Annotated in this window: 52 protein-coding genes and 3 pseudogenes (1 of these 55 running past the window's edge); 25 read left to right on the top strand and 30 right to left on the bottom strand. The window is 70.0% G+C overall.

Annotated elements, in window-relative coordinates:
• The 4 genes from E1269_RS06305 to ltrA all read left to right on the top strand — a co-directional run.
• A protein-coding gene (locus E1269_RS06305; protein ID WP_131892515.1) for a hypothetical protein crosses the window boundary here: on the top strand, positions 1 to 14 show its 3' portion. The gene continues 316 nt to the left of window position 1, outside the view; the window shows 14 of its 330 coding nt (coding positions 317-330); its start codon lies off the left edge, out of view; its stop codon occupies positions 12 to 14.
• 14 nt (positions 15 to 28) lie between these two features.
• On the top strand, positions 29 to 316 hold the full coding sequence (locus tag E1269_RS06300; RefSeq protein ID WP_131892513.1) for a transposase: 288 nt from the start codon (positions 29 to 31) through the stop codon (positions 314 to 316).
• Positions 313 to 636, top strand: a complete 324-nt coding sequence (locus E1269_RS06295) for a hypothetical protein (protein WP_131892511.1) — start codon at positions 313 to 315, stop codon at positions 634 to 636. The genes E1269_RS06300 and E1269_RS06295 overlap by 4 nt, the downstream gene beginning before the upstream one ends.
• Positions 637 to 1673: 1037 nt before the next feature.
• Positions 1674 to 3491: a group II intron reverse transcriptase/maturase gene (gene ltrA / locus E1269_RS06290; protein WP_476702865.1), complete on the top strand. Its 1818-nt coding sequence runs from the start codon at positions 1674 to 1676 to the stop codon at positions 3489 to 3491.
• A gap of 493 nt (positions 3492 to 3984) precedes the next feature.
• Here ltrA and E1269_RS34170 read toward each other — a convergent pair.
• The 3 genes and pseudogenes from E1269_RS34170 to E1269_RS06275 all read right to left on the bottom strand — a co-directional run.
• A pseudogene (locus E1269_RS34170) lies at positions 3985 to 4341 on the bottom strand (class I SAM-dependent methyltransferase); the annotation flags it as partial.
• 372 nt (positions 4342 to 4713) lie between these two features.
• Positions 4714 to 5562, bottom strand: a complete 849-nt coding sequence (locus E1269_RS06280) for a carbon-nitrogen hydrolase family protein (protein WP_203433018.1) — start codon at positions 5560 to 5562, stop codon at positions 4714 to 4716.
• Between the two features lie 802 nt (positions 5563 to 6364).
• Positions 6365 to 7426, bottom strand: a complete 1062-nt coding sequence (locus tag E1269_RS06275; protein ID WP_203433016.1) for a phosphotransferase enzyme family protein — start codon at positions 7424 to 7426, stop codon at positions 6365 to 6367.
• 206 nt (positions 7427 to 7632) lie between these two features.
• Here E1269_RS06275 and E1269_RS34545 point away from each other — a divergent pair.
• A pseudogene (locus tag E1269_RS34545) lies at positions 7633 to 7946 on the top strand (ATP-binding protein); the annotation flags it as partial.
• Positions 7947 to 8134: 188 nt separating this feature from the next.
• Here the strand turns inward: E1269_RS34545 and E1269_RS06265 are convergent.
• Together E1269_RS06265 and E1269_RS06255 are read right to left on the bottom strand one after the other, a co-directional pair.
• A complete protein-coding gene (locus E1269_RS06265) occupies positions 8135 to 8839 on the bottom strand; it encodes an alpha/beta fold hydrolase (protein WP_131892505.1) in 705 nt (234 codons plus the stop codon).
• A 1062-nt stretch (positions 8840 to 9901) separates the two neighbouring features.
• Positions 9902 to 11485: a carboxylesterase/lipase family protein gene (locus E1269_RS06255; RefSeq protein ID WP_131892493.1), complete on the bottom strand. Its 1584-nt coding sequence runs from the start codon at positions 11483 to 11485 to the stop codon at positions 9902 to 9904.
• A 209-nt stretch (positions 11486 to 11694) separates the two neighbouring features.
• Between E1269_RS06255 and E1269_RS06250 the strand changes: the two genes are divergently transcribed.
• Entirely contained in the window at positions 11695 to 12771 is a 1077-nt protein-coding gene (locus tag E1269_RS06250) for an aldo/keto reductase (protein ID WP_131892491.1), read from the top strand.
• A 72-nt stretch (positions 12772 to 12843) separates the two neighbouring features.
• Here the strand turns inward: E1269_RS06250 and E1269_RS06245 are convergent, their stop codons facing one another.
• From E1269_RS06245 to E1269_RS06235, 3 genes are all read right to left on the bottom strand, one after another.
• Positions 12844 to 13122: a hypothetical protein gene (locus E1269_RS06245; protein WP_131892489.1), complete on the bottom strand. Its 279-nt coding sequence runs from the start codon at positions 13120 to 13122 to the stop codon at positions 12844 to 12846.
• A 210-nt stretch (positions 13123 to 13332) separates the two neighbouring features.
• Positions 13333 to 13554, bottom strand: coding sequence for a BldC family transcriptional regulator (locus E1269_RS06240; RefSeq protein ID WP_026874431.1), 222 nt, complete (start codon positions 13552 to 13554; stop codon positions 13333 to 13335).
• Between the two features lie 190 nt (positions 13555 to 13744).
• Complete coding sequence (locus tag E1269_RS06235; protein ID WP_131892727.1) at positions 13745 to 15382, bottom strand: DHA2 family efflux MFS transporter permease subunit; 1638 nt, start codon at positions 15380 to 15382, stop codon at positions 13745 to 13747.
• Between the two features lie 85 nt (positions 15383 to 15467).
• Here E1269_RS06235 and E1269_RS06230 point away from each other — a divergent pair, with 85 nt between their 5' ends.
• On the top strand, positions 15468 to 16559 hold the full coding sequence (locus E1269_RS06230; protein WP_131892487.1) for a Glu/Leu/Phe/Val dehydrogenase dimerization domain-containing protein: 1092 nt from the start codon (positions 15468 to 15470) through the stop codon (positions 16557 to 16559).
• Between the two features lie 148 nt (positions 16560 to 16707).
• Positions 16708 to 16911 carry a DUF3073 domain-containing protein gene (locus tag E1269_RS06225; RefSeq protein WP_131892485.1) on the top strand — a complete coding sequence of 68 codons (204 nt, stop codon included), beginning with the start codon at positions 16708 to 16710 and terminating at the stop codon, positions 16909 to 16911.
• A gap of 81 nt (positions 16912 to 16992) precedes the next feature.
• Here E1269_RS06225 and purM read toward each other — a convergent pair whose 3' ends face one another.
• The 3 genes from purM to purF all read right to left on the bottom strand — a co-directional run bounded on the left by purM (position 16993) and on the right by purF (position 20850).
• Positions 16993 to 18063 (bottom strand): phosphoribosylformylglycinamidine cyclo-ligase, encoded by a 1071-nt coding sequence (gene purM, locus E1269_RS06220; protein WP_131892483.1) that lies wholly within the window; start codon positions 18061 to 18063, stop codon positions 16993 to 16995.
• A 152-nt stretch (positions 18064 to 18215) separates the two neighbouring features.
• A complete protein-coding gene (locus E1269_RS32765) occupies positions 18216 to 19175 on the bottom strand; it encodes an SH3 domain-containing protein (RefSeq protein ID WP_203433010.1) in 960 nt (319 codons plus the stop codon).
• Positions 19176 to 19260: 85 nt separating this feature from the next.
• Positions 19261 to 20850 carry an amidophosphoribosyltransferase gene (gene purF / locus E1269_RS06205; protein WP_131892477.1) on the bottom strand — a complete coding sequence of 530 codons (1590 nt, stop codon included), beginning with the start codon at positions 20848 to 20850 and terminating at the stop codon, positions 19261 to 19263.
• Positions 20851 to 20962: 112 nt separating this feature from the next.
• Between purF and E1269_RS06200 the strand changes: the two genes are divergently transcribed.
• Positions 20963 to 21793 carry an SDR family NAD(P)-dependent oxidoreductase gene (locus E1269_RS06200; RefSeq protein ID WP_131892475.1) on the top strand — a complete coding sequence of 277 codons (831 nt, stop codon included), beginning with the start codon at positions 20963 to 20965 and terminating at the stop codon, positions 21791 to 21793.
• Here the strand turns inward: E1269_RS06200 and E1269_RS06195 are convergent.
• The 6 genes from E1269_RS06195 to E1269_RS06170 all read right to left on the bottom strand — a co-directional run bounded on the left by E1269_RS06195 (position 21781) and on the right by E1269_RS06170 (position 30665).
• Positions 21781 to 22212, bottom strand: coding sequence for a hypothetical protein (locus E1269_RS06195; RefSeq protein ID WP_131892473.1), 432 nt, complete (start codon positions 22210 to 22212; stop codon positions 21781 to 21783). The genes E1269_RS06200 and E1269_RS06195 overlap by 13 nt on opposite strands.
• A 69-nt stretch (positions 22213 to 22281) precedes the next feature.
• A complete protein-coding gene (locus E1269_RS06190) occupies positions 22282 to 22821 on the bottom strand; it encodes a DUF1697 domain-containing protein (protein WP_131892471.1) in 540 nt (179 codons plus the stop codon).
• Positions 22818 to 24170 (bottom strand): dipeptidase, encoded by a 1353-nt coding sequence (locus E1269_RS06185; RefSeq protein WP_131892469.1) that lies wholly within the window; start codon positions 24168 to 24170, stop codon positions 22818 to 22820. Before E1269_RS06185 ends, E1269_RS06190 begins: the two co-directional genes overlap by 4 nt.
• Before the next feature lie 59 nt (positions 24171 to 24229).
• Positions 24230 to 26863 (bottom strand): ExeM/NucH family extracellular endonuclease, encoded by a 2634-nt coding sequence (locus E1269_RS06180; protein ID WP_131892467.1) that lies wholly within the window; start codon positions 26861 to 26863, stop codon positions 24230 to 24232.
• Between the two features lie 144 nt (positions 26864 to 27007).
• Positions 27008 to 29389: a 5'-nucleotidase C-terminal domain-containing protein gene (locus E1269_RS06175; RefSeq protein WP_131892465.1), complete on the bottom strand. Its 2382-nt coding sequence runs from the start codon at positions 29387 to 29389 to the stop codon at positions 27008 to 27010.
• A 259-nt stretch (positions 29390 to 29648) separates the two neighbouring features.
• Positions 29649 to 30665: a LacI family DNA-binding transcriptional regulator gene (locus E1269_RS06170; RefSeq protein WP_131892463.1), complete on the bottom strand. Its 1017-nt coding sequence runs from the start codon at positions 30663 to 30665 to the stop codon at positions 29649 to 29651.
• Positions 30666 to 30824: 159 nt separating this feature from the next.
• Here E1269_RS06170 and rhaI point away from each other — a divergent pair, with 159 nt between their 5' ends.
• From rhaI to E1269_RS06115, 11 genes are all read left to right on the top strand, one after another.
• Positions 30825 to 31991, top strand: coding sequence for an L-rhamnose isomerase (gene rhaI / locus E1269_RS06165; protein ID WP_131892461.1), 1167 nt, complete (start codon positions 30825 to 30827; stop codon positions 31989 to 31991).
• Between the two features lie 2 nt (positions 31992 to 31993).
• The gene (locus E1269_RS06160; RefSeq protein WP_131892458.1) at positions 31994 to 32350 is read left to right on the top strand and encodes an L-rhamnose mutarotase; all 357 of its coding nucleotides are present in this window, start codon (positions 31994 to 31996) and stop codon (positions 32348 to 32350) included.
• The gene (locus E1269_RS06155; RefSeq protein WP_131892456.1) at positions 32347 to 34377 is read left to right on the top strand and encodes a bifunctional aldolase/short-chain dehydrogenase; all 2031 of its coding nucleotides are present in this window, start codon (positions 32347 to 32349) and stop codon (positions 34375 to 34377) included. Before E1269_RS06160 ends, E1269_RS06155 begins: the two co-directional genes overlap by 4 nt.
• A 38-nt stretch (positions 34378 to 34415) precedes the next feature.
• A complete protein-coding gene (locus tag E1269_RS06150) occupies positions 34416 to 35870 on the top strand; it encodes an L-fucose/L-arabinose isomerase family protein (protein ID WP_203433006.1) in 1455 nt (484 codons plus the stop codon).
• Positions 35867 to 37309, top strand: coding sequence for a rhamnulokinase (locus E1269_RS06145; RefSeq protein WP_203433004.1), 1443 nt, complete (start codon positions 35867 to 35869; stop codon positions 37307 to 37309). Before E1269_RS06150 ends, E1269_RS06145 begins: the two co-directional genes overlap by 4 nt.
• 151 nt (positions 37310 to 37460) lie before the next feature.
• On the top strand, positions 37461 to 38816 hold the full coding sequence (locus E1269_RS06140; protein WP_131892454.1) for a serine hydrolase domain-containing protein: 1356 nt from the start codon (positions 37461 to 37463) through the stop codon (positions 38814 to 38816).
• Between the two features lie 156 nt (positions 38817 to 38972).
• Positions 38973 to 39353 (top strand): VOC family protein, encoded by a 381-nt coding sequence (locus tag E1269_RS06135; RefSeq protein ID WP_131892452.1) that lies wholly within the window; start codon positions 38973 to 38975, stop codon positions 39351 to 39353.
• 345 nt (positions 39354 to 39698) lie between these two features.
• On the top strand, positions 39699 to 41384 hold the full coding sequence (locus tag E1269_RS06130) for a sodium:solute symporter family protein (RefSeq protein ID WP_131892450.1): 1686 nt from the start codon (positions 39699 to 39701) through the stop codon (positions 41382 to 41384).
• 10 nt (positions 41385 to 41394) lie between these two features.
• The gene (locus E1269_RS06125) at positions 41395 to 41679 is read left to right on the top strand and encodes a hypothetical protein (protein WP_131892448.1); all 285 of its coding nucleotides are present in this window, start codon (positions 41395 to 41397) and stop codon (positions 41677 to 41679) included.
• Positions 41680 to 41787: 108 nt separating this feature from the next.
• The gene (locus E1269_RS06120) at positions 41788 to 42267 is read left to right on the top strand and encodes a sigma-70 family RNA polymerase sigma factor (protein WP_131892446.1); all 480 of its coding nucleotides are present in this window, start codon (positions 41788 to 41790) and stop codon (positions 42265 to 42267) included.
• Entirely contained in the window at positions 42260 to 43084 is an 825-nt protein-coding gene (locus E1269_RS06115) for an anti-sigma factor family protein (RefSeq protein ID WP_131892444.1), read from the top strand. The genes E1269_RS06120 and E1269_RS06115 overlap by 8 nt, the downstream gene beginning before the upstream one ends.
• A gap of 15 nt (positions 43085 to 43099) precedes the next feature.
• Here the strand turns inward: E1269_RS06115 and E1269_RS06110 are convergent, their stop codons facing one another.
• The 5 genes and pseudogenes from E1269_RS06110 to E1269_RS34160 form a co-directional block, all read right to left on the bottom strand.
• On the bottom strand, positions 43100 to 43891 hold the full coding sequence (locus E1269_RS06110; protein WP_131892442.1) for a sterol carrier family protein: 792 nt from the start codon (positions 43889 to 43891) through the stop codon (positions 43100 to 43102).
• A gap of 9 nt (positions 43892 to 43900) precedes the next feature.
• On the bottom strand, positions 43901 to 44329 hold the full coding sequence (locus tag E1269_RS06105; protein WP_131892440.1) for a type II toxin-antitoxin system VapC family toxin: 429 nt from the start codon (positions 44327 to 44329) through the stop codon (positions 43901 to 43903).
• Positions 44326 to 44643, bottom strand: a complete 318-nt coding sequence (locus tag E1269_RS06100) for a type II toxin-antitoxin system Phd/YefM family antitoxin (RefSeq protein ID WP_239000805.1) — start codon at positions 44641 to 44643, stop codon at positions 44326 to 44328. Before E1269_RS06100 ends, E1269_RS06105 begins: the two co-directional genes overlap by 4 nt.
• Positions 44640 to 45173 (bottom strand): 2'-5' RNA ligase family protein, encoded by a 534-nt coding sequence (locus tag E1269_RS06095; RefSeq protein ID WP_131892438.1) that lies wholly within the window; start codon positions 45171 to 45173, stop codon positions 44640 to 44642. The genes E1269_RS06100 and E1269_RS06095 overlap by 4 nt, the downstream gene beginning before the upstream one ends.
• Positions 45174 to 45199: 26 nt before the next feature.
• Positions 45200 to 45310, bottom strand: a pseudogene (locus tag E1269_RS34160) (TetR/AcrR family transcriptional regulator); the annotation flags it as partial.
• On the opposite strand from E1269_RS34160, the gene E1269_RS32760 reads away from it, so the two are divergent.
• The 3 genes from E1269_RS32760 to E1269_RS06080 all read left to right on the top strand — a co-directional run bounded on the left by E1269_RS32760 (position 45296) and on the right by E1269_RS06080 (position 47717).
• Positions 45296 to 45658 (top strand): VOC family protein, encoded by a 363-nt coding sequence (locus E1269_RS32760; protein WP_420810600.1) that lies wholly within the window; start codon positions 45296 to 45298, stop codon positions 45656 to 45658. The pseudogene E1269_RS34160 and the gene E1269_RS32760 sit on opposite strands and share 15 nt — an antisense overlap.
• Positions 45659 to 45798: 140 nt before the next feature.
• Complete coding sequence (locus E1269_RS06085; protein WP_131892436.1) at positions 45799 to 46389, top strand: ArsR/SmtB family transcription factor; 591 nt, start codon at positions 45799 to 45801, stop codon at positions 46387 to 46389.
• Positions 46386 to 47717 (top strand): MFS transporter, encoded by a 1332-nt coding sequence (locus E1269_RS06080; RefSeq protein ID WP_131892434.1) that lies wholly within the window; start codon positions 46386 to 46388, stop codon positions 47715 to 47717. Before E1269_RS06085 ends, E1269_RS06080 begins: the two co-directional genes overlap by 4 nt.
• Here E1269_RS06080 and purL read toward each other — a convergent pair.
• The 4 genes from purL to purB form a co-directional block, all read right to left on the bottom strand.
• Positions 47681 to 49933, bottom strand: a complete 2253-nt coding sequence (gene purL, locus E1269_RS06075) for a phosphoribosylformylglycinamidine synthase subunit PurL (protein ID WP_131892432.1) — start codon at positions 49931 to 49933, stop codon at positions 47681 to 47683. The two genes, E1269_RS06080 and purL, sit on opposite strands and share 37 nt — an antisense overlap.
• The gene (gene purQ / locus E1269_RS06070) at positions 49930 to 50607 is read right to left on the bottom strand and encodes a phosphoribosylformylglycinamidine synthase subunit PurQ (RefSeq protein WP_420810599.1); all 678 of its coding nucleotides are present in this window, start codon (positions 50605 to 50607) and stop codon (positions 49930 to 49932) included. The genes purL and purQ overlap by 4 nt, the downstream gene beginning before the upstream one ends.
• Positions 50604 to 50867, bottom strand: coding sequence for a phosphoribosylformylglycinamidine synthase subunit PurS (purS, locus tag E1269_RS06065; protein WP_131892428.1), 264 nt, complete (start codon positions 50865 to 50867; stop codon positions 50604 to 50606). The genes purQ and purS overlap by 4 nt, the downstream gene beginning before the upstream one ends.
• A 146-nt stretch (positions 50868 to 51013) precedes the next feature.
• On the bottom strand, positions 51014 to 52447 hold the full coding sequence (purB, locus tag E1269_RS06060; RefSeq protein ID WP_131892427.1) for an adenylosuccinate lyase: 1434 nt from the start codon (positions 52445 to 52447) through the stop codon (positions 51014 to 51016).
• A 152-nt stretch (positions 52448 to 52599) separates the two neighbouring features.
• Between purB and E1269_RS32755 the strand changes: the two genes are divergently transcribed.
• A complete protein-coding gene (locus E1269_RS32755) occupies positions 52600 to 52743 on the top strand; it encodes a GPGG-motif small membrane protein (RefSeq protein WP_203432996.1) in 144 nt (47 codons plus the stop codon).
• Here E1269_RS32755 and E1269_RS06055 read toward each other — a convergent pair.
• Entirely contained in the window at positions 52736 to 52951 is a 216-nt protein-coding gene (locus E1269_RS06055; protein WP_131892426.1) for a hypothetical protein, read from the bottom strand. The genes E1269_RS32755 and E1269_RS06055 overlap by 8 nt on opposite strands.
• A 313-nt stretch (positions 52952 to 53264) precedes the next feature.
• On the opposite strand from E1269_RS06055, the gene E1269_RS06050 reads away from it, so the two are divergent.
• Complete coding sequence (locus tag E1269_RS06050) at positions 53265 to 54047, top strand: LLM class F420-dependent oxidoreductase (RefSeq protein WP_131892424.1); 783 nt, start codon at positions 53265 to 53267, stop codon at positions 54045 to 54047.
• A 108-nt stretch (positions 54048 to 54155) separates the two neighbouring features.
• On the opposite strand, the gene folE is transcribed toward E1269_RS06050, so the two are convergent.
• The 3 genes from folE to hpt all read right to left on the bottom strand — a co-directional run bounded on the left by folE (position 54156) and on the right by hpt (position 57552).
• Positions 54156 to 54761 carry a GTP cyclohydrolase I FolE gene (gene folE / locus E1269_RS06045; protein ID WP_239000800.1) on the bottom strand — a complete coding sequence of 202 codons (606 nt, stop codon included), beginning with the start codon at positions 54759 to 54761 and terminating at the stop codon, positions 54156 to 54158.
• Between the two features lie 4 nt (positions 54762 to 54765).
• The gene (gene ftsH / locus E1269_RS06040) at positions 54766 to 56766 is read right to left on the bottom strand and encodes an ATP-dependent zinc metalloprotease FtsH (protein WP_131892422.1); all 2001 of its coding nucleotides are present in this window, start codon (positions 56764 to 56766) and stop codon (positions 54766 to 54768) included.
• A gap of 234 nt (positions 56767 to 57000) precedes the next feature.
• Positions 57001 to 57552, bottom strand: coding sequence for a hypoxanthine phosphoribosyltransferase (gene hpt / locus E1269_RS06035; RefSeq protein WP_239000799.1), 552 nt, complete (start codon positions 57550 to 57552; stop codon positions 57001 to 57003).
• Between the last annotated feature and the right edge of the window lie 119 nt (positions 57553 to 57671).

Genomic DNA, 57671 nt, shown 5'->3' with positions numbered 1-57671 from the left:
GTCACTACTCGTAGTAGGGTTGTAGTAGATGAATGTGGACTGGACGCACGGTGCCGCGCACATGTGGGACCGCCACCAGGTCAGTGTTCAGGAGGCAAACGAGGCGCTGGCCGACCCGCTGGCATGGGTGATGGACCCGGACCCGAAGAGCAAGTCCGGCGACAGCATCCGGGTCATCGGGTTGTGCCGGTCACGAGAGGAGCTGTTGACGGTGATCCTGGTCCGCGACCCGGCCGTGTCGTGGCTGTGGGGCGCGAACGGGTGGCCGTCGAACAGCAGCGACCGGCGGGAGTACATGCGAAGGAGGCGAGCATGAGCAGGATCGAAGACAAGATCAAGGAGATCCAGGAAGAGTCCGAGGCGACCAGGGAGGAGCCCTATCCCGAAAGTGTGGTGGGGACTCAACCGAACCTGGCCGGGTCGGTCGTGCAGTCGGTGCGGTTGCCGGCAGCGGAGTTCGCGAAGATCGAGCAGATCGCTCGTGAGGCCGAGCTCCCGGTGTCGGCGCTGATCCGCGGATGGGTGCTGAACACTCTGGCGGCTCGGGAGAACGCCACACTGAAGGACGCGGTGAACCGGCTCATCTCCGACGCCGACGAGCTGCGCCGCTTCATCGACAGCGACCCCGCCGCGTAGATCGTGCAGCGCGAGGGCGTGGCCACTCTCCGGCGTCGCCCTCGTAACTGCCGCCTTCCGGGGCCGCCGCGGAGCGTGTCCAGGGTCGACGTAGTCGATCGCGTAGCGACACGGAGCGCAGCGCAGTGCCCTTGACTCGCGCAGTGCAGGCCGGATCATGGCGGCGTGAGGGGGACGCCTCCTGATCGGCAGGGCTCGGTCGACAGTTTGGCCGGCGATGGTGGAACGACTCTCCGTCGCCGGCCTTCTGCATGTCCCGCGGCCGCCGGCCGGGCCGCGGGAGCGACCGGCCGCCAGGCCGCATGCCCGACCCGGCCCAAAGCCGAGCCGCCTTGACGGAGTAAAGAAAGTTCTCGCGTGCGACACGAAGTCGCGTATGGCGAGTGAACTCGCAGGTTGGAGGCCGGTTATGCCGGATGCGTAGTTCTCGATCAGTGTTCGAGATCGATCCCCGCCCTGGCGTGCGCTGACGGGTCCTGTCCGTTGGGGTGCGAAGCCCAGGGTGCAAGCCTAAGGGCCTCCGTTCTGTCCGGGGGAGCAACCGGGCGAGGGGAAGACCGGACGGGTGAACGTCAGTGAACCCTTGATGATGCCTCGTTACTTCTAGCCCTGGAAGACAGGATGAAGACCAGGGTGGTAGGGCCTGGCCGCTGGAAGAGGCGGCAAGCGGCGACCGGACAGTGAGAGCCGGTCGCGAGAACACCGCTGGCCTCGGGGTTGAGAGGGCACCCACCCCGGTCGTTGCTCGTGTGCGTGGAACGTGGAAACCCCGTCGTGGTCCGGGCCGTCGGTCCGGTAGGCCGATCGTAAGAGGGGCGGAATTCCTCGGCGGGACAGGATGCCCAAGAAGCAGATGCCGGCGGCCGAAAGGCGACGGGACCCGCAACCGACAGGCCGCTACTCCTGGCGGTGGCTGCGGGGAACCGGCCGGATGCCGGCCCTGGCGGCCGGGCCCGAGAGGGCGCTGACGTGGGCAGGTGAGCCGGTGAACGCCGACGCTGTACGGCCTGACGAACCGAAGGGGCACGTTAGACACGATGACGGAGATAGCTTTCGCCGCGGCGATGGCGGCTCTGGGAGTGAACGGACCCGAGGACGACGCGCTGGATTGGGACGCCATTGACTGGCGCCACCATGAGCGCAACGTAGTCAGACTGCGGCAGAGGATCTTCACGGCGACGCGGGAGCAGGACTGGGCGTCGGTCCGGTCCTTGCAGAAGTTGATGCTGAGGTCCTGGTCGAACACGCTGGTCAGCGTGCGCCAGGTCACTCAACGCAATACCGGGCGTCGGACAGCTGGGATCGACGGCGAGATCGCCTTGTCGTCGCCGCAACGAGCGCGAGTCGCGGAGCGGGTGCACCGCTCGCGCTCGTCCTGGCAGCCAGTGCCGGTCCGGCGCGTGTACATCCCGAAATCCGGCAACAGCGCGAAACTGCGCCCGCTCGGCATCCCAGTGATCATGGACCGTTGTCACCAGGCACGGGTCCGTAACGCGCTGGAGCCGGAGTGGGAGGCCCGGTTCGAACCCCGATCGTACGGGTTCCGGCCAGGCCGCAGCTGCGCCGACGCGGTCGGCGCCTTGTTCGTCACGCTCAGCGGGCCTCGCGCCAAACGAGTGTGGATCCTGGACGCCGATCTCGCCGCCGCGTTCGATCGGATCGCTCACTCGCGGCTTCTCGACGCGCTCGGGTCGTTCCCCGCCAGGGACATGATCGCGGGCTGGTTGAAGGCCGGAGTGATCGAGGACGGAACGCTCACGCCCACCGAGGAGGGTTCGCCTCAGGGTGGGGTGATCAGCCCGTTGCTGATGAACGTGGCGTTGCACGGACTCGAACAGGCCGCAGGAGTCCGCTACCACACCTCCGGCGTGCGTGCCGAAACGGTGGCGGGCTCCCCCGTTGTGGTGCGATACGCCGACGACGTGACCGTGTGCTGCCACTCCCAGCGGCAGGCCGAGCAGGTCAAGGCACAGTTAGCCGAGTGGCTGGCGCCCAGGGGGCTGGCCTTCAACGAGGACAAGACACGAATCGTGCACCTCAGCGAAGGTTTCGACTATCTGGGATTCAACGTCCGCCGCTACCGAAACGGCAAACTGCTGATCAAACCCAGCGCCGACGCGGTCAGGCGGATACGGAAACGGCTCACCGACGAGATGCGCAGCCTGCGTGGCTCGAACGCGATGGCGATCATCGCCAGGCTCAACCCGGTCATCCGGGGCTGGGCCGCCTACTACCGTGGGGTGGTCTCCAGCAGAATATTCGCCGAGCTGGACACCCACCTGTGGCGGCTCACCTACCGGTGGGCCAAACGCAGCCACCCCAACAAGCCGAAGAGGTGGATCGTCAGACGCTATTTCGGCAAGTTCAACAGGTTCAGGAACGACCGATGGGTGTTCGGCGCCCGCGATCGGGTCATCAACGCCCGCGGCGACGTCGCCTACCTGGTCAAGTTCGCCTGGACCAACATCGTCCGGCACCAGCTCGTCGCCGGTGCGGCATCGCCCGACGATCCCCACCTGGCCGACTACTGGGCCACCCGGCGCCGACGGGTCAAACCGCCGCTGGACAGCTTCAACCTGCGCCTGCTCGCCAAGCAGGACGGCCGCTGCCCACTGTGCGGTGACCACCTCCTCGTCGCCGACCAGCCCCCACAATCCCCGCTCGCGTGGGAACGATGGTGGCTGCACATCGTCCGTCGAGCGATCGCCATGAACGACCTGACGCATCACGGACGAACCGGCACGCCGGACGGTGAACGAACACGCCTCGTACACGCTTCCTGCCACCGCAGCCTCCGGGCACGCCAACGCAGGAACCCGGCAACTCCACCCGCAACGCCCTCGCGGCTTGCTTGAGCCGTGGCGCGGAGAAATCCGCACGTCCGGTTCTGAGGGGGCGCCGACACGGCAACGTGTCGGCGCTACCCGACCACGCCTGCCGTCGCCGGGCTGTCCTCCGTCGGCTGATGCGCGACACTCGTCCGCCAGTTGATCTGCGGCAGTCGAGCACGGATCGCGGCAGATCCGTGCGCATGCCTTGAGTCAGTTCGGCGGTGCGAGCCAGACTGCGGTGTACCTCCAGAAGGGGCCGCGGCGAACCTTGACGCCGGGAAGCGATGCGTGGAGGGCCCCTCTGATCTGTGTGTATGAGTCGGTCGGCTCTGCTACGGGGGCCGTCATGCTCTCGGGGGGGTTCAGAGGCACGCCGCGGGTGAAGGACCAAGCCTATGAGCGGGTTCATCAGCAGTGAGACAAGTTCGAGCCACCGCTGCGAGCGTGGCTCGTCGCGGTAGCAGCCAACGATGATCAACCGGCCACCCGGGGTGACGACCTCTCGTGCCGCGCGAATGCCTCGGTGCAGGGGGAGGTGATGGAGTACGGCGACCATCGAGACGAAGTCAAAGCGGGAGTGTTCGCTTGTAGGGAAGGCGGATTGAACGACCGTGACGTTGGAACGATCCTTCGTGGACGCGGTCGCCTTCTTCGAAGCGTCAGGGTCGGGTTCAATCCCGGTGACCTCCGGCAAGACGCGCGCGAGCCTGCGAAGCAATCTGCCGGTACCGCAGCCGACGTCGAGGCCCGTGACGGCACCAGCGCGTCTTCCGCGCCAGGCGTGGTAGATCACGAAGGGCGCATATGCATCGTTGTGCGACCACGGGTGGTGCTCATTGATGCGAGCGAGGGTTTTGAGAAGGCGCGTCCTCATGTTGGCTCCAGTCAAACAGAACCGATGCACGGCGCATCGGAGCCCAGCCCGGCCGGGCTCGGACATCTGCAGATCCGTGCATTGGCCGGCGCTTGGTGGTCCCAGACTCCTAGCCTGTCGCACATCAGTTGACGGAAATGTGTCGCGGATCTGTTGGCGGATCACACTGCCGTCGCCGGGCTGTCCTGTCGCGGGTGATGCTTGACAGTCGCGTGCCAGTTGATGCTTGACACCAGGCCCCGAGATCGGCCGTCGTTGTCGACGATGTTCTGCGGGCGTCGACGTGGGTGGCCCATCGAGACCGGCAGACGGCCGAACCCACAACCGTGAGCCAGCCGTCCGCGACGTGCTGCCACGCCGCCGTGCCGCCGCTCAGTAGGTGATACGACTTCGGGTCCGTCGGCGCCAATCTCGTGCGAGCGGGCTGAGAGTGTCCTCACGGTGAATCTCGGTGACGGCGACGGCCGGCATGCCGTCCGCCGGGCATCGAGCGGCCCAACCGCCCCGTGGACCGATCACACCTGCGTACGGTCCCGATGGGTTGGCCGGCACGGCGAGGCTGATCCAGTAGCTGTTGGCCGCGGCGTACCCGCGGACCTCGGTCGCCACGGTTTCCCGACCGGGGAGGCCGCTCGACTCGTAGGACGTCAGCACGCCGTCGACGTCGAGGCGCTCATACCCGGTGAATACCTCTGGGAAGTGGGCGTCCATGCCCAACGCGAGGCCGAACCGGTACCCGTCGACCTCGAACGTCACCGGTGTGGCGCCGGCGCTGTACATGTAGGTGATCTTCGTGTTGGAGAGCGTGCGTTCGTCGTACCGTGCCGCGACGGTCCCTTGGTCGGAGACCACGTACAGGCTGTTGTACGGAAGCGTCGGAGCCGGCAGGCGATGGACCGACGCGATCACCACCCAGATGCCGAGCTCGCCCGCCAACGCGGCGATCTGGCCCTGTTCCTCCTCGATCACCGCCCACTGGGCTTTAGTCCAGTCGGCCGGCCCGACCTGGTCCGGCCCGAGTTCGGACATCACGAACTTGCTCGGAAAGCAGATCGCGCCTTCGGTGAAGTGCACGAGGCGGGCTCCAGCGTCGGCCGCGTCCTTCATCAGTTGGCGGACCTCGGCCGCGCTTGCACGCAAGCCGTCGGCGTCGGTGGGGTCGTCGCGAACCGTCGACTGGGCGACGGCGATGCGGAGGGTGGTCTGAGTCGTGTCCGGCATGTCTGCTCCTGTCGGAGTCGGACGGAAGTGCCGGAGGGCAGCCACGTAGGACTCACCGGTCTTGGCGGCGCGGGCGCGAACCCGTCGTTTGAGGTTCCTCTGCGCTGTCATCTGGCCTTCCACGCACTCGCACGCGATCCCCCCAGCGATCCCGTCCGAGGCAGTTGACCAGGACGAGGGGCCCGAGACAGGAAGTCCCTTTGCCTTCTGAGTCAAGACCAGGCTGGGGCCGGTCAACGAAGGTGAGGCGGAGGCCGCGCCCAACTCATATGTTTCCGCACCGCCGCCAGCCTCGTCAAACCCCAACGCGCACGCCCCTCTGGCCGGACTCGTGAGACGAGCCCACGGGCCCGCTCGGGCTCCGTGGCGAGGCACGCCTGCTCCAGGATTGCCGTACCCCTCAGCGTCCTAGAGACGATGTCGAGCATCAGGTGGCACTGATCCGTCAAGCATCAACTGCGTCAAGGCACTGCCGTCGCCGGGCTGTGCTCCGTCGGCTGATGTGCGACACGCGTCCGTCGGTTGATCTCCGACATCGGTCGTGATCGGCACCCTGATTCGGGGCGTCTCCGTGGGGGCGTCCCGGACTCGGGGAGGCCGGGATTGGCACTGGTTGCGTTGTCGGTGGTCGAGCAGCGCCTGGACGCTGTGCGGGCTGTGTTGGCGGGCATGGAGGTGACTGAGGTCGCGGCGCGTGCAGCGGCGCGGGTCTTGATCGTCTCGGATGGTGCCAGTACAAAGGGTTCCAGAGCGCCGGGGCGGCACGTGCTCGCGTGATCCTGAGGTGCTGGCCGGCTGTGAATCATCGGAGGTGGTCTCGCAGCACGTCCTGGGTCTCGTCGACCTTGTCCAGCAGCACGAGTGCCGCCTCGTGCCGGGCTCGCCCGTATGCCTGCAGGGATGCCTCGACCGCGCTTGGGTTGTCCAGTGGTTCGGCGAGTGGATACGTCGAGGCCAGTGTGTATGCGCAGCCCACGGCGACTGTGGAGATGAGGTCGTTCAGCCGGGCAGCTGGATACTCCGTCCGGTACGCGGCAAGGAGTTCGGGAAGCCCGGTGACCCATTGGTCGCCGAGCAGGATGGTCCTGGGGTCGCACCCGATCCGGGCGATCTCCCACGACACGTAGCGTGGCGTCGGCGGCTGGAAATCGATCACGGCCGCGACGTTGTCGCCCCTCAGCAGAAGGTTCGGCGAGGCAAGATCGCCGTGCACGATCTGCTCGGTCAGCTCGGGCAGGCGCGCCAGGATGGTGGTGACGCGGTCCAGCAAGGCGCGGCGCTCCTCGAGAGCGTCCAGGGCCCACACTTCGAACGGGTCATGTGTGCTGCGGCGGTGGTACTCGGCGATCAGCCGGTCGAACCTGGCGCGGGTCCGCTGCATGTCGCGTATCCCTGCCCCAGGGCGCGCCGTGGACGCGGCTGCAGGGTGATCGGCAAGACGGCGGTGGAGCCTGCCCAGGACGGCGCCGACGGCCTGCCACCGGTCGCCGGTGAGTCCGCCTTCGGCGGTTTCGGCGTCGGCGATGTACTGCCACACCGACATTGGCACCCGCCCCAGGTCCTCAACCAGCTTGCCCTCGCGGGTACGGCGCACGCCCGGAATCGGCACCTGGCCCGCCCGGGCGAATTCGGCCAGTTCTACCGCCTCCCGCTCCCGCTGCAGGACCGTGCGGTCGCGGTAGACCTTGGCGAACCACTGGTCACCCGAGCGGTCGGTGACGAGATAGTTGACCGTCGCTGTGCCCACGGGAATGTGGGTGGCTTCGGTCACGTGCAGGCCGTAGGCGAGGTCCAGCGTGTCGGTGACCGCACCGACCAGCTGCTCAGCTTCGGAGGCGGTCTTCACGGTGCGGATGTACGCCACCGGACAACCATAGGGCACGATTTAGTGCACAAGCTCCGCCGCCTCGGCTACGAACCCACAGGTCAGCGAGGCGTGCCTCTCCTGAGGCCCGATTCGTGGCCCAAGTCAGGTCTTACGGGGTCCCGAGGCTGGCCCGCCTGGTCGAACGCGACGGCGGTTTGGAGCTGCAGAAGCCGGGGGTGCTGCACCCCCGGCTTCACGCTCACGACCGAGGCGCATCCCGCACCATCTCCAAGATCTTCGGCTGTGACCTGATCGTGGTCGACGACATCGGCATGCTGCCCGCCGGCGCCGACGCCGCGAGGCGTCCTACCGCATCGTCGACGCCGCCTACGAGAGCCGCTCGATCGCAGTCACCAGCAGCATCCATTCCAGCAGCTTCGACACGATCATGCCCAAGACCCTGGCCACCGCTACCGTGGACCGGCTACTGCGCCACGCCCACCTCGCCACCACTAAGGGCGACAGCCACCGCCTCGCCAAAGCACTCGCGGGGAAAGGGATGGTCGCACTGAACTGACCAGCCATCCGGAGAACCGATGTCCACCAACCCGCAGACCTGGTGTCCACCAGCCCGGAGCCCAGCTGACCGCCCTCCCGGACCTCACGATGACCGTCGACACTTGTACAGGGTTTCGCGTTTGCTGACACCGTTCAGATGGCACAGACCGGGATGCTTCATGTCCGGCAACCCCCGAAAAACGCTGGTTAGTCGAAGTTGTGGCAAGCATTCGTCACAACGTCGACCCATACCTGCGGGTGGGTTGCCCACAGGTCGTGAGGAACGCCGGGTGCCTCAACGAAGACGCCTCGCTGGACCAGGGCTGCGAGCTGACGCAGCGGCCATGAGGGGCGAATGTCGTGCTCGGCGGCGATGATGGTCATTGGGACCCGGCAATCAGCTAGGCGGCGGAGCAGGTCCGACTCGTGGATCCACTCCACGAACGACGCACTCAACCCGCGGTGGACCATCGGGTCCCAGTCGATGTCGATCACGGGTTCGGTGTGCTTCAAGGACTCGTAGATCTGGGACCAGGTGCGGTCCTTGTGAAGGCCGTGACCAGCTACGCCGACAACTGAACGGACGCGTGAGGGGTGGTCCAAGGCGTAGCGAACTGCCAGGTCCGCGCCCCAGGAGTGACCAAGCACCACCCAGCTGTCGATCTCCGCAAATCGTCTGACTGATTCAAGGTCGGCCACCGCCTGATCAAGGGTATGTGGGCCACCGGCGGAGCGCCCCACGCCGCGTGGCTCTGGATACCACGCTCGCACTCCCCGCGGCGCGATGTCGTCGTGCTCGAGGTAATGAACGCATCCCGGGCCGCCCGACAAGACCAGGACGTCGGGTCCGCTTCCCGTGATGCCAACGTGTAGGCAAGTCTGATCATCGGCTCGCACAGTCACTGAGTGCATGCACTGATCCTCCCCCACGTCCGCTTGGCTCGGAGTCTCGGTGGCAAGGGTGGCAAACCTCGATCGCGCAGTCGTCGTACCGGTCCCTGCGTGCCGTCATGAACGCCGCCGTCCGCGACGACGCGATCATCCGGAACCCCTGCATGATCCCTGGCGCTGGGTCGGTCAAGTCGCGTGAACGCAAGATCGCTACGGCTGACCAGGTGGTGGAGCTGATCACGACCATCAGCCCAGAGCGCTACCGTGCCGCCGTCGTCCTCGCGGCGTGGTGTGCCTTGCGTCGGGGAGAGGTCTGTGGGATGCGCCGCGAGGATGTGAACTTGGCCAAGGGCACGGTGTCGGTGCGCGAGAACCACGTCGAGCTGCTGGAGTCCCCGGTCCGGTACAACAAGGAGCCGAAGACCCCGCCCGGGAAGCGAGAGGTCACGGCGCCTCCGCACGTGCTGACGTTCCTCGTTCAGCACGCCGAGCGGTGGGCGAGCCAGGAGTGCGGGGATCGACCGGACCAGCCTGGTGTCCCGACACCAGCGGCTCCTCGCAGACGTGCTCACCGACGTCGAGCGGCGTGCCCTTCTCGCCGGACAGAAGAGGATCGCCATTGCCCTTGCTGGTCGGTGGGTGCATGCTGAGTCGATGGCACGAAAGCCATTGCGGTGCCGGCTCGGGTGGCACAAATGGGTGTCCAAGTCGAACGACGACGGCAGCCGTTACATCGGCTGCGCGCGGTGTCCGAAGCAGACCGACGACCCCGGACCCATCAACCCGATTCCTGGCTGAGCAGGCCACGGACGGCACCAGCCTGCCGATGAGCGGCTCCGCTCGCCGAGCGGTCCGCCGGCATCGGGCCGGGCCGGTCGACTACGGCAACCAGCGACCAATGAATGCGCTGGCGAAGGGGTGGACAGGGGCGGGTTCGATCCGCCGACCTTCCGCTTTCAGGCGCCAGCAAAAACCGCAGATAGACGGCCATGATCACGGTGATCGTGCCCCACGCGCGTGCCCCATGTCCGTCACCCCTCCTTGGTCGTCGGCGGTGTGATCGACCACGTCCTCGTCGGGTGCTCAGCGCGGTAGGCCGGCCCAGAGGTCGCAGCGGTGGTCATCGGCGAACGGCGTGGGTGCGATGCCGGCCGTCGACAGCTCGATCACCGTCCCGGTCGTGCCGAACGCGGGCCAGTGCGGCCGGCCGGCGCCGTTCGGGTCGCCGGTGTCAGCGAACGCCGACCAGTAGCCGATGATCGTCTCCGACATCCGTTCCTGCTCGGCGGTGAGATCCGGGTAGGGGTTCTGGGCCAGGTCGAGATCCCACACGTAGGGCAGGTCGAGGCCATGGTAGGACCCCAGCGGGTAGCCGCCTGGCGCCTGGCCGCTGTCCTCGGCGAATTCGTAGGCGAAGACCGGCTGGCGCGCGGCTGCGGCCTCGGCGGAACGGAGCACCGGGCAGGCGCCGATGGAACCGCCCCAGTCGCCGAGCACCGCCGCCAGGGCGAGCGCGGGGCTGTCGTAGTCGGCCGCCGGGTACGCGGCGAGGACGGCGTCGGCTTCGTCGCCGAAGGTGCCGGTCATCATCGTGCGGTACCCATCCGCGGTCAGGCCCGCCTCGCGCAGCACGAATCCTCGCATCTCGTCGCGGGTGCCGCCGATCAGGAGAGGGACCCGCGCGGCGGACCCGTCCCGCAGCGCCTCGCCCGGCTGCCGCGGCAGCACCGGTGTCCCGGCGACGGGGTTCCACGGCCGGTCGCTCACCCGGCCGTCGACCTCCCAGCCGACGTCGTCGAGCGTGTCGAGGAGCTGACCTGGGGTGCGCTGACGCAGGCAGGCCGCGACGTCGTCGGCGGTGGAGCAGCCGAGCTCCGCGGCGGCACGATCGCCGAACTCGTGCGCCTCGGCCAGCGTCGGCACCTGGTTGTCACAGGCGCCGCTCTGCGAGATCGCCCGGTGGAACAGGCCGCGCGACATCGGCGCGGCGAGATGGGCGCACACCGACCGGGCACCGGCGGACTGGCCGGCCAGGGTCACGTTGCCCGGGTCACCGCCGAAGCGGGCGGCGTTGCGGCGCACCCAGCGAAGCACGGCCGCCTGGTCCATGAGGCCGTAGTTCCCGCCGCCGGCCTCGAGCTCCGACGAGGCCAGGAAGCCGAGCGCGCCGAGCCGGTAGTTCGGGGTGACGACGATCAGGTCACCGGAGACGGCGAGCCGCGCGCCGTCGAACTCCTGAGCCGAGCCGGAGTTGAACCCGCCGCCGTGCAGCCACACCAGCACCGGCAGCCGCGCCCCGGGGCGTGCGTCCCGGGGCACCGTGACGTCCAGGTAGAGGCAGTCCTCGGCACCGACCAGGTTGGCCGGGTCGCCTTGGGGGCAGCGGGTGCTCGGTTCCGTGGCGTCGCGGACGCCGGACCACGGCCGCGGAGGCGCCGGGGCTCGCCATCGACGTTCGCCGACCGGGGGCGCGGCGTACGGGATGGCCGAGTAGGTCACGTGGTCGTCGGCGACGCTGCCGCGCAGCCACCCGGAATCGACCCGGATGACACCCGGGTCCGGTGGTTGCCCGGCAGCCGCCGGCGGGGCGACGACGGACGCGGCGAGGCTCGTGGCCGCGACAGCGGCGGCGGCGATCAGGGACCGGGCAAGGGCGCGATTCTGCATGTTAGTGACGCTAGGGGCGCGGGAGCGTCGGCACGTACGCCCAGAATCGGCACCTCTCTACGGCAAATCGCGTACGCCGCGCGACCGGGTCACCGGTGGACGCCGCCGGCACGAGGCAGGCGGTGCGCGGCCTTGACCTGGAGCGCGCTCGAGGTCGTAGCGTTCCCGGCACCGCCTCGAACTCGATCCGCGAACTCCAGGGAGACCCCATGCGCTACCGGCCCCTCGGCGGCACCGGCATCCACGTGAGTCCGTACTGCCTCGGGACCATGATGTTCGGCGCCGTCGGCAACCCCGACCACGACGACGGCGCCCGCGTCATCCACGCCGCCCTTGACCGGGGCGTCAACTTCGTCGACACCGCGGACATGTACTCCGCGGGTGAGTCGGAGGTCATCGTCGGCAAGGCGCTTCGCGGCCGCCGCCGTGACGACGTCGTCCTCGCCACGAAGGTGCACTTCCCCATAGGCGACGACGTCAACCGCCGGGGCAACTCGCGGCGCTGGATCACGACGGCGGTCGAGGAGAGCCTTGCCCGGCTGCAGACCGACTGGATCGACCTCTACCAGGTGCACCGGCCCGACGACGCCACCGACGTCGAGGAGACGCTGTCGGTCCTGACGGACCTGGTCCGTGCCGGCAAGATCCGCGCGTTCGGTTGCTCCACGTTCCCCGCCGAGGAGATCGTTGAGTCGCATCACGTCGCCGATCGGCGCGGCCTGCACCGGTTCCGCACCGAGCAGCCGCCGTACTCCCTGCTGGCCCGCGCCGTCGAGACCTCCGTGCTCCCGGTGTGCCAGCGCTACCGGATGGGCGTGCTGGTGTGGAGCCCGCTGGCCTCCGGCTTCCTGTCCGGGGCGTACCGCAAGGGCCGGCCGGTTGACCTCACGACCGGACGCCCGGCGCTCAACCCCGCCCGCTTCGACCCGTCGATCCCGGAGAACGCCGCCAAGCTCGACATCGTCGAGCGGCTGGTCGAGGTGGCCGACGACATCGGTTGCACGCTGCCGCAGCTGGCCATCGCCTTCACGCTGACACACCCCGCCGTCACCGCCACGATCATCGGGCCGCGGACCATGGAGCAGCTGACCAGCCTGCTCGACGGCGCGGCGGTCACTCTCGACGACGCCACGCTGAACCGCATCGACCAGATAATGCCGCCGGGCCGGAACGCCTACCATCCCGACGGCGCCTGGAGTCCGGCGTCGCTGACCGACCTCGCCCGCCGTCGCCGTTCCGTCGAGGATCGGGCGGCCGCCGACCCGCCGCCTGTGCCGGCACCCTGAACGCCGACACCTCAACGCACCGAGAAGCAGCGGCATGACAATCGCCGGCAGAATGGCTCGGACGGCGTCACATCACCGCAACCACCATTGCATTCCCGCGAGGTGATCACCAATCGCGGCAGTGTTGATTGAAAGGTGAATTGTTGTTCCCGCAAGCGACCCTGCGTGACGAAAGAATGGCCGATCGGCCGATGTGATGATCGGGGAGACGGCGGAGCGATCACGCCGCCAGAAAAGAAAGCCCTCGGTCGAGAAAAGAAAGTGATTGTCGAAAGAAGCAGACACGGGCGGCAACCGTGCATGCCGCCCGTGTCGACGTCTGGCGGCTTCATCGGTGTGCGTGACGATCATGTCCCACCCAGGAGAATGATCACGCCACACCTGCGACGCCGACCCGTCTCGCGCGCATCGTGACTCACACGTCGCACGACTTCTAGTTACGCGTTGCCGCGCAGCCCCCTCCGCCGGCTTGGCCCGCCGCCTACGAGCCCAGCCTGACTTCCCCGTGTACCGCCCCCGCCCGGTAAATGTCGAGCGTATGCTGAGGCGATTCTCACCCCTCTAGAGCTCGCCCACCTCGACGCGCTCCACTGCGGAACCTTGCCCGTTGAGCAGCGCACGCACCTCGGACTCGCGGTACCGCCGGTGGCCACCGAGCGTCCGGATCGACGTGAGCTTGCCGGCCTTGGCCCACCGGGTCACCGTCTTCGGATCCACCCGGAACATGGCCGCCACCTCGGCAGGAGTGAGGAGGGGCTCGGCGTCTTGCGTCCTGGTCGCCATCGTCACCTCCTTAGAACTATAGCGGGAGGTTTCCCGCCACACCGGTATATTCCACCTTGCCGCCACCCTGGGTCGGCACCTCCGTACGGCTGGACCATGCCATCCATTCGGATGATGTCTACCCAGGATGCCTCTAGCCTACGTAAGGTCGACGTAAGCCGCGAACCGGCCCAAGTCATGCCAGGCCGGGTCATCTGGCGTCGGAGATCGTCCGAGCGCCAGCACCCTCGGCCGCCGCTTCCCGGTCCGTTCGCCGCCGCTTGACTGCGAGACACAGCAGTGCCCCACAGGTCACGGCAGCGACCGGAACGATCAGCGTCGGCTTCATTGCATCAACATAGCCCTGTATGAACACATCGTGGGCCATTTCGGCGATCTTTCCCACGACTTCTTCAGAAACTCCAGGTGGTAGTGCAAAGTCAATGTCGTCTTCCGCGGCGCTGACCTGCAGACCGCCCGCGGCGGCATCTTCGAAACCCGAGACGAACGGCTGGCGAACGCCGGACGGCAATTCTGTTGCGGCCGCAACAGCCTGGGAATGCAGACTGCCGACGAGCAGGCTCTGCAACACCGCTCCGACCGACGCGCTGCCGAGCACCTGACCCAGTTGCCGGTTGGTGTTGAGCACCCCGGAGGCCGCACCCGCCACCCGGCCGGGAACGTCGCGCATCGCCACCGTGTTCATCGGCGCGAAGACGCCACCCAGGCCCAGCCCCGCTACGAGCAGCGGCGCGAGGAAGTGCCACCACTCGGAGTCCGCCGAGGCCGCCAGGGCGAACCAGCTGATGCCGCCGCCGAACAGCAACAGTCCCGACATCAGGATGTACTTGCCGCCCACGCGGTCGCTGAGCCGACCGGCGAACGGAGCCACCACCATCGACACCGCCGACATCGGCGCGAGGGTCAGACCCGCGCGCAGCGCGGAGAAGCCCAGCACGGACTGCAGGTAGATGGTGATCGGCAGGAATGTGCCGATCATGGCGATGGAGACCAGGCCGGCCACCACGTTCATCACTGAGTAGTTGCGGTCGCTGAACAGCCCGAACGGGATCAGCGGCTCCCGCTGCTGCCGGCGGGCCTGGAGGATCAGGAAGATCGCCAGCAGCACGCCGCCGGTCACCAGCAGCGCCGGAATGGAGACGAACGCCCAGACCTCACCCCAGCCGAACCGCTCGCCCTCCACCAGACCGAACGTGAGGCACACCAGGGCGAGGCTGGCCAACAGGACGCCTGGCAGATCGAGTGAGTGTCGCGCCCGGCGCGGCGGCTCCGGGATGATCGCCCACGCCATGGTCAGGACGAGCACGCCGACCGGCACGTTGATGAAGAAGATCCACCGCCAGTCGAACGCCGTGACCAGGAACCCGCCGAGGGTAGGGCCGGCGACGGTGGCGACGCCGGCTACCGCACCCCAGATGCCGAAAGCGGTGCCCCGCCGCTCCGGCGGGAAGGTCGTGATCAGTAGCGCCGACGTCTGCGGCATGAGGATCGCCGCGCCGATCCCCTGCAGCACCCGGAACGCGATGAGCATGGCCGGGCCGTGCGCCAGCCCGCAGGCAAGCGAGGCCGTGGTGAAGACGGCGACACCGAGAATGAACATGGCCCGCTGGCCGCGCAGGTCGCCGAGCCGGCCCGCCGTGATGACGAGCACCGCGAGCATGATGACGTAGGAGTTGATCACCCAGAGGATCTCGTCGAGCGAGGCGCCGAGGTCGTCCATCATGCTCGGGATCGCGATGTTCACGATCGTCACGTCGAGCAGCGTCATGAAGAACCCGAGGCACAGAGTGAGCAGGATCGCCCAGGGGTTGCCACGCCATCTCCTCACCAAACGCCTCCTCGCTCGTCCTAAAGTGAGCGTGACATCAAGCCCGCACCACCCCGGCGGGCCCGGACGTGAAAGGGTCACCACCATGACCGAGGCGTCGCCCCTGGTATTCGGCCGCCACACCGGACACGAACAGGTCGTGTTCTGTCACGACGCAGGCAGCGGACTACGAGCCATCATCGCCCTTCACTCGACCGCGCTGGGACCCGCCCTCGGCGGTACCCGGTTCTACCCGTACGAATCGGAGGAGGCCGCGCTCGACGACGTCCTGCGGCTCTCGCGCGGCATGACGTACAAGAACGCGCTTGCCGGCCTCGATCACGGCGGCGGCAAGGCCGTCATCATCGGCGACCCCGACCTCGACAAGTCCGAGACGCTGCTGCGTGCCTACGGGCGCTTCCAGGCATCGCTCAGCGGCCGCTACATCACCGCTTGCGACGTCGGCACCTACGTCGCCGACATGGACGTCGTGGCGCGCGAGAGCCGGTGGGTCACCGGTCGTTCGCCGGCCGAGGGCGGCGCCGGTGACTCCAGCGTCCTCACCGCCTACGGCGTTTTCCAAGGCATGCGCGCGTGCGCGGAGCGGCTGTGGGGCAGCACCACCCTGACCGGCCGACGCGTTGGCATCGCCGGGGTTGGCAAGGTGGGCTCGAAGCTCGCCGGGCTGCTGCTCGACGACGGCGCCTCCGTCGTCGTCACCGACGTGTCCGAGCAGGCGGTGGAGCAGGTGCGCACCATCCACCCGCAAGTGGACGTCGTCGACGATGCCGATGCCCTCGTTCGCGCCGGCGTCGACGTGTACGCGCCATGCGCCCTCGGCGGCGCACTGGACGACGACACGGTCGCCGCGCTGACCGACAACGGAGTGGCCGCGGTCTGCGGCGGCGCGAACAACCAGCTGGCGCATGCGGGCATCGAGAAGCAGCTCGACGACGCCGGCGTCCTCTACGCGCCCGACTACGTGGTCAACTCCGGCGGCGTGATCCAAGTGGCCGACGAACTGCACGGATTCTCCTTCGACCGCGCCCAGGCCAAGGCGCAGCAGATCTTCCGGACCACTCGCGACATCTTCGCGCTGGCCGGGGAGGACGGCGTGCCACCCGCGGTGGCCGCTGACCGGCTCGCGGAGCGGCGGATCGCCGCGGTCGCCCGGCTGCGCGACGTCTACCTCGGCTGATGGCCGCGGCCACGCCGTAGTTGGAACCGGATGAGGCGGAACAGGCTCGGACCCTGTACCGTTATCCCTACGAGCAGATGTCATTCGAAGGGAAACGAGGGCGTCCGGTGAACTGGTCGCCCCGGTTTTGTGCGAGGGGGTCGACCCTATGGGGCGCGGCCGGGCCAAGGCCAAGCAGACAAAGGTCGCCCGTCGGTTGAAGTACCAGACACTTGACACCGACTTCGACGCTTTGCAGCGCGAGTTGGGCACCGACGGCGATGGTGGCGAGGAACCCGACCTTGCCGAGGACGATGAGTACGCGAGTTACCTCGACGACGACGACGGCGAAGCCCGTCGTCACGCGGGTTGACCGGGTCCACATAGAGCGAGACGGTCTGCTGGTCCCGGGCATCCGGTGCCAGCAGGCCGCCAAAGCTGCTCGGCGACGCGCTCAGCCGCGGTAGTAGCCATGCAAGGTCGCGACGCCGGTTCCGGCTACCACCTCGCCAGCCACCCACGACTCCACGCCACGGTCGGCGAGCAGTCGTAGCGCCGCGTCAGCGGCGTCGGCAGCCACCACCGCCACCATGCCCACGCCCATGTTGAGGGTCCGCTCGAGCTCTAGCTCGCTGACCCCACCCAGCTCGCCCACCAGCGTGAACACCCGCTTCGGCGCCCACGTCGAGCGGTCCAGCCTGGCATGGGCGGTGTCGGGCAGCACCCGGGCCAGGTTGGCCGCGAGCCCGCCGCCGGTCACGTGCGACATCGCGTGCACCTCGACGGCGTCGGCCAGCGCCAAGCAGTCCTGTGCGTAGATGCGGGTGGGCTCCAGCAGCTCCTCGCCCAGGGTCCGGCCGAACTCCGGAACCTCCCGCTCGACCTTCCAGCCGGCGAGGTCGAAGAACACGTGCCGCACCAGCGAGTAGCCGTTGGAGTGCAGCCCCGACGACGCCATGGCCACCACGACGTCGCCCTCACGCACGCGCTGCGCCCCGAGCAGCTCATCGGCCTCCACCACGCCCGTGACCGCGCCGGCCACGTCGTACTCGTCCGGACCCAGCAGGCCGGGATGTTCGGCGGTCTCGCCGCCGCTGAGGGCGCAGCCGGCGGCCACACATGCCTGGGCGATGCCCTTGACGACGGCTGCGGTGCGCTCCGGCACCACCTGGCCGCACGCGATGTAGTCGGTCATGAACAGCGGCTCGGCGCCGCAGACGACGATGTCGTCGACCACCATGCCGACCAGGTCGAACCCGATGGTGTCGTGGACGTCCATCCGCTGCGCGACCGCCACCTTGGTGCCGACCCCGTCGGTGCTGGTGGCCAGCAGCGGCCGCCGGTAGGACTTGAGCGCACTGGCGTCGAAGAGCCCGGCGAACCCGCCGAGGCCACCGACGACCTCGGGGCGGCGGGTCTTGGCAACCCACTCCTTCATCAGCTCGACGGCTCGGTCACCGGCCTCGATGTCGACACCGGCGCTGGCATAGGTGGCACCCGAGGGCGCAGGCTCACTGCTCGACACGGGAAGAGCGTAACCGCCCGACTCTCGAGGACGTCGGCTTCACGAGGTCTTCCCGCGCTTCACCATGGTTACATTCGTGGTGGGGCACGTGAAATCCGCGTGACGTCCGGTGAAGCGGCGCACCATACTCAACATGATCATTCAGCGGGAGGTCAGCTGGTGCCCTCGTTGCCGTACACGGTGACGTGGACGTGGTCGTAGTGGTTCGCGGTGTCGTCGCCGCGGTCCTCCATCCAGCGCCAGCCCTCGTCGGCTCGCTCGACGGTCCAGATGCGCTGCTCCCAGATGACCTCGCTGACACCGAGCGCCTCGTAGTTCTCACGGACGTAGGCGGCGATCTCGTCGCCGAGCGAGCCGCGGACCATGATGTCCAGCGCCCGGCCCTCGCCGTGCTCGCCGCCGTCGCCGGAGCGCAGCCCGCCGTAGGAGGAGACGTCGGGGAAGGCCGCGCAGACGGCGCGGTGCACGCGGATCGCGTCGGGCTGGAGGCCGTCCTCGACCTCGGAACCGGACTCGCACTCGGCCGCGGAGATGCCGCCGGACGGCTCGTCCTCTGGCTCGGTCTCCGACAGGTACTCGGTGGCGACCCAGAAGACCTCGTCGTCGATCAGGATCTGCGACCACGTGCCGTTGGTGGCGCCGGTGACGGCCACCTGTGTGCCGGTGCCCAGCACCGTCTGCACCTCGGCCTCCAAGTCCGGTTCGGTGCGCACGTTCAGCCCGGCCGTGACGAACATGTGGCCGGCCACCGTCGGCTTCGGCGCGGGCGCCGGAGTCGGCGTGGGAGTCGGGGTCGGGGTCGGAGTGGGGGTCGGCGTGGGTGTCGGCGTGGGACTGGGCGACGGTGTCCCGCTCGGCGCGGCGTTCGGCGTGACCGGCGGCAGCTCGCCGCGATCCTCACCGCGGCTGGGAAGCTGCTCGCGCTCCGGGATGCCGAGCGTCGTGGTGGCGTCGGCTGCGGCCGACCCGTCGGTGTCGTCCGGCCAGAGAACCAGTCCGCCGGCGGCACCGGCGACGACGACGGCCGGGGCGACGAAGATGACGAGGCGACGAGTGAACGGATGGACCCTGGTGCGTCGGTGGCGAGACCGTCCATGACGGGATCGCGGCACTACGTTCCTCCCTCGTCAGCGGTCGAGACCATTTCGTGACCGAAGAGCAGGCAACCACATTTCGGGCAATTTGTCACAACTTCGATCACGGCCGCTTCAGTGAGTCGGCGGCCCCACCCGCGCTGAGCAGCGTATTCAGGCCGTCGCTGGGGTCTCCGAGTGACGCGGATCGCTCATGGCCCTCGCGGTCCGACGACTCGCGTCCGCCGATGCCAGGGATGGTCGCTTGCTCCAGCACGTCCTTGCCGGCCCGCTCCGGCGGCTGGATCGGGTAGACGCCGTCGAAGCAGGCCCGGCACAGCCGGTCCTTCGGCACCGTGGAGGCCTCGACCAGCTCGTCGAGGTCGACGTAGGCCAGCGAGTCGGCACCGATCGAACGGCAGATCTCGTCGACGGACAGTCCGGTGGCGATGAGCTCGGCGCGGGTGGCGAAGTCGATGCCGTAGTAGCACGGCCAGGTGACCGGCGGGCTGGAGATGCGCACGTGGACCTCGCTGGCGCCGGCCTCGCGCAGCATCCGCACCAGGGCCCGCTGGGTGTTGCCGCGCACGATGGAGTCGTCGACGACGACGAGCCGCTTGCCGGCGACGATCTCGCGCAGCGGGTTGAGCTTGAGCCGGATGCCCAGCTGGCGCAGGGTCTGCGACGGCTGGATGAACGTGCGGCCGACGTAGGCGTTCTTGACCAGGCCCATGCCGTACGGGATGCCGGACTCCTCGGCGTACCCGACGGCGGCGGGCGTGCCCGATTCCGGCACCGGGATGACGAGGTCGGCGTCGACCGGGTGCTCGCGGGCCAGCCGCCGGCCGATCTCGACCCGGGTCTGGTGCACCGACCGGCCGGAGATGTGGGTGTCGGGCCGGGCCAGGTAGACGAACTCGAACAGGCAGCCCTTCGGGTCCGCGGCCGCGAACCGGTGCGAGCGCAGACCGTCCGCGTCGACGGCCACCAGCTCACCCGGCTCGACCTCGCGGATGAAGGAGGCACCGACGATGTCGAGCGCGGCGGTCTCGCTGGCGACGACCCAGCCGCGTTCCAACCGTCCCAGCACCAGGGGCCGGACGCCCTGCGGATCGCGAGCGGCGTACAGCGTGGACTCGTCGCTGAACACCAGCGAGAACGCACCCCGGGCCTGGGCCAGCACCACCTGGGCGCTCTCCTCGAGCGTCCGGTCGGCGTAGGAGCCCATCAGCGCGGTGATGAGCGCGGTGTCGGTGGTGTTGCCGTAGCGCAGCTCGCCGGTGTCGTTGCCCACGCGCTGGTGGACCAGCTCGAGCAGCTCAGGGGTGTTGGTGAGGTTGCCGTTGTGTGCCAGCGCGACAGTGCCTGCCGGGGTGGCGCCGAGCGTGGGCTGGGCGTTCTGCCAGTGGCTTCCGCCGGTGGTGGAGTAGCGGGTGTGCCCGACGGCGACGTGGCCGGTCAGCGTGTTCAGCGTCGACTCGTCGAACACCTGGCTGACCAGGCCCATGTCCTTGTAGACGAGGATCTGCTCGCCGTTGCCCACCGCGATGCCCGCGGACTCCTGGCCGCGGTGCTGCAGCGCGTACAAGCCGAAGTAGGTGAGCTTGGCGACCTCTTCGTCGGGTGCCCACACCCCGAAGATGCCGCAGGCGTCCTGCGGCGCCTTCTCCTGTGGGTCGATGTCGTGTGTGAGTCGTCCATCACCCCGGGCCACGGCACCCAGTGTAGGGGGAACCCATGATCATCAACGATTCCCCGCGCCATCGCCCCCGAAATGGTTGATGATCACGGGGAAGAGGAGCCGCCGCGGTGTGGTTCGCATCACCATGAAGGTGTTGATCACAGGGGCCACCGACGGGCTGGGGCGCTGGCTCGCCCTCCGGCTGGCAGCGGACGGCGCCGAGGTCGTGCTGCACGGCCGCAACCAGGCGCGGCTGGACCGGACCGCTGCCGAGATCCGCGGGGCCGGAGGCCGCGAGCCGGCGGGCACCCTGCTCGCCGACCTCGCCGAACTGGCGCAGGTGGATCGGCTGGCCGATGAGGTCGCGGACCGGTTCGACACGCTCGACGTGCTGGTCAACAACGCCGCCGTCGGGTTCGGGGCGCCCGGCGGCGGGCGCGAGCTGAGCGCCGACGGCTACGAGCTGCGGTTCGCCGTCAACTACCTCGCCGGCTACCACCTGACCCGGCGGCTGCTGCCGACGCTGCTGAAGTCGGCACCGGCCCGCATCGTCAACGTCGCCTCGATCGGCCAGGCGCCCATCGACTTCGCCGACCCCATGCTGGAGCAGGGCTACGACGGGTTTCGCGCCTACCGGCGGAGCAAACTGGCGCAGATCATGTTCACCATCGACCTGGCCGCGGAGTTGCGCGGCTCCGGCGTGACGGTGAACGCCCTGCACCCGGCCAGCCTCATGGACACCACTATGGTGCGCGAGACCGACCTGCGGCCGCTGAGCACGCTCGACGACGGCGGCGAGGCCACCCTGCGGCTCGTCGTGGACCCAGGGCTGGCCGAGGTCAGCGGCGTCTACTTCGATCAGACCATGGAGGCGACGCCGAACCCACAGGCCGCGGACGCGAGCGCCCGGCGCCGGCTGCGCGAGCTCTCCGACACGCTGGTCGACCGCGCGCTCACCCACCCTCACAGCCGATGATCCTGGCTGGTGTGTGCGGCGATCTGGTCCGCGATCCAGCCGACCGTCGGTGAGGTGCCGCCGTCGGGGGTGAGGAGACCGGGCTGGTCGCCGACGTAGAACTCGGACAGCAGACCGCGCATGTCCAGCAGGTCGACCAGTGCCGCCTTCACCGCCGCACGCTCCAGGTGCCGTGGCACCGGGAACGCCAGCACGTCCATGGGTTCGTGCGCGGCGGCCGGGTAACGGGCCGCGACCCGGCCGACGTCGGGGTCGGCGTCGTGCAGGTGGAGCCAGGTGCGCACGACCGGCGGCACCCCGGTGCTGCCCACGTAGATCACGGGCTGGTCCGGACCGGGCCGCAGCCACACGTAGACCCAGGAACCGACGCCGACCAGCTCGCCGTCGCGCACCTGTAACAGGATGGCCTCGTTGTCCATGCCACAGAGTGTCCCAGCGCCGGGCAACTGGGACGGCTGGTTGAGCGGATATCACATACGACTGGCGGCTCAGCCAGCGCGGTCGGCCAGCTCCACCAGCTTCCGGACCGTGGCCAGGTTGCGCGACGTGCCGTCGGCGGTGGGCTTGCTCAACGCCGCCGCGAGCTTGCTCCGGCCCATGCCGTCCGGGCAGTGCAGGTAGAGCGTCGACCCGAGGAGCCGGAACTCGTCGTCGCCGGACTCGACCTCGCCCGCGCGGGCGAGGTCGGCCGGTGCCGGTACGGAACGCAGGAACGCCAGCAGCACCCGGGGCGGGGCGGCGTCCGGGAACGGGTTGGCCGCCACCGCCTCGGCCAGCTCGTCGCGTGAGCGCACGAGGACCGCGATGCGCCGCCCCAGCTCCTGCTCGAGCCGGTCCTCGATGGCCGTCTCCAGCGCGGCGCGGTCCGCACCGGGCGTGCCGTCGGTGAACACGACGTTGCCGCTGTTGATGTACGTGACGACGTCGGTGTGGCCCAGCGCCTCCACCAGGGTGCGCAGGTCGGCCATGCGCACGGTGTTGTGCCCGCCGACGTTGATGCCGCGCAGCAGCGCGGCGTAGCGGGTCATCGCGGCGCGGCCGGCCGGACACCGGACAGACGCTCCAGCAGCAGCGCCTCGGCCAGGCAGCCCTTGGCGAACATCTCCAGATGCAGGCTCTCGTCCAGCCCGTGCGCCCGGCATTCGGGGTCGCCGGCGCCGGTGACCAGCACGGTGGCGTCCGGAAAGGTCTCCTCGAACTCGGCGATGAACGGGATCGACCCGCCCATGCCGGCGCGCACCGACGGCACCCCGAACGCCTCGGTGAGCGCCTCCTCGGCCGCCTCGACGACCGGGCCGAACGTCGGCAGCGCGCTGCCGCCGCCCACGGTGGTGTCGCTGATCTCGACCTCCACCCCGAACTCGGCGTGGCCGCGCAGGTGTGCGATCAACGCGTCCAGGGCGGCCTGCGGGTCGTGCGCCGCGGGCAGCCGCAGGCTCACCTTGGCCCGCGCCTCGTGCAGCAGGATGTTCGCGGCGTCGGCCACCGCCGGTGCGTCGATGGCGAGCACCGACAGCGCCGGGCGGGTCCACAGCCGGTCGGCCAGCGGACCGGTGCCGGAGAGCTCGACACCGTCGCGCACGCCGGCTTCGGTCCGGTACCGGGCCTCGGGGTAGTCGACGTCGGAGGCCTCGCCCTCGTCCAGGCCCGCGACCGCGACGTCGCCCTTCTCGTCGTGCAGCGTGGCCAGCAGCCGGCTCAGCGAGGTGAGCGCGTCGAGGACCGGTCCGCCGAAGACGCCGGAGTGCACGGCGTGGTCGAGGACGCGGACGGTGACGACACAGTCGGCGAGGCCACGCAGGCTGGTGGTGAGCGCCGGGACCTCCGGGGTCCAGTTGGCGGAGTCGGCGACGACGATGACGTCGGCGGCCAGCCGGTCGCGGTACGTGCTCAGGAACGACGTGAACGTCGGCGAGCCGATCTCCTCCTCGCCCTCGACGAACAGCACGACGCCGACCGGGGGCCGGCCGGCGAACGCACGCAGAGCCGCGATGTGCGTCGCGACGCCGGCCTTGTCGTCGGAGACGCCGCGACCGTACAGCCGCCCGTCGCGTTCGGTCGGCTCGAACGGGTCGCTGCTCCACTGCTCGCGCGGGCCCGTCGGCTGGACGTCGTGGTGGGCGTACAGGAGCACCGTCGGCGCGCCCTCGGGCGCGGGCCAGCGGGCGATGACGCCCGGCGCGCCACCGTCGACGCTGACGACGTCGGCCTCTGCCGCGCCCGCACCACGGGCCAGCTTGGCGACCGCCTCGGCGCTGGCGCGCACATCGTCGGCGCGGGCAGGGTCGGCGCTGATGCTGCGGATGCGCACGAGCCTTTCGAGGTCGGCGCGGACGGACGGCAGGACGGCCTCGACGGCGGCAGCGAGCTCGGTCATGCCGGACACTCTAGGAGATCGCGGAGCCGGGGGTCCCTCCTCATGGTGGCCGCCCAGCGTCAGTCCTGGGCGATCGTGTTGTCGCCGCGGCCGCCGTCGATGTCGTCGTCGCCGGCACCGCCGTGCAGGGCGTCGTCGCCGAGCCCGCCGAGGATGCGGTCGTCGCCGTCACCGCCGCAGACGACGTCGTCGCCGTCCAGGCCGATGATGATGTCGTCGCCACCGAGCCCGACGACGACATCGTCGCCCTGGGTGCCGCGCAGCACGTCCCGCTCGTCGGTGCCGGCGATGGTGGCCCGCTGGTCCGCACACATCATCCGCGGGTCGTGCACACCGACCAGGATCGGGTCGTGATCGCTGGCCCGGAACACGGTGTCCGGCTCGAACAGGTGGCTGGCGAAGTAGTTGAACCGCGAGTACTCGAACAGCACCGACTCCACCGAGTTGACGCTCCAGACATCGACGCCGCTGACCAGGCCGGCCTCGGTGACCGACGAGCTGGCCAGCACGTGGTCGAGCGAGCCGACCTTGCCGTCGAAGACATAGGTGTGCTCGCCGGCGTAGGCGCTGTTCAGATCGGTGTAGCCGGCCTCGTAGAGCACCCGCATCGGGTTCTCCTGGCCGTAGGCGTTGAAGTCGCCGAGCAGGAACACGTCCTCGACGCCGGTCTGCTCGGCCAGGCCGTCGGCGAAGGCCACCAGCGACTCCGCCTGGGCCACCCGGTCGGCGTCGAAGCAGCCCTCGGGCGGCTCGCCGCAGTCGCCGCCCTTGGACTTGAAGTGGTTGACGATCGCCAGGAACTCGTATCCGGACTCGACCGAGACGAAGCGCTGCGCCAGCGGTTCGCGGGCGTTGTCGAAGGCCGGGTCTCCGGTCAGGATGACCGCCTCGCCCACCGGCTCGACCGCCGCGGTCCGGTAGATGAACGCGTTGCGGATGACGTCCTCATCGGCCAGCGGCGGCAGCTGGGCCGGTGACGCCACGTACGCCCAGGTGCCCGCGCCGGCGTCCTCGTTCAGCGCCTCGACCAGGATGGCCAGCGCCTCGTCGCGGTCGGTGCCGAACTTGGCGGAGTTCTCGATCTCCTCCAGCGAGACGACGTCGGCGCCCAGGCCGTTGATCGCCGCGACGATCTTGCCCTCCTGGCGCTCGAGGTTCTCCTCGTCCCATGCGCCGCGCGCGTCGCAGCCGCCGGCGACGCTGATCGGGTTGCCCTCGCGGTCGACATAGGGCTCGCAGCCGGGCAGGTCGACGCCGAGTGTCGTGAAGTAGTTGAGCACGTTGAACGTGGCGATCTTCAGGTCGCCGCCGACGTCCTCCGGGGCGGCGTTGGCGGCCCTGGAGTTGCCGGTGTCGAACGTGACGACGTCGGGCGCGGGCCCGGTGACCGGCTCCGTCGGCTGGAAGTTCCACTGGAAGCGGTAGTCGAAGATGACGTCCTGGTGGAACGTGACGCCGGCACCGGTGCGCGGCGGCGCGCCCGTCGACAGGTACGGCACCTCGGCACTGGTGGCCGTCCGGTTGGACTGGCCGTCATCCAGCGTGACCGCCCGGGCAGCGTTGTCGGCGACGGCGGCGTCGTACTCCGGCGTGCCGGGCGCCGCGACGTCGGTCTCCTGCACCAGCGGGCCACCGAGGCCGAGCCCGATCGATCCGAACGCGCTGGAGCCCCAGCCGCCCAGGGCGAAGGTGTCGGAGACGACGTAGCCGTCGACCGGGCGGACCAGCATTCCCTCGTAGACCTCGCGACCGGCGGCATCGGCTGGCAGCTCGAAGGTGACCGGCTTGACCGCCTCGGCCGGCTCCGGGAGCGGCTCCAGCCCGTCGTCGGCCACCTCGATCTCGGTGAGGCCGAAGTACTCGGTGACCTCGCCGGTAACCTCGACGTGGTCGCCGATCTCGACGTCGCCGACGGTGTCCGGCGAGTACACGAACACCGCGTCCGACCCCGCGCGGGGCTCGTCGCCGCCGCTGCCCGGGGTCTGGAGGTAGTAGCCGGCGAACCCGCCGGTGGGGTACGTGGCCGTGACGACGCCCGACGTGGTCACGACGGCGCCGGCCAGCGGTGAATCGGCCCCGGTGCCCTGGATCTCGGGGATGGTGGCGTCCCGCGGCTCGGGGTCGGGGTCCGGGTCGCCGCCGTTGACCGCGCCGAACGTGTTCCGCAGCGGCCCGGTCCAGGCGCCGTCGACCTTCTGCAGCGACTGGCCAGCCGGGGTGCTGCTCGCCTCGGCGACCCCGAGGTCGACGCTCGTCATGCCGTCGGCCGGGCCGCCTGCCGCCGTCATCGAGCCCTCGTAGGAGAGGAACTCCGCGACGGTGCCGTCCGGGCGGACCAGCGCCACGCCGTCGGGCGAGCCGTTTTGGACGCCGTCGGTGGGGTAGGTCGCGACGACGACGCCGGCCTCCGGCACCGCGCCGCTGAGCGTCCGGGTGTTGTATACGGCGCCGCCGTTGCCGTTGTAGAGGACGACCTGCCAGCCGCTGAGGTCGGTGCCGGCCGGGGCCTGCACCTCGATGGCCTCGCCGGTGTCGGTGCTGGCGTTGTCGTAGTGGATCTCGGAGATGAAGGGGTCGCCGTCGGCGGCCAGGGCCGGCCCGGCCGCGACGGCGCCGGTCGCGAGGCCCGCGCCGGTTAGGCCGGCGGCGGCAACGGCCGCCAGCCATCGGGTGGAACGCCGTGTCGAGCGCATCGGACGACCCTTTCGTGTGGTGATCGCTGGTGCTGGTGACACTCGTGCTGCGGTCGATGGTGTCTCGGGGTGCCCGTCGGTCGTGCCCTGGGTGGTCTCACGGTGGTGCCCCGCGGATCGCCGCGGGGCACCACCACTGTCGTCCTAGACGGTCGAGCCGCCGGCCCCGTCGTCCGGCGCGGAGCTCCGGCGCCGCGACAGCGCGAACAGCCCCCCGCCGAGGACCAGCACCGCGATGCCGCCGACGACCCACCAGACCACGCCGGACGAGCCGGTGTCGGGCAGCTCCGCGCCGTCGTCGGTGCCGGTCTCGTCGCCACCGTCGTCCGTGCCGGTCTCGTCGTCACCGTCGTCGGTGCCGGTCTCGTCGGTGCCGGTCTCGTCGCCGCCGTCCGCGGTGCCGCCATCGTCCGTGCCGTCGTCCGTGCCGTCGTCGGTGCCCGGCTCGTCGCTCAGGTCGACGGTGATCGGCAGGGTGACCTCGGTACCGGTCTGCGGCAGCGAGACGACCAGCGCAGTCTCGGTGGCCTCCGCGGTGGTCGCACCGGGCTCCGCCGGGATGGTGACGCTGACCGAGGCCCGGCCGACCTCGTCCGTCGTGTCGACGATGGCCGGATCGACCTCCACGGTGCCCAGCTCGACGCCGTCCAGCGTCACGGTCGCCGTCGCGTCGACCGGCTCGCCGTTGCTGTACAGCAGCGACGAGAGATCGACGGCGACCTCGTCGCCGGGCGTGTACACCGCCGCGGGGTCGGTGACCCAGTTGACGCCCACGGACCGCTGCGCGTAGTCGGGCGTGGCCGGCGAGTTGGCGCCGAGGTAGTCGACCATGGCCTGCAGGTCGATCTGGCCGGTGTCGGTGGGGTCGGTGCCCTCGGCGAGTGTGAGGAAGTTGTCGCCGCCGGAGGCGAGGAACGAGTTGACGACGACGCGGTAGGCGCCGGCCGGGTCGAGCGGCTCACCGTCGAGCGTCACGGAGGTGATGCGCTCGCCGGCGGCCGCGTCGGGATCGTAGGTGTAGGTGAGCCCGGCCGAGACGCCCAGCTTGAGGAACGGTCGCGACGCGCCCGCCGGCTGCCACTGCTCCTCCAGCACCTGGACGATCTGCTCGCCGGTCAGGGTCGTGGTCACCAGGGTGTTGGCGAAGGGCTGGACCACCGCCGCCTCCTGGTAAGTGACGTTGCCGTCCGGGTCCTCCGCGCCGCTGCTGGCGTAGGCGAGGTCCTCGCGCAGGCCGCCGGGGTTCATGAAGGCGATCTGCGCCTCTGGGTCGGTCACCTGCGCGGCCGCCAGCTGCACGTCGGCGACGAAGTTGCCCAGCGGCGACTCGCCACCCCGGTTCTCCGATCCCTCGGGCTCCCCCTCGGTCGGGTTGTTGCGGGCCCGGTTGAAGTCGGCGGTGATGTCGCCCAGCTTCTGTGCGCCCAGCTCCTCGGCGTTGGCCACCGCCTCGTCGACGATGCCCTGGACCGTCTCGTCCGGCGCGAACTCCGGGTTGGGCACCCACTCGCCCTCGTCGTTCTCGACGGTGAGCGGGATGATCTCGGACTCGACCGCGGCGACCGCCTCGTCGTCGACGCTGTAGGTGAAGCGGATCCGGTTGAGGTTGTAGCCATACTGGCCGGCGCTGACCACGGGCCGGGTGGTGACCTCGCGGCCGTCCTCGACCCACTCCGGGATCTCGATGGCGTGGTTGTAGGCCAGGTGGGTGTGGCCGGAGACGATCGCGTCGATGTCGGCACTCACGCCGTTGACGATGCTGCCGAAGTCGCTGTCGGGGTCAGTGGCCGACTCGACGGCCGTGGTTGCCGCGCCCTCGTGGACCAGCAGCACCACGATATCGGCGCCGCCGGCCTTGAGGTCGGCGGCGACCCGGTTGGTCTCGTCGACGATGTCGAGGACGTCGAGCGCCGCGATGCCGCTCGGGCTGACAAGCTCGGGCAGGTGCTCGGTCACGGCGCCGACGAAGCCGACGGTGACGCCGTCGAACGTACGCGTCCACGACTCGGTCAGGTTCTCGTCGTTCGTGCAGCCGGTGCTCTGACCGTCAGCGATCTTGACGTTGGCGCCCAGGTAGTGCCACGGATCGCGCCCGTACGCGGCCGCCTGCTCCTCGATGAACGGGATGACGCGGTCGACCAGGTCGCAGTAGCCACGGTCGAACTCGTGGTTGCCGACGGCGCTCACGTCCAGGCCGGCCGCGGTCAACGCCTCCAGCGTCGGATGGTCCTGGTCGACGAAGGACGTGAAGGTGGACGCCCCGATGAGGTCACCGGCGGCGCCGAACACCGTGTTTGGGTTCTCGGCGCGCAGCTCGTCGACGGCGCCGGCGAGCATCGCGGCGCCGGCCGCCTGGCCGTCGGCCTCGAGCCGGCCGTGGAAGTCGTTGATGCCCAGGACGTCGACGAGGACTTCGTCGCCCGGCGGGACCTCGGCGAAGGCTGGTGCGCCGGCGAGGCCGGCCCCGGACAGGCCCACGGCGGCGGTGGCAGCCAGGGCAACATGGAAACGCCTGGTGAGGCGCATGGAACTACCCCCTACAAGACTTCATGACCGGGCAGAACATATCGGCCGATTGTGAACGGCGGGCATACATCACGGCACAGGCTGTCGCGCCTCGACCCGGACGTCAACAGCCGGGGCGCGGCCGGTCGCGTACCAGCCGCCGCCAACTCGCGCCGTTACCGGCCCACGTGTCAGCTGGGCACCAGACGGCACGCTGCACGATCGAATCAACCGCATGTGTAGGAGCGAACCGTCCCTCGCCGAAGGGCAGCTGGATCTCTCAGGTGCGAGTAGGGAGGGTGCTCGAATCGCGCACGATCAGCTCCGGCTCGAAGACCACCTGTCGGTGGGCGTGCTCGGTCTCGGTCGTCTCGGCCAGCAGCAGCTCGGCGGCGGTCCGGCCGAGCAGCTGACGTGGCTGTCGCACCGAGGTCAGCGGCACCGCGGCCGCGGCGGCGAAGTCGATGTCGTCGTACCCGACGATGGCCACGTCCGCCGGCACCCGCAGCCCGGCGTGCGTGAGCGCCTGCAAGACGCCGAGCGCGACGAGGTCGTTGGCACAGAACACCGCGGACGGCGGCGCCCCGGATGCCGCGATGCGGTCGCCGGCCAGCCGGCCGCCCACGACGTTGAGGGCCGGCGTCGTCATGACCCCCATCTCGACGTCGGCACCGCTGGCCTCGATGGCGTCCATGGCGCCGTCGTAGCGCTCCTGCACCTGCCGCAGGGTGAACGGGCCACCGACGAAGAGCATCCGGCGGTGGCCGTTCTCGATCAGGTGCTCCAACGCCAGGCGGCCACCCAGCACGTCGTCGACGGCCACGGAGCACTCGACGGTCGGGTCGCCCATGCGGTCGAACAGGACGACCGGCGTGCCGCGCTCCCGCAGCGCCTTGATGCGCCCGTCCGACACGTCGATCGGGTTGATCAGCACGCCCTGGACGCGCATCTCGGCCAGCAGGTCCAGGTGTGAGGACTCCTTGCGCGGGTCTTCGTCGGTGTTGCACAGGATGACCGCGAGGCCCTCCTGGTTGGCCAGGTCCTCCACGCCGCGGGCCACGTCGGTGAAGAACGGGTTCGCGACGTCGAGCACCACGAGTCCGAGAGTGCGGCTGCGACCCACCCGCAGCTGCCGCGCGGAGTCGTTGCGGACGAAGCCCAGCTCCGCGATGGTCGCGTTGACGCGCTCGCGGGTCTGCTCCGCCACCAGCTCTGGGCGGTTGAGCACGTTGGAGACCGTTCCGACTGACACGCCGGCCCGCATCGCGACCTCGCGGATGTTCGGAGATCCTGCCATCGTCGCAGCTTACTGCCTCGACGGCGCGGTGCGGCGCCGTCGCCGCTTGACGTGCCGGGCCGGGGAGCGTAGCTTGCGAGGAAAATATGAAACGATTCATCCTACGGCTTGATGGAACGGTTCAACCAGGGCGGCGAAGAGCGGGGCTGGAGGCAGCGCATGAGGACCAACGACGCGGTGAAAGCGGCAGTCCGAGCCTTGGGGGTGGAGACGGCTTCGTGGGCGTACGCCAACTCCGGCACCCGGTTCAAGGTGTTCGGTCAGCCAGGGGTCCCCCGCGACCCGTACGAGAAGATCGACGACGCGGCGGTGGTGAACCGGCTCACCGGCGGTGCGCCCACCGTCTCGCTGCACATCCCGTGGGACAAGGTCGACGACTACGCCTCGCTGGCCGCGCACGCCAAGGAGCAAGGTGTGCGCATCGGCGCGATCAACTCCAACGTCTTCCAGGACGACGACTACAAGCTCGGCAGCGTCACCAACCCGGACCCGGCCGTCCGCCGCAAGGCCATCGACCACCTGCTCGAATGCGTCGACATCATGGACGCCACCGGCTCCGCCGACCTCAAGCTGTGGTTCTCCGACGGCACCAACTACCCCGGCCAGGACAGCATCCGGGCCCGGCAGGACCGGCTCGCCGAGGCGCTGGCCGAGACGTACCAGCGCCTCGGTGAGGGCCAGCGGATGCTGCTGGAGTACAAGCTGTTCGAGCCCGCCTTCTACACCACCGACGTGCCGGACTGGGGCACGTCGTACGCCCACTGCATGGAGCTGGGCGAGAAGGCGCAGGTGGTCATCGACACCGGCCACCACGCCCCCGGCACGAACATCGAGTTCATCGTCGCGTTCCTGCTGCGCGCCGCGAAGCTCGGTGGGTTCGACTTCAACTCCCGCTTCTACGCCGACGACGACCTCATGGTCGGCGCCGCCGACCCGTTCCAGCTCTTCCGCATCCTGCACGAGATCGTCAGTGCGGGCGCCCACGAGCCGGCCGCGCGCATCGCCTTCATGCTCGACCAGTGCCACAACATCGAGCCGAAGATCCCGGCGATCATCCGCTCGGTCATGAACGTGCAGGAGGCACTGGCAAAGGCGCTCCTCGTCGACGACGACACCCTGGCGAAGGCGCAGGCCGACGGCGACGTGCTGGGCGCGAACGCAGCGCTCATGGACGCCTACAACACCGACGTGCGGCCGCTGCTGGCGGAACTGCGCGCGGACCACGGCCTCGACCCCGACCCGATCGGCGCCTACCACCGCTCCGGATACTTCGAGACCATCACCGCCGCCCGGGCCGACGGCGTGCAGGCCGGTTGGGGAGCCTGACCGTGCCGCGCTACTGCTTCGTCGCGCACGTACGCACCGACCGGCTGGACGAGTACCGCCGCCGGCACGCGACTGTCTGGCCGGACATGCTGCGTGCGCTGCGCGACACCGAGTGGCGCAACTACTCCATCTTCCTCGGCGACGACGGGCTGTTGGTCGGGTACGTCGAGGCAGACGACCTCGACCGGGCCCAGGCCGCCATGGCCGCCACCGAGGTGAACGACCGCTGGCAGCGGGAGATGGCCGAGCTGTTCGCCGACGGCGGCCGGCCCGACGAGACCTGGCGGCTGTTGGACGAGGTGTTCAACCTCGACGACCAGCTGGCCGCGCTGACCCCTGAACCCGGGAAGGACCCATGAGCACTGTTGCCGCCCTGATCGAGCGGAGTAACCGTCTTGGCGCGGATCCGCGGAACACGAACTATGCCGGTGGGAACACGTCGGCGAAGGGCACCGGCACGGACCCGGTGACCGGCACCGACGTGGAGCTGCTGTGGGTGAAGGGCTCCGGTGGCGACCTGGGCACGCTGGCGGAGGGCGGCCTGGCGGTGCTGCGGCTGGATCGGCTGCGCGCGCTGGTCGACGTGTACCCGGGCGTGGACCGCGAGGACGAGATGGTCGCCGCGTTCGACTACTGCCTGCACGGCAAGGGAGGCGCGGCCCCGTCGATCGACACCGCCATGCACGGCCTGGTCGACGCCGCCCACGTCGACCACCTGCACCCGGACTCCGGCATCGCGCTGGCGACGGCTGCCGACGGCGAGGCGCTGACCAAGGAGTGCTTCGGCGAGAAGGTCGTCTGGGTGCCGTGGCGGCGGCCCGGGTTCCAGCTCGGGCTGGATATTGCCGCGATCAAGGCCGCCCACCCCGAAGCCATCGGCTGCGTCCTCGGCGGCCACGGCATCACCGCGTGGGGCGCCACCAGCGAGGAGTGCGAGGCCAACTCGCTGTGGATGATCCGCACCGCCGAGTCGTTCCTGGCCGAGCGCGGGTCGGCCGAGCCGTTCGGCGCCCTTGTCGACGGATTCGGCCCGCTGCCGGAGCCGCAGCGCCGGGCCCGGGCCGCCGCACTGGCGCCGGTGGTCCGCGGGCTGGCCTCGACGGACAAGCCGCAGGTCGGGCACTTCACCGACGCAGACGTCGTACTGGAGTTCCTGTCCCGGGACAAGCTGGCCCGGCTGGCCGCGCTGGGCACGTCGTGCCCAGACCATTTCCTGCGCACCAAGGTCCGGCCGCTGGTGCTGGACCTGCCCGCGACCGCGCCGCTGGAGGAGACGGTGGCCCGGCTGCGCGAGCTGCACGCGGCCTACCGGGAGGACTACGCCGCCTACTACGCCCAGCACGCCACGCCCGACAGTCCGGCCATGCGCGGCGCGGACCCGGCGATCGTGCTGATCCCCGGGGTGGGGATGTTCTCCTACGGCAAGGACGCCCAGACCGCCCGGGTGGCCGCGGAGTTTTACATCAACGCCATCAACGTGATGCGCGGCGCCGAGGCCGTCTCCACCTACGCCCCGATCGAAGAGAGTGAGAAGTTCCGGATCGAGTACTGGGCTCTGGAGGAGGCCAAACTGGCCCGAATGCCCAAGCCCAAGCCGCTGGCCACCCGGGTCGCTCTGGTCACCGGCGCCGGGTCGGGCATCGGCAAGGCGATCGCACAGCGACTGGCCGCCGAGGGCGCCTGCGTGGTGGTCGCCGATCTGAACGGCGAAGCGGCGGCTGACGTGGCCGCGGAGATCGGCGGCACGGATGTGGCGGTGCCGGTCACCGTCGACGTTACCAGCGAGGAGCAGATCGCCGCCACGTTCGAGCAGGCGGTGCTGGCCTTCGGCGGGGTGGACCTGGTGGTCAACAACGCCGGGCTGTCCATCTCCAAGCCGCTGCTGGAGACCACCGCCGCGGACTGGGACCTGCAACACGACGTGATGGCCCGCGGGTCGTTCCTGGTCTCCCGCCAAGCCGCCCGGGTCATGATCGACCAACAGCTGGGTGGGGACATCGTCTACATCGCCAGCAAGAACGGGGTGTTCGCCGGGCCCAACAACGTCGCCTACGGTGCCACCAAGGCCGACCAGGCGCACCAGGTCCGGCTGCTCGCGGCCGAGCTGGGCGAGCACGGCATCCGGGTCAACGGCGTCAACCCAGACGGGGTCGTGCGCGGTTCGGGGATCTTCGCCTCCGGCTGGGGCGCCCAGCGGGCCGCCGTCTACGGCGTGCCCGAGGACGAGCTGGGCGCGTTCTACGCCAAGCGGACCCTGCTCAAGCGCGAAGTCCTCCCCGAACACGTCGCCAACGCCGTCTACGCACTCACCGCCGGCCAACTCTCACACACCACCGGCCTGCACATCCCCGTCGACGCCGGAGTCGCCGCCGCGTTCCTGCGATAGGCCGCGCCCGCCCAGCCTCCAGAGAAAGGACCACGCAGGTGAACGAGACAGCGCTGTCCACGTCACCGCCGCCGGGCCTCCAGCGGATACGCCCCCGCCCGACGAAGGTCGGCCTGGTGGCCGGTGGGCTGGGCGCGTACTGGCCACAGTTCCCCGACCTGCTGCCACAGCTGCAGCGCTCGGCCCGAAGGGTCTCCGAACGCCTGGGCCAGCTCGACTGCGAGGTGGTCGACGTCGGATTCATCTCCGACGCGGAGGAGGGCGCGGCCGCGGCGGAGAAGCTGCGGGCGGCCGGCTGCGACCTCATCGTCGGGTTCCTCACCACCTACATGACGGCGACGATGCTGGTGCCGGTGGCGCAGCGGTCCGGGGCTCCGGTGCTGCTGCTCAACCTCCAACCGACCGAACGCATGGACCACGCGACGTTCGACACCGGCCAGTGGCTGGCCTACTGCGGCGCCTGCCCGCTGCCGGAGATGGCCAACGCGTTCCGCCGCTGCGGCGTCCCGTTCCGCTCCGTCTCCGGCTACGTCGAGGACGAGCGGGCCTGGGAGCGCATCGCCCGGTGGGTGCGCGCCGCCGGGGTGCGCGGGGCGCTCCGGCACGGGCGGCACGGCCTGCTCGGGCACCTCTACCCCGGCATGCTGGACGTCGCGACCGACCTGACGCTGGTGCCGGCCCAGCTCGGCGGGCACATCGAGGTGCTCGAGATCGACGATTTGCGGGTCCGGGTCGAGGAGGTCACCGACGACGAGGTGGACGGCCGGCTCGAGCTGGCTCGCGACCTCTTCGAGCTCGACGAGTCCGTCATCGACGAGGACTTCCGCTGGGGCGCGACGGTGTCGGTCGCGCTGGACCGGCTGGTCGAGGACTTCTCGCTGGACAGCCTGGCCTACTACCACCGGGGCCTCAACGGCGACGCGCACGAGCGGGTGGCGGCCGGCATGATCCTCGGCGCCTCCCTGCTGACCGCGCGCGGCATCCCGGCCGCCGGCGAGTACGAGCTCCGCACGTCGCTGGCGATGCTGATCATGGACCGGCTCGGCGCTGGCGGTTCGTTCACCGAGATCCAGGCGCTGGACTTCATCGACGGCGTCGTCGAGATGGGCCACGACGGACCGGCCCACCTCGCCATCAGCGCGCGGCGGCCGCTGCTGCGCGGCCTGGGGATCTTCCACGGCAAGCGCGGCTGGGGCGTGTCCGTGGAGTTCGACGTCGCGCACGGCCCGGTCACCGCGTTCGGGGTCGGACAGCTCGAGGACGGGTCGCTGCGATTCGTCGCGTCCGAGGGTGAGGTGGTCGCGGGGCCGCTGCTGCAGATCGGCAACACCACGTCGAGGGTCGACTTCGGTTGCCATCCCGGCGAGTGGACCGACACCTGGAGCGGCAGCGGCGTCGGTCACCACTGGGCTCTGGGCACCGGCCACCGGGTGGGTGAGCTGCGCGCCGTCGCCGACGTGCTGGGGCTGGAGCTCACCGAGGTGAGCCTGTGAGCTCCCCCGTCGCGACGGTCGCAGCCGTCGACCTCGGTGCGTCCAGCGGCCGGGTCATGCTCGCCCGGGTCGGCCGGCAGCGGCTCGAGCTCACCGAGGTGCACCGGTTCCCCAACGTCCCGGTGCGGCTCCCCGACGGGCTGCACTGGGACGTCCTGCGCCTGTACCGAGACGTCCTCGACGGGCTGGCGGCGGCCGCCCGGTCCAACGCCGGGCTGAGCAGCGTCGGCATCGACTCCTGGGCGGTCGACTACGGACTGCTCGACGGCGACGGCCGGCTCCTGGGCAACCCCTACCACTACCGCGACGCACGCACCGACGGCGTCGCCGACGCGGTGCACCGCAAGGTCGGCGAGCGCGACCTGTACGCCGTCACCGGGCTGCAGTTCCTCCCGTTCAACACCATCTACCAGCTCGTCGCCGAGGGAGACGCGCTGTCGCGGGCCGCGCACCTCGCCCTGCTGCCGGACCTGATGACGTACTGGCTCACCGGGTCGCTGGCGACCGAGGCGACCAACGCGTCCACCACCGGGCTGTTCGACGTACGCGCCGGTGACTGGGCCGGCGACCTGATCGCCGCTGCGGGAATGCCGACCTCGCTGTTCACGCCGCTGCGCCGGCCCGGTGACGTCGTCGGCGCGCTGCGGCCGGAGGTGCTCGACGACACCGGCCTGCCCGCGTCCGCCGTCGTCACCGCCGTCGGCTCGCACGACACCGCGTCCGCCGTCGTCGGCGTCCCGGCCGCGGACGGGCGGTTCGCCTACATCTCCTGCGGCACGTGGTCGCTGGTCGGCGTCGAGCTGGAGGCGCCGGTGCTCACGGAGGCAAGCCGGACGGCCAACTTCACCAACGAAGGTGGAACCGACAACACCATCAGATACCTGCGCAACGTCATGGGCCTGTGGCTGCTCAGCGAGTCCATCGCCACCTGGCGGCGGGCCGGAACCGACGGGGTCGACGACCTGCCGTCGCTGCTGGCCGCGGCCGCCGAGGTGCCGCCGGGTGGTCCCGTCTTCGACACCGACGACCCGATCTTCCTGCCACCCGGCGACATGCCGGCCCGGGTCGAGGACGCCTGCCGCCGCGCCGGCGCCCGCGTCCCGGCGACCCGGCCGGAACTGGTTCGCAGCATCCTGGACAGCCTGGCCGCCGCCTACGCGCGCACCGTCCGCGAGGCCGCCGCGCTGTCCGGCCGTGAGGTCGACGCCGTCCACCTGGTGGGCGGCGGTGCGAAGAACGAGCTGCTGTGCCAGCTCACCGCCGACGCCTGCGGGCTCCCGGTGGTCGCTGGCCCGGTCGAGGCCACCGCGCTGGGCAACGTCTTGGTCCAGGCGAGATCGCTCGGCGTCGTCGACGGCGACAGGTGGGCGCTGCGGGAGTTGATCAGGGCGACGCAGCCGACCCGCCGGTACGAGCCGGGGCACAGGCTCAGCGCGTGATCCGATCGTCACCCTCAGACGGCAACGGACAGCCGACGAATCAGCGCCAAAATAGCGCCGGCGGCCATCGCCGACGATCGCACGGCGGGTTCGTGAGCAGCGATCTCCGGCCGGAGCCCGTGATCAGCCGGTACCCCACTAGGCTCGGCGCGTGATCCTGCCTGCCACCGCAACCGACCTCACCCGCCGGCTCGCCGAGGAGCAGTCCCACAGCCGCCTACCGTCCCTCGCCGCCGGTGTCGTCCGCGACGGCGAGCTGGTCTGGTCCGCCGCCCGCGGCACCATCGACGGGCGGGAGACCGGGCGCGACGCCGACGAGCACACCCAGTACCGGATGGGCTCCATCACCAAGACGTTCGTGGCCGTCGCGATCATGCGGCTGCGCGACGAGGGCAAGCTCGACCTCGCCGACCCGGTCGAGCGGCACATCCCGGAAACCACGATCGGCGACGTCACGATCGCCCAGCTGTTGTCGCACGCCGCCGGAGTGCAGGCCGAGACCGACGGCCCGTGGTGGGAGCGCACCGAAGGCGGGCCGTGGCGCTCGCTGGTCAACCACCTCGGTCGCCCCCTCATCGCCGGACGGCAGTTCCACTACTCCAACCTCGGTTTCGGCGTCCTCGGCGAGCTGCTCACCCGGCTGCGCGGCGCCTCGTGGTCGCACGTCGTCGCCGATGAGCTGCTGGAGCCGCTGGGGATGGACCGCACGACGAAGCGCCCCGTGGCGCCGCACGCGCACGGTCTCGCCGTGCACCCGTTCGCCGACGTGCTCCTGGCCGAGCCCGAGTACGACGGCGGTGCGATGGCACCGGCCGGCCAGCTCTGGTCGACGGTGCACGACCTGGCGCGGTGGGCCGCGTTCCTCGGCGGACGCACCGGCGACCTGCTCGCCGCGGACACGCTGGCCGAGATGTGCCGCCCGCTGGTCGTGGTCGACGTGCCCGGCGCACCGTGGACCGGCGCACACGGCCTGGGCGTACAGCTGTGGAACGTCGACGGCCGCCGCTTCGTCGGCCACGGCGGCTCCATGCCCGGCTTCCTCGCCGAGGTCCGGGTCCACATCCAGACCGGCGACGGCGTCGTCGTGCTCACCAACGCGACGTCGGGGCTGTCCCGAGGGTTCGCGACGGACCTGCTCGACGCCTACGTCTGCGCCGAGCCGCGGCCGCCGTCGGTGTGGCGCGCCGGCAAGGTCCCTGCCTCGGTCTTCGAGCTGGTCGGCCACTGGTACTGGGGTTCGACGACGTTCGAGCTGCGGGCCATGGACGACGGGTGGCTGCGACTCGCACCGGCCAGTGGCGCCGGCCGCGCGTCCCGCTTCCGCCCCGACGGCCGCGACCGCTGGATCGGCCTGGACGGCTACTACTCCGGCGAGCTCCTGGTTGCGATCCGCCGCCCGGACGGCACCGTCAGCCACCTGGACCTCGCGTCGTTCCGCTTCACCCGCACCCCCTACGACCCCGACGCCGACGTCCCCGGCGGCGTCGACCGCTCCGGCTGGCACTAGGGCGCGGCCTCGCGGCCCGGTCAGGCGAAGGGTCGGAAATCAACTCGCCGCTGCTCGCGTCGTCCGGTACGGTCGCCGGAGTGTTCTCACCGCGGGAGCCCGAGAGATCCGTGTGCGGCGACCCGGCCAGGTTCCACACCGAGAGTAGGTTCGCCCATGGCATGCCGTATCAGTGAGCTCGTGCTCGGTTGCCGCGACCCTGAGGTGCTGGCGCGGTTCTGGTGCGAGGTCCTGGACTTCGTTGTGCTCGATCGCGAGGATGACGGCTCGGTGGAGATCGGGCCGCGCGAAGGGTTCGGCGGCCCGCAGCCGACGATCATCCTCAGTCGCAGAGACGAGCCTGAGAAGGGGAAGTCCCGGCTGCACATCGACGTCAACGCCACCGACCGCGACCAGGACGCCGAACTCGAACGCCTCCTGAACCTCGGGGCACGCCCGGCCGACATCGGCCAGACCGGCGAGGAGCAATGGCACGTCCTCGCCGACCCCGAAGGCAACGAGTTCTGCCTGCTCAAGGCCCGCCTCAACCCACTCTGACGGCTCTCGTCGGCAACGAGGACCGCGACCGGCCCTCGGGTTCGGGGACCGGGGGCAGTCCGTGCTCGACCGCCTCGTCCAGGCCGTGCGCCCGCGAGGACCGTAACGCGTGAGCGGCCCGCGGGCGCACCGGATGACGCGAGCCGGATTCATGCCCGCCTCGGGGCCGGCATCATCCGGCGCACCCACCCCAGCACCTGGATCAGGCGCTCCTAGCGCAGCACACAATCATCGACAACAACGGATGTGACCACTACTAACGGGTAGGGTCACGGATGGCGCCGGACGGGCCGGTGCCCCACCGCCCGCGCCGGCGGCGGCGACTTGCCTGCCAGGAGTGACGACATGACCCTGGTCGCGGACGCGAGCTTGCGACTGGACGCCGGGTTCTGGGACTACACGCTGATCGCGGTTTATTTCGCGTTCGTGCTGGGCATCGGGGTGATGGCGCGGTACGCCGTCTCCGACAGCCTGGACTTCTTCCTGTCCGGCAGGTCGCTGCCGGCGTGGGTGACCGGGCTCGCGTTCATCTCGGCGAACCTGGGCGCCATCGAGATCGTCGGCATGTCGGCCAACGGCGCCGAGTACGGCATGCCGACGATGCACTACTTCTGGGTCGGCGCGGTGCCGGCGATGCTGTTCCTCGGCATCGTGATGATGCCGTTCTACTACGGCTCCAAGGTGCGCAGCGTGCCGGAGTTCATGCTGCGCCGGTTCGGCCCGGCGGCTCACCTGGTCAATGCCATCAGCTTCGCCGCCGCGCAGGTGCTCATCGCCGGCGTGAACCTGTTCCTGCTGGCCACGCTGGTCAACGCGTTACTGGGTTGGCCGACGCCGGTGGCCATCGTGGCCGCGGCGGTGATCGTGCTGAGCTACATCACCCTGGGCGGGCTGTCGGCGGCCATCTACAACGAGGTGCTGCAGTTCTTCGTCATCGTCGCGGCGTTGTTCCCGCTGACCATGGTGGCGCTGAACCGCGTCGGCGGCTGGGACGGGCTGGTCGACGGCGTCCGCGACTCCACCGGCTCCACCGAGCAGATGAGCGCCTGGCCCGGCAACGAGCTGGCCGGGTTCGACTCCAGTGTGCTCTCGGTCGTCGGCATCGTGTTCGGTCTAGGGTTCGTCCTGTCCTTCGGGTACTGGACGACGAACTTCGTCGAGGTGCAGCGGGCGATGGCGTCCAAGAGCATGTCGGCGGCCCGGCGTACGCCGATCATCGGCGCGTACCCCAAGATGTTCATCCCGTTCCTGGTCGTGATCCCGGGCATGATCGCCGCGATCATCGTGCCCGAGCTGTCGGAGTTCAAGCAGACACAGTCCGACGCGGCCGGTGTCGACTACAACGACGCGATCCTGCTGCTCATCCGCGACCTGCTGCCCAACGGCATGCTGGGTCTCGCGATCGCCGGTCTGCTCGCGTCGTTCATGGCGGGCATGGCCGCGAACATCAGCTCGTTCAACACCGTCTTCAGCTACGACATCTGGCAGCGCTACGTCGTCAAGGACCGCGAGGACCAGTACTACCTGCGCGTCGGCCGCACCATCACCGTCGTCGCGACGGTCGCGGCCATCGGCACCGCGTTCATCGCGTCCGGCTACTCGAACCTGATGGACTACCTGCAGCAGCTGTTCTCGTTCTTCAACGCGCCGTTGTTCGCCACGTTCATCCTCGGCATGTTCTGGAAGCGAATGACCGCCGCGGCGGGTTGGATCGGGCTGGTGGCGGGAACGCTGTCGGCCGTGACCGTGTTCGTCCTCTCCGAGACCGGGGTACTCGACCTGCCCGGTCAGGGCTCGGCGTTCCTCGCCGCCGGAGCGGCGTTCGTCGTCGACGTCGTCGTCAGCGTGGTCGTGAGCAGGGCCACCGCACCCAAGCCGGAGCGCGAGCTGGTGGGCCTGGTCTACGGGCTGACGCCGAAGGAAGACCTGCGCGATCCCCGTGACCGCGACGAGGCCTGGTACCAGCGACCGGGCCTGATGGCCGGCATCGCGCTGGTGCTGATCATCGCACTCAACATCATCTTCTTCTGAGGAGCCGGACATGAGCCTCAAGGGAACACCCCCGGACTCGGCCGCCAGGCCGCGCCGGGCCGGGCTGTTCGATATCCGCGTGGTCATCGCCGGCCTCTTCGGCATCTTCGGCCTGGTGCTGCTGGCTATGGGTCTCTTCGCCACCAGCGACGCCGACCTCGACAAGGCCGACGGCATCAACGTCAACCTGTGGACCGGCGTCGGGCTGCTCATAGCGGCCGCGATCTTCGCAGCGTGGACGTGGCTGCGCCCCGTCGTCGTCACTGGACTCCCCGATGACCGCACCGCCGAGTGACCCCGGAAGCGGGGGCCAATCGATTCGGCGTCCGCCCTCGTATATCAGGATGTGAGTGTGTCGGACGAGGCACTGCTCGCCGGCGTGGCCGCCGGCGATGCTGACGCGATGGCCGCGTTCGTCCGCCGCCACCAGGGCCGCGTCTATGGCTTGGCGCTGTCGGTCGTCGGTGTTCCCGCCGTCGCCGAGGAGGTGGCCCAGGAGGCGTTCGTGCGAGCCTGGCGGCATGCGGGCAACTACGATGCCCGACGTGCCCAGGCCTCGACCTGGCTGCTCACGATCACCCGCAACGTGGCCATCGACGTGTTGCGGGTGCGCCGCGAGCTGGCCACCGAGCCGGTCCTGATGGCCGAGATGCTGGTGGCACCGAACAACGACGGCGACCGCGTCGCTGACAGCGACCGGATCACCACCGCCTTGCGCGCGATCCCTCGTGAGCAGGCGGTCGCCGTCCTGCTGTCCGTCCATTTCGGTCTGACCGCACGGGAGATCAGCGAGCAGGAAAAGATTCCGCTGGGAACAGCCAAGACACGCATTCGCACCGGGCTGTCTCGGCTGCGCACGATGCTCGAGGTGAGACATGGTTGAGCCGACGAGGTGCGGCGACATCGCCGATGCACTGGTCGAAGTCGCGACCGGTGCCGCCAGCGGCCCGGACCGTGCCCGGGTGCTGAGCCACCTGGCCGAGTGCCCCGACTGCCGCCGCGAGCTGGAGGAGTTGACGAGGGTCGCCGACGAGGTTCTGCTGGTGGCCCCGGAGCACGACCCGCCGGCCGGGTTCGAGGGTGCCGTGCTGGCCCGGATCGCCGAACTGAGCGCGGAGCCGGACGACGACGACGTCGCGGCGGAGGCCGCCGAGCCGATGCCCGGTCCTGCCGCCGAGCACGCCGGCCCGCGTGCCGGCGCGCATCCTGACGCCACCGTCGAACCGCACGAGCCGGCGACGGTGACGCCGCTGACCGGTCGCCGCCGGTGGCCGCAGGCGCTGGCGGCGGCCGCGGGGGTCGCTGCCGCCGCCGCGGGCATCAGTGCCGGTGTGGTCTGGCAGTCCACCTCGGAGGACCGTGACCTCGCCGCCAGCTACCGAGAGACGCTGGACGTGGCGAACGGCCGATACTTCCACGCCGCACCGGTCCACGACACCGACGGCGACCAGGTCGGCCACGTCTTCCTCTATCAAGGCGAGCCGTCGTGGGTGTTCACCGTGCTGGACGACACAGTCGAGCCGGGCACCTACGACGTCGTCGTGGCAACGGCCGCCGGGACGGAGAGTGTCGCCGACTGCGAGGTGTCCGAGGCCGGCGGAGGTACCGGTGCCACCATCGACGCCGACATTCGCGACATCGACCAGATCGACCTCGTGGCCGCGGACGGGACGGTATTCACCGCCGACCTGGCCGGCTGACCGCCGTCGACGGCATCACAGCAGCGGCAGGTGCGCCGACAGGTCGGCCCGGCGGCCGCTGGCCAGCACCGCGCCGGACGCGACCTCGTGGTCCCAGGTGGTCCGGCCGGCGGCGAGGCGCAGCCAGGACGCCGACGCGAGGTCGACGGTGTTCGGTGGCGTGCCGCGCGTGTGCCGGGGGCCCTCGATGCACTGGATCGCGGCGAACGGCGGCACCCGCACCTCGACGCTGCGGCCTGGGGCGCGCTGCGCGAGCACGTCGAGCAGTGCTCGCACGGCGAGCCGGAGCGTGTCGCGCGGGAGGTCCGGCGTGCCGGCGTCCGGGACCGACCGGCCGAGGTCGTCGGCGTGCACGGCCACCTCGATGACCCGCGTGACCAGGAAGTCCGCGAGCCGGACCGGTACCCGCCGCGTGGTCACGACGACGTCGTCCGGGCCCAGCTCGTCGATGGTCCGGGTGGCCGCCGCGTGCCGTTCGTCGACCGCGGCGAGGATGCGCTCGGGCTCGCGGCCGGCGTCGTCGGCGATGGCGCGGGTGCGGCCGGCCTGCTCACGCGCCGCGGGTGCGTACGCGGCCAGGTAGTCGCTGACGGTCTGCGCGCGGACCCCGCGCGGCGCCGGCGCGACCGACGTCACCGCCTCGGCCACCAGGACGAGGTGAGCGGCGAGGTCCGCGACGTTCCAGCCGGCCAGGACGCTGGAGCGGTCCCAGGCCTCGATCGGAAGCGTGGCCAGCCAGGTCCGTAGCGCCTCGTGTCCGCCCCGATACGCCGCCCACCCGGCGGCCGGCTCGATCCGCTTCGCCACCCCGGCAGGCTACCCGTCGTCGCTGAAGGGGTTGAGCAGCTCGACGCCCGTGGCGGCGAAGTCACGGACGCTCCTGGTCACGACCGTCAGGTCGTGACACAGTGCGGTCGCTGCGATCTGCGCGTCGATCGGATCGACCGGCCGGCCGCCGTTGCGGCAGCGCGCCAGGGTGCGCCCCCAGACGTCGGCGACTTCGTCATCCACCGCGAGGATGCGTCCCTCGAAACGAGGCGTCAGTCCGCCGACGAGCCACGCCTCCAGATTGGCGCGACGGCGCCCGGTGGGCAGCTGGTCGATGCCCTTGCGGAGCTCACCGAGCGTGATGGCACTGACATACGTGGTGTCCTCCGCCACGGTGTCCAGCCACTCGACCACGAACGGGTCAGGATACCGCTTGAACCCCTCGGTGAGGACGTTGGTGTCGACGAGGTAGCTCACAGGTCGACCTCACGCACCCGGCCGCCCTTGACCCGCTCGACCACTAGGTCTTCGTCACCGACAGGTGCCGTCGCCAGGAACTCGGCGAGCGTGCCCTGGCGGCGCTTGCGACGCTCCCATTCCTCGACCGAGACCACCACCGCCACCGGCCGGCCGCGCCGGCTGATGGTCTGCGGTCCGTTTGAAGCCGCTGTTTCCAGCAACTCGCTCAACCGCGCCTTCGCGTCGGCGACGCTCCATGCCTCCGTGTGTGCGGCCTGCCCCATGGTCGCCACCTCCCGGACCAGAATAGTCTTGATGGTCAGCGAAGTCATCTCGGACAAGGGAGGCGTGGTAGTAGCCAGCGCTGGCCGGTGCCACTGTCGATCAACGCCGCCCGTTCCGCCCGCGCGCGCAAGGGCAGGACGTCGTAGACCGTGGCTGCCAGCACGCCGAGGTCGGCCAGCTGGACGCGCGGAGCGATCGTGCAGTGCGGGATCCACGAGCCGGGCTCGTAGTTGCGGTGCAGGTCGGACCCACAGCTCCGCAGCACGTCGACGAGCCGCTCCTGACGGGTGACGAGGTCCGCGGTGACCGCCGAGACCAGCCAGCACCGGCCGCGCCGGAACGTCCCGATGCCGTCGAAGTGCAGGTCGACCGGCTTCCCCTCGGGCAGGCCGTCGAGCGCGGCGCGGACCTCGTCCACGTCCCAGCGGCGCAGCACCGCGAGCGAGAGGTGTGGCACGTGCCGGCCGTGGGTGTGCGACGCGAGCGACGTGATCCCACGCTCCTCGAGGCGGACCCAGAGGCGGCGGACGGCTGCCTCTGCGCGCGGGTCGAGGAGCATGCACACGGCAAGGGCCACGGCCCCAGGTTAAGGACTCGCCGCCGCAGCGCCTCGCGCAGGTGGCGCGCGGACGACGCCTCGTCCAGGGCATGCCACTCGTCCCAGCCGAGGACGGCCGGGCCGTCGATGGGCATGATTCGGTGCACCTCGGGGTCGACTTCGAGGTCACCGTCGAGGCCGACTGGTACGTGAGCCTCAGGCATCGTCACGCGCCACAGGTCGAGCTGGCCTTCGTCGACCAACGGCACGAGACCATCCCGGCGGTCTACCGCCGGCCGGCGCGCGGACTGCTGCTCGACGTCGAGGACCCCGACGTCGACGGCGTACACGAGCGGCTGGTGCACGGCGCCGGCTCGCCCGTCGCACTCGACCTGCGCAGCGAAGCCTTCGGCCAGCGGCACTTCATCGTCAAGGCGCCCGACGGCGTCCTCGTCGACGTGATCACGCCGATCGAGCCGTCGGGCGCGTACGCCGATCAGTACGTCGCCGACGCCACCCCTTGAGGGTCCGCGCGCTACACCACCAGGCGATTACGCGCTTTACGAGGCTTGCGAGCATGGTGCGACACGAGATTTCGTGCTGAACGTGATCATTCCCAAAGGGCCGCTTGACAGAATGGTCGGGATTGGCCAACCATACGGGAATGGCCGACCAGTCCGCCGTTCCCGACTATGAGCTCGCCGACGAGATCGAGCTCACCGACCCGGCGCAGTACCGGGCCCTGTTCGACGACACCCGACTCAAGATCGTGCACCTGCTGCTCGAGCGTGCCGCCACCACCTCGGAGCTGGCGTTCGCACTGGACAAGCCGAAGGGGACCGTCGGGCACCACCTGAAGGTGCTGGAGTACGCCGGGCTCGTCCGCATCGTGCGGACCAAGCAGGTGCGTGCCATCGAGGCCAAGTACTACGGCCGCACCGCGCGCGTGTTCCTCTATCACAACTGGGGCCGCAACGAGTTCGAAGGCATCGACCTGGAGCCCGGCGGCCTGCTGGCACACTCCGTCGCCGAGGCCACCCATGTCCCCGAGCACCTGCGGGACCTCCCGTCCGGCTCCAGCACCCACTACGCGCGCATCCCGGTCGAGCGTGCCGCGGAGTGGCGCGAGCGGATCTACGAGCTGCTCACCGAGTTCTCCAGCGAACCGCGCGGCGGCGAGGTCACGTACGGCCTGATGATGGCCATCTACCCGACCACCCGCGGCCACCTGCCAGAGCCGGCGGACGGCGCATGAGCGCGCTGGGCCGCAACTACTGGAAGCTCTGGAGCGGCTCGGTCGTCGCCAACCTCGGCGACGGCCTCTCCGCGGTGGCGATTCCCTGGCTGGCCACCGCCGTCACCCGCGACCCGCTGCAGATCGCGCTGGTCACATTCGCCACCAAGATCCCGTGGCTGCTGTTCGCGCTGCCGGCCGGCGTCATCACCGACCGGCTGGACCGGCGCAAGCTGGTCGGCGCGATGGACGTGCTGCGCTTCGCGGTCATGTTCGCGTTCTCGTGGGTGGTGCTGTTCTGGCAGTCAGACCTCGGGACACCCGACGAGGTGGCCGACGGCACCGCGGCCCTGCCCGACGACGGCGTCGTGCTCCTGGCCCTGCTCTACGTCATGGCGTTCCTGCTGGGCACTGCCGAGGTGCTGCGCGACAACACCGCGCAGACGCTGCTCCCGTCGGTCGTCCCGAAGGAGCGGCTGGAGAAGGCGAACGGGCGGATGTGGGGCGCCGAGATCGTCGTGAACATGTTCGTCGGCCCACCGCTGGCCGGGCTGCTGCTGGGATTGGCGTTCGCGCTGCCGTTCTTCGTCAACGCCGCGACGTTCGCCGTCGCCGCCGCTCTGGTGTTCGCGCTGGCTGGTCAGTTCGCGCCGAAGGGCAAGGTGACCAGCGGCCGGATCGCCTGGCGGGCCGAGATCGGCGAAGGCGTGCGCTGGCTGTGGCGCCACGCGCTGCTCCGGTCGCTCGCGTTCCTCCTCGGCGCCACCAACCTGCTGACCACCGCCGCGACCGCCGTGTACGTGCTGTTCGCCCAGGAGGTCCTCGGACTGACCGCCACCACGTTCGGCCTGCTCATGAGCGGCGTCGCCATAGGCGCGGTGATCGGCTCGCTGCTGGCCGACCGGGTCGCCACCCGGATCGGCCACGGTCCGTCGCTGTTCCTCTCGCTGGCCGGGCTCACCGCCGGGCTGGCCGTCATCGGGCTGACGTCGTCACCGATCCTCGTCTGGGTGGTCTTCCTGACCCAGGGCTTCCTGGTGGTGCTTTGGAACATCATCACGGTCTCGCTGCGTCAGACGATCATCCCCGACCACCTGCTCGGCCGGGTCAACTCGGCGTACCGGTTCTTCGGCTGGGGCGCGATCTCGCTCGGGACGCTGCTCGGCGGCGGGCTGGTGGCCGTCGGCGAGACGTTCCTCAGCCGCGAGTGGGCGCTGCGCGTGCCGTACCTGATCGCCGCCGTGCTGCACGTGGCGCTGTTCGTCTACGCGCTGCCCCGGCTGGGCTCGGAGAAGATCGCCGCGGCAAAGCGTCAGGCCTCGACCGCGGAGGCCAGCGTGGACTCGTGAGCGGTGCGCAGCTCGTCGACCGGGACGGTGAACAGGCCCTGGGCGTCGAGCATGCCGCCGTCGTCGACCACGCCGATCCGCTGGTGCGCGAAGTGCCGCGCCGAGCACATGTCGGTGAACCGGACCTCCTCCGAGCGGGGCACCGCGACGACGGCGCGAGCCTGAGACTCGGAGAACAGGAACACGAACGGGTCGATGCCGTCGGGCACCCACACCCGCGCGCCGACGCCGTACCGCAGCACCGACTCCGTCAGCGCCACCGCCAGGCCGCCGTCAGAGACGTCGTGCGCGGCATCGACGAGCCCGTCGCGGGAGGCGTTGACCAGGATCTCGGCCAGCTCGCGCTCGGCGTCGAGGTCGACCGACGGCGGCAGCCCGCCCAGGTGCGCGTGCTCGGCCCAGGCCCACTCGGAGCCGCCGAACTCATCACGCGTCTCGCCCAGCAGGTAGATGACGTGTCCGGGCGTGCGGAAGCCCTGCGGCGTGCGCCGGGCGACGTCGTCGAGGACACCGAGCACACCGACCACCGGGGTCGGCAGGATGGCCGTCTCGCCAGTCTGGTTGTACAGCGACACGTTGCCGCCGGTGACCGGGGTGCCGAGCACTTGGCAGGCGTCGGCCAGGCCGCGGACGGCCTCGGCGAACTGCCACATGACGGCTGGGTCCTCCGGGGAACCGAAGTTGAGGCAGTCGGTGACGGCCAGCGGCCGGGCGCCGGTGGTGGCGACATTGCGGTACGCCTCGGCCAGGGCCAGCTGCGCGCCGGTGTACGGGTCGAGCTTGGCGTAGCGCCCGTTGCCGTCGGTGGCGATGGCCACACCGAGGCCGGACTCCTCGTCGATGCGCAGCACGCCGGCGTCCTCGGGCTGAGCCAGGACGGTATTGCCAAGCACGTACCGGTCGTACTGGTCGGTGACCCAGGACTTCGACGCGACGTTGGGCGAGGCGAGCAGCCGCAGCAGGGTGGCGCGCAGCTCGTCGCCCGTGCTGGGCCGCGGCAGCCGCGTCGGCACCGCCGCCTGCAGTTCGTCCTGCCACGCCGGCCGCTCGAACGGCCGTGAATAGACCGGGCCGTCGTGGGCGACGGTGCGCGGGTCGACGTCGACGATGGTCTCGCCGTGCCAGTCGATGACCAGGCGGCCGGTGCCGGTGACCTCACCGATGACGGCGGTCTCGACGTCCCACTTCGCGGTGATGGTGAGGAAGGCGTCGAGGTTGTCGGGCGCGACGACGCCCATCATGCGCTCCTGCGACTCCGACATGAGGATCTCGCCGGGAGTCAGGCTGGGGTCGCGCAGCAGGACCTTCTCGAGCTCGACGTGCATGCCACCGTCGCCGTTGCTGGCCAGCTCCGACGTGGCACAGGAGATGCCGGCCGCGCCGAGGTCCTGGATGCCCTCGACCACCCGTGCCGCGAACAGCTCCAGGCAGCACTCGATGAGCACCTTCTCCATGAATGGGTCGCCCACTTGCACCGCGGGCCGCTTGCTGGGCTTACTGTCGTCGAACGACTCCGATGCCAGGATGGACGCGCCGCCGATGCCGTCGCCGCCGGTGCGCGCGCCGAACAGGACGATCTTGTTGCCGACGCCCGAGGCGTTGGCCAGGTGGATGTCCTCGTGCTTCATGACGCCCACACACAGCGCGTTGACTAGCGGGTTCGCCGCGTACGACGGGTCGAACACGACCTCGCCGCCGATGTTGGGCAGGCCCAGGCAGTTGCCGTAGCCACCCACGCCGGCCACCACGCCAGGGAGCACCCGGTGCGTGTCGGCGGCGTCGAGCGAGCCGAACCGCAGCGAGTCCATGACGGCGACCGGCCGGGCACCCATGGCGAGGATGTCGCGGACGATGCCGCCCACTCCCGTCGCCGCGCCCTGATACGGCTCGACGTAGGACGGGTGGTTGTGCGACTCGACTTTGAAGGTGACCGCGTAGCCGTTGCCGACGTCGACGACGCCGGCGTTCTCACCCATGCCGACCAGCAGCGCGTCGGTCGGCGGCGCCTTCTCGCCGAACTGGCGAAGGTGCACCTTGGAGCTCTTGTACGAGCAGTGCTCGGACCACATGACGCTGTACATCGCCAGCTCGGCGTTGGTGGGCCGGCGGCCGAGGATGTCGAGGATGCGCTGGTACTCGTCCTCCTTGAGGCCGAGCTCTCCCCACGGCTGCGGCTGGTCAGGGGTCTTGGCCGCCAGCTCGACGGTGTCGATCATGCGCGGATGAGTCCTTCCAGCACGGAGGTGAAGAAGCCGAGGCCATCGGTGGTGGGCCCGGTCAGCGACTCGACCGCGTGCTCGGGGTGCGGCATCAGCCCGACGACGTTGCCGCGGGCGTTGGTGATGCCGGCGATGTCGCGGTAGGAGCCGTTGGGGTTGTCGTCGAGGTAGCGGACCACGACCCGGCCCTCGGCCTCGAGCTCGTCCAGGGTGCGCTGGTCGGCGACGAAGCCGCCCTCGCCGTTCTTCAACGGGACGACGATCTCCTGCCCCTGCTCGTACCCGGAAGTCCAGGCGGTGGCCGTGCTCTCGACCCGCAGCCGTTGGTCGCGGCAGACGAACTTACGGTGGTCGTTGCGGATCAGCGCGCCCGGCAGCAGGTGCGACTCGCACAGCGTCTGGAAGCCGTTGCAGATGCCGAGCACCGGCAGACCGCCGCGGGCGGCGTCGACCAGCGGTTGCATCACCGGAGCGAATCGGGCGATGGCGCCGCAGCGCAGGTAGTCGCCGTAGGAGAAGCCGCCCGGCAGCACCACCGCGTCGACGCCGTGCAGGTCGGCGTCGCCGTGCCAGAGCGCGACCGCCTCGCCGCCGGCCACACGCACCGCCCGCCCGGCGTCGCGGTCGTCCAGTGAGCCGGGGAAGGTGACCACACCGATGCGCACGCTCAGACCTCGGCCCCGGACTCGACGTGGATGGTGAAGTCCTCGATGACCGGGTTGGCCAGCAGCGTGGAAGCGGCGCGCTCGATCTCGGCGACCGCCTCCGGCGTGGCCGGACCGGCCAGCTCGATCTCGAAGCGCTTGCCCTGGCGGACCGAGGTGACACCCTCGAAGCCCAACCGGCCCAGCGCACCCTGCACGGCCTTGCCCTGAGGGTCGAGAATTTCGGGTTTGAGCATGACGTCGACAACGACCCGGGCCACGGGCACGCTCCTCGCGCGGCAGAGAACTTGGGGGCATCCCCAGGATACCCACTCGGCCGCCGCCAGCCGCGCCTGACTCCCGCATCCACCGATTGCAGGCTCCCGGCGCGTCGGAGCGACTCCGCGCCGGGGTTTCTGCTGGCTGCAGAGCGTCAGAGGATCGGCGACGGGGTGTAGGCGGCGGCTTCGGGGTTGGCCGCGGCGATAGCGTCGACGCGGCGGACGATCTCGGTCACCTGGGCCGATGCCGCGCCGGTGAACTCGATCGGCGAGCGGACCAGCGCGTCCAGATGGGTCCGGTCCAGGCCGAGGCGGGGGTCGGAGGCCAGCCTGTCGAGCAGGTCGTTGCGTTCGGCACCACGCTCGCGCATCGCCAGCGCGACGTCGACGGCGTGCTTCTTGATGACCTCGTGGGCGCTCTCGCGGCCGACGCCGGCCTTGACCGCGGCCATGAGCACCGACGTCGTGGCGAGGAACGGCAGGTACCGGTCGAGCTCGCGGAAGATGACCGCGGGGTAGGCGCCGAACTCGTCGAGCACGGTGAGGAACGTCTCGAACAGGCCGTCGAGGGCGAAGAACGCGTCCGGCAGCGCGACCCGGCGCACCACCGAGCAGAACACGTCGCCCTCGCCCCATTGCGCGCCGGCCAGTTCGGCGACCATCGAGGCGTATCCGCGCAGCACGACGGCCAGGCCGTTGACGCGCTCGCAGGACCGGGTGTTCATCTTGTGCGGCATCGCGCTGGAGCCGACCTGGCCGGGCTTGAAGCCCTCGGTCACCAGCTCCTGGCCGGCCATCAGCCGGATGGTGGTGGCCAGTGACGACGGCGCGGCGGCCACCTGAACGAGGGCGGAGACGACGTCGTGGTCCAGCGAGCGCGGGTAGACCTGGCCGACGCTGGTGAGGACGCGTTCGAAGCCGAGGTGCGCGGCGACCCGCCGCTCCAAGGTCGCCAGCCGTTCCGGGTCGCCACCGAGGAGGTCGAGCATGTCCTGCGCGGTGCCGACCGGGCCCTTCACGCCGCGCAACGGATAGCGGGCGACGAGGTCGTCCAGCCGGTCGTAGGCGACCAGCAGCTCGTCGGCGGCGGAGGCGAACCGCTTGCCCAGCGTGGTGGCCTGGGCCGGCACGTTGTGGCTGCGCCCGGCCATCACCGTCTCGGCGTACTCTCCGGCCCGGGCGGCCAGCCGGACCAGCACGGCCACCGTCCGCGCACGGATGTGCTCCATGGACCGCCGCACCTGCAGCTGCTCGACGTTCTCGGTGAGGTCGCGGCTGGTCATGCCCTTGTGGATGTGCTCGTGTCCGGCGAGCGCGTTGAACTCCTCGATGCGGGCCTTGACGTCGTGACGGGTGACCCGCTCACGTGCGGCGATCGAGTCGAGGTCGACGTCGTCGAGCACCGCCCGGTAGGAGTCGACGACGCCGTCGGGAACATCGACACCGAGGTCGCGTTGCGCCTGCAGGACGGCCAGCCACAGCTGGCGCTCCAGGACGATCTTGTGCTCCGGCGACCACAGCCGGGCCAGCTCCGGCGATGCGTAGCGGGCGGCGAGGACGTCGGGGATCGAGGGCTTGTCAGGCACGACGTCCATTGTCTCGCACGCGCGGCTCCGCTCCGTCACCGCGCCGGTCCGCCGCCCTGCGAACCGGGCGTACCACCATGTTTAGGAATCGGGGCCGCGGGCATGGACTGATCATCGAATCCGGCCGTTGTCGGGAACGAAAGGGAATCGACATGGAATTTCTTCTGTGGATTCTGGCCGTGATCCTGGTCGTTGCCGGGATCGTCACGCTGGTGCGCGGCCAGATGCTCTGGGGCATCGTGCTCATCGTTGTCGGGCTGCTCGTCGGCCCGGGTGGGGTGAGCATCTTCACGTGATGCCGGCCGCCGCCAGCGGCGGCACCACGGCCAAGAACGACCGCAACACCTCTCGTATCCGGTCCGGCGGCATGTCGTCGGGTACGAAACGGCCTGGGCGGCCAGCCCGTCGACGCGGGTACTCCGCCCAGGCCCGTACGTGGTGGTCGGCGTCTACCGGCACCGGCTCGCCGGGGTAGCCGGCCAGCCGGTAGACGATCTGCACCACCGGTCGCGTTACTGCGCCCACATCCACGCCGCGCTGTCCAGCTCGCCCTGCCGGCGACCACTCGCCAATGGCCGGCCATAGCTGGAATCCCGCGCCGCTCCCGATCGAGTGGGATCAGGGTCTTCAGGATTCCTGCAGCCAGCCGGCCGCGCCGTCCCGCAGGACGCCCGCGGATCCACGTCGACCAGGCCAGTCCGACCGGTCCGGATACCGCCGTGCCGGCACCTGACCCCGTCGGCGGCGGAATGACGGCGGGCACGGGTGCGGTTGTTCCCTGGCGGCAGACGTCCCCGACCCGTCGAACGAGGCCCCCATGACACGACCGATCCGCATCGGCATCCAGATCCAGCCGCAGCACGCGGACTACAAGGAGATTCGCCGTGCCGCCGCCGAGGCTGAGGATCTCGACGTCGACATCGTCTTCAACTGGGACCACTTCTTCCCGCTGCGCGGCGAGCCCGACGGCAAGCACTTCGAGTGCTGGACGATGCTCGGCGCCTGGGCGGAGTCGACCTCACGGGTCGAGATCGGCGCGCTGGTCTCCGCCAACAGCTACCGGAACCCGGAGCTGCTGGCCGACATGGCGCGCACCGTCGACCACATCAGCGACGGCCGGCTGATCCTCGGCATCGGCGGCGGCTGGTTCCAGCGCGACTATGACGAGTACGGGTACGAGTTCGGCACCGCGGGCAGCCGCCTGGACGACCTCGGCGAGGCGCTCCCGCGCATCAGGAGCCGCTGGGAGAAGCTCAACCCGCCGCCCACCCGCGACATCCCGATCCTCATCGGCGGCGGCGGTGAGAAGAAGACCCTGCGGCACACCGCGGAACACGCGACCATCTGGCACGCGTTCGGCGACGCCGCGACCCTGCGCCACAAGGCCGGGGTGCTGGACTCCTGGTGCGCGCAGGTGGGCCGCGACCCCAGCGAGATCGAACGATCGACAGCGGTCAGCGGCCGGCCCGGACGGAAGGCTGAGGAGCTGGTCGACGTCGGGGTCACGCTGTTCACCATCAGCGCCTCGGGGCCGTCGTACGACCTGAGCATCGTGCCGGAGTGGGTGACCTGGCGCGACCGCGTGAACGCGGCCGCCTGAGCCTGCCTGAGTTGGTGGGAGCGGGACGCCGGCCCGGGGTGGCTCGGGCGGCCGAGCGAGGAACGAGCGAGCGGGCGAAAGCGGCATCCCCCTCCCACCGGCGACCGATCAGCGTCCGATGATCAGGCTCATCGCCTCGGCCCTGGTGGTCGCGTTGCGCAGCTGACCGCGCACCGCGCTGGTGACCGTCTTGGCGCCGGGCTTGCGTACCCCGCGCATGGTCATGCACAGGTGCTCGGCCTCGACGACGACGATGGCACCGGCCGGCTCCAGCAGCTCGACCAGGGAGTCCGCCACCTGAGTGGTCAGGCGCTCCTGCACCTGCGGCCGCTTGGCGAAGACGTCGACCAGCCGGGCCAGCTTGGACAGACCCGCGATGCGGCCGGTGGGCCCGGGGATGTAGCCGACGTGGGCGTAGCCGTAGAAAGGCACCAGGTGGTGCTCGCACATGGACGCCAGCTCGATGTCCTTGACCAGGACCATCTCGTCGTGGCCGAGCTCGAACGTGGTGGTGACGACGTCGGCGGGGTCCTGGTGCAGCCCGCGGAACATCTCCGCGTAGGCCCGGGCGACCCGCGCCGGTGTGTCGGCGAGGCCGTCGCGGGACGGGTCTTCACCGATCGCGAGGAGCAGCTCACGTACGGCCGCCTCGGCTCGTGCGTGGTCGAACCGCACGGGCGCGTCCGGCTGACCCTGGTCGATGTCGAGGCTCACAGTGTCAACTCCCGCCCGCGGCCTCGGGGTTGGTCACCGGGTTCGGCTCGGGCGCGATGGTGATGCCTTCCTCGTGGTCGGCGTGGTTGCCGTTGGTGGAGACCTTCACCGGGAACGCGACCGGGCCCTGATCCGACGGCTTGCGGGTGGCCGAGCCGGTCCAGGCCGGGCGCGGGCTGCGCTTGCGGATGGCGGCGAAGATCTCCGCCACCTCCTCCTTGTTCAGCGTCTCCCGCTCCAGCAACGCCAACACGAGGTTGTCGAGGATCTCGCGGTTCTCGACGAGGACGTCGAACGCCTCCTGGTGCGCGGTCTCGATGAGCTTGCGCACCTCCTCGTCGACCTGGCCGGCGACGGTCTCGGAGTAGTCGCGCTCGTGCCCCATGTCGCGGCCGAGGAAGGGCTCGGACCGGTCGGAGCCGAACTTGATGGCGCCGAGCCGCTCGGTCATGCCGTACTGGGTGACCATGCGCCGGGCCAGCGTCGTGGCCTTGTCGATGTCGTTGGCCGCGCCCGTCGTGGGGTCGTGGAAGACGAGCTCTTCCGCGGCCCGGCCGCCCATCATGTAGGCGAGCTGGTCGAGCATCTCGTTGCGGGTGGTGGAGTACTTGTCCTCGTCCGGCAGCACCATGGTGTAGCCGAGCGCGCCGCCGCGCGGGAGGATGGTCACCTTGTGCACCGGGTCGGTGTGGTGCAGCGCCGCCGCGACCAGGGCGTGCCCGCCCTCGTGGTACGCGGTGATCCGCTTCTCCTCGTCCTTCATCAGGCGCGAGCTCTTCTGCGGCCCGGCAACGACGCGGTCGATCGCCTCGTCGAGTGCCTGCGGCGAGATCATCTTCTCGTTCTTGCGCGCGGTCAGCAGCGCGGCCTCGTTGAGCACGTTGGCGAGGTCGGCGCCGGTGAAGCCCGGCGTGCGACGGGCGACGGCCCGCAGGTCGGCGTCCTCGGTCAACGGCTTGCCGCGAGCGTGCACGCCAAGGATCTTCTCGCGCCCCTCGAGGTCCGGCGGTTCGACGGCGATCTGCCGGTCGAAGCGGCCCGGGCGCAGCAGCGCGGGGTCGAGGATGTCGGGCCGGTTGGTCGCCGCGATGAGGATGACGTTCGTCTTGATGTCGAAGCCGTCCATCTCGACCAGCAACTGGTTCAGGGTCTGCTCGCGCTCGTCGTGGCCGCCGCCCATACCGGCGCCGCGGTGCCGGCCGACGGCGTCGATCTCGTCGACGAAGACGATGGCCGGCGCGTTCTCCTTGGCTTCCTTGAACAGGTCGCGGACCCGGGAGGCACCGACACCGACGAACATCTCGACGAAGTCCGAACCGGAGATGGAGTAGAACGGCACCCCGGCTTCACCGGCGACAGCCCGGGCGAGCAGCGTCTTGCCGGTGCCGGGCGAGCCGTACAACAGCACGCCCTTGGGGATCTTGGCGCCGACAGCCTGGAACTTGCCGGGCTCCTGGAGGAACTCCTTGATCTCGTGGAGCTCCTCGATGGCCTCGTTGGCGCCGGCGACGTCTGCGAACGTCGTCTTCGGCGCGTCCTTGCTTGCCAGCTTGGCCCGGGACTTGCCGAACTGCATGACCCGGCCGCCACCGCCTTGCATCTGGGTCATGAAGAAGAAGATCAGAGCACCGAGGATCAGGAACGGCAGCAACGTGCCGAGAATGCCCCAGAGGATGCTGGGCTGCGGCACCTCGACGTCGTAGCCACCTTCGAGGTTGCCCTCGTCGTACTGCCCCTGCAGCGCCTCCTGGAGCGCGATGCCCTGGCCCTCGACGTACTGAGCCACCAGCTTGGAGCCGTCGTTCAGGGTGAGCTCGATCTCCTGCGTCTCGCCACCGGTGATCTTGGCGGACTCGACGTTGCCGTCCTCGATCTGGCTGACGATCTGCGCGGTGTCGACGTCTTCGGTGCCGTCGGTGCGGTCGAGGACACTGCTCAGCACGACAGCGGCGAGCACGAAGATGAGCAACCAGATCAGTGGTCGCGTGAATCGCTTGGCGTTCATGATGCGAGACCTTGCGGCCTCGTACCTCCTGATGATCGGCTGGCAGCTTCAGCACACGCCGCGAACGCCCGGCATGTCCACCGAAGGTGTCGGATCGTCCGACGATACCTTGCGCGTGGCCTGCCGTACCATTCCGGCACCGTCCCGTACATCTACATCAACGACGCAGGTGAGCCGCCGTGTTCCCGGGGGACTTGACGGATCGGTCACATCGTGCATCGAAGATCGTGCTGATCAGCTGTAGACGTGCGGCGCGAGGGTGCCGACGACACGCAGGTTGCGGTACCGCTCGGCGAAGTCCAGCCCGTACCCGACCACGAACGCGTTCGGGATATCGAAACCGACATAACGGACGTCGACTGACGTCTTGGCCGCCTCGGGCTTGCGCAGCAGCGTGCACACGTCGACGGAGGCCGGCCCGCGCGAACGCAGGTTGGAGACCAGCCACGACAGCGTCAGCCCGGTGTCGATGATGTCCTCGACGACGAGCACGTGGCGGTCGGTGATGTCGGTGTCGAGGTCCTTGATGATGCGCACGACGCCGCTGGAACGGGTGCCCGAGCCGTACGACGAGATGGCCATCCAGTCCTGCTCCACGTGCCGGGACAGGTGCCGGCTGAGATCGGCCATGACCATGACCGCACCCTTGAGTACGCCGACGAGCAGGAGATCCTTGCCCTCGTAGTCCCGCTCGATGGCGACGGCCAGCTCGGCCAGGCGGTTCTGGATGTTCTCCTCCGTCAACAAGATCTTCTCGAGGTCGTCGTCGACGTGTCGGGGATCCACGTACGGCAGCCTTTCACACGTTGTCGTTGACTTGTGGGGTGTGGGGGGATGCCGGCCCCGCCCGCCTCGCTCGTTCCTCGCTCGGACGCCCGTGCCTACCCCTGCCGGCATCCCCCCAC

It is taken from the genome of Jiangella asiatica (assembly GCF_004349065.1).
Classification (GTDB): Bacteria; Actinomycetota; Actinomycetes; order Jiangellales; family Jiangellaceae; genus Jiangella; species Jiangella asiatica.
This window is presented reverse-complemented; position numbering and strand designations above follow the sequence as displayed.

Coding starts and splice junctions, on each gene's coding strand:
- E1269_RS06265 (WP_131892505.1), bottom strand. CDS start 8,839: ATGCACTCAGTGACTGTGCGAGCCGATGATCAGACTTGCCTACACGTT.
- E1269_RS06190 (WP_131892471.1), bottom strand. CDS start 22,821: ATGACCCGCTACGCCGCGCTGCTGCGCGGCATCAACGTCGGCGGGCAC.
- E1269_RS06245 (WP_131892489.1), bottom strand. CDS start 13,122: ATGATCGTCACGCACACCGATGAAGCCGCCAGACGTCGACACGGGCGG.
- E1269_RS06255 (WP_131892493.1), bottom strand. CDS start 11,485: ATGCAGAATCGCGCCCTTGCCCGGTCCCTGATCGCCGCCGCCGCTGTC.
- E1269_RS06135 (WP_131892452.1), top strand. CDS start 38,973: ATGGCATGCCGTATCAGTGAGCTCGTGCTCGGTTGCCGCGACCCTGAG.
- purL (WP_131892432.1), bottom strand. CDS start 49,933: ATGATCGACACCGTCGAGCTGGCGGCCAAGACCCCTGACCAGCCGCAG.
- E1269_RS06195 (WP_131892473.1), bottom strand. CDS start 22,212: ATGGACAACGAGGCCATCCTGTTACAGGTGCGCGACGGCGAGCTGGTC.
- E1269_RS06155 (WP_131892456.1), top strand. CDS start 32,347: ATGAGCACTGTTGCCGCCCTGATCGAGCGGAGTAACCGTCTTGGCGCG.
- E1269_RS06050 (WP_131892424.1), top strand. CDS start 53,265: ATGACACGACCGATCCGCATCGGCATCCAGATCCAGCCGCAGCACGCG.
- E1269_RS06100 (WP_239000805.1), bottom strand. CDS start 44,643: ATGACTTCGCTGACCATCAAGACTATTCTGGTCCGGGAGGTGGCGACC.
- E1269_RS06225 (WP_131892485.1), top strand. CDS start 16,708: ATGGGGCGCGGCCGGGCCAAGGCCAAGCAGACAAAGGTCGCCCGTCGG.
- E1269_RS06120 (WP_131892446.1), top strand. CDS start 41,788: ATGGCCGCGTTCGTCCGCCGCCACCAGGGCCGCGTCTATGGCTTGGCG.
- E1269_RS06250 (WP_131892491.1), top strand. CDS start 11,695: ATGCGCTACCGGCCCCTCGGCGGCACCGGCATCCACGTGAGTCCGTAC.
- E1269_RS06230 (WP_131892487.1), top strand. CDS start 15,468: ATGACCGAGGCGTCGCCCCTGGTATTCGGCCGCCACACCGGACACGAA.
- E1269_RS06080 (WP_131892434.1), top strand. CDS start 46,386: ATGAGCGCGCTGGGCCGCAACTACTGGAAGCTCTGGAGCGGCTCGGTC.
- E1269_RS32755 (WP_203432996.1), top strand. CDS start 52,600: ATGGAATTTCTTCTGTGGATTCTGGCCGTGATCCTGGTCGTTGCCGGG.
- E1269_RS06175 (WP_131892465.1), bottom strand. CDS start 29,389: ATGCGCCTCACCAGGCGTTTCCATGTTGCCCTGGCTGCCACCGCCGCC.
- E1269_RS06200 (WP_131892475.1), top strand. CDS start 20,963: ATGAAGGTGTTGATCACAGGGGCCACCGACGGGCTGGGGCGCTGGCTC.
- E1269_RS06130 (WP_131892450.1), top strand. CDS start 39,699: ATGACCCTGGTCGCGGACGCGAGCTTGCGACTGGACGCCGGGTTCTGG.
- rhaI (WP_131892461.1), top strand. CDS start 30,825: ATGAGGACCAACGACGCGGTGAAAGCGGCAGTCCGAGCCTTGGGGGTG.
- E1269_RS06185 (WP_131892469.1), bottom strand. CDS start 24,170: ATGACCGAGCTCGCTGCCGCCGTCGAGGCCGTCCTGCCGTCCGTCCGC.
- E1269_RS06125 (WP_131892448.1), top strand. CDS start 41,395: ATGAGCCTCAAGGGAACACCCCCGGACTCGGCCGCCAGGCCGCGCCGG.
- E1269_RS06115 (WP_131892444.1), top strand. CDS start 42,260: ATGGTTGAGCCGACGAGGTGCGGCGACATCGCCGATGCACTGGTCGAA.
- ftsH (WP_131892422.1), bottom strand. CDS start 56,766: ATGAACGCCAAGCGATTCACGCGACCACTGATCTGGTTGCTCATCTTC.
- E1269_RS06240 (WP_026874431.1), bottom strand. CDS start 13,554: ATGGCGACCAGGACGCAAGACGCCGAGCCCCTCCTCACTCCTGCCGAG.
- E1269_RS06180 (WP_131892467.1), bottom strand. CDS start 26,863: ATGCGCTCGACACGGCGTTCCACCCGATGGCTGGCGGCCGTTGCCGCC.
- ltrA (WP_476702865.1), top strand. CDS start 1,674: ATGACGGAGATAGCTTTCGCCGCGGCGATGGCGGCTCTGGGAGTGAAC.
- E1269_RS06170 (WP_131892463.1), bottom strand. CDS start 30,665: ATGGCAGGATCTCCGAACATCCGCGAGGTCGCGATGCGGGCCGGCGTG.
- E1269_RS06085 (WP_131892436.1), top strand. CDS start 45,799: ATGGCCGACCAGTCCGCCGTTCCCGACTATGAGCTCGCCGACGAGATC.
- E1269_RS06280 (WP_203433018.1), bottom strand. CDS start 5,562: ATGCCGGACACGACTCAGACCACCCTCCGCATCGCCGTCGCCCAGTCG.
- E1269_RS06300 (WP_131892513.1), top strand. CDS start 29: ATGAATGTGGACTGGACGCACGGTGCCGCGCACATGTGGGACCGCCAC.
- E1269_RS06295 (WP_131892511.1), top strand. CDS start 313: ATGAGCAGGATCGAAGACAAGATCAAGGAGATCCAGGAAGAGTCCGAG.